Here is a 56,404-nt window from a genome sequence, read left to right as displayed (position 1 = left end):
AAGCCGTGGTCGGTCATGGTGATCGCGATCGGCTGCGCCTTCGCCCAATTGGGCGCCTGCGCGGCGGCGGGGGCGGCCAGCACGGCCAGCGTGAGGATAAGGGCTTTCATCGGGGTGTCTCCGGTTGGGATGTCGGATGTGCCAATGATGCAGCGTCGGGTTCGTTCCGCTGGCGGTGCGAGCAGCGGTTTTGGGGGGCGGCACGCGCGCGCATCGTTTCGATTTGGGCGAAGGCGAACGGCGAAAGCTGCAAAGGTTGTCCACCGGACGCACCGTGCGGGAGTGTCATGTTTGGGCGTTGCGGGCCGCCGACCCACGTCGCCAGTCGCGAAGCGGGAGCGGCGTGGTTGGCGCTGATACGGTCGGAAAGCATGGCCGGAAGCATGGCGAAAACGGCGCGTGTAGGACAGGTCGACAACAGCGCTTATCGAACGGCAAAAGCTGGTGGCTATCTGCCGTTCGCAGGGGCTGCTTGCCGTGCGGGCGGCGCAGGTTCCATACGCAAATGCTCACAATGGGCGGCGGTTACGTCGTCAGCCCAGCGTTGTTAATCCTCGGAACGTTCAGGAGGCGTCGTCCGGCAAATGACGGGTTCTTTGCGATGGCATGCGCTCGCACCCGTCAGCATAATCGCGGCTACTATGATTGTGAACGAGTGTCGCATTGGGGGATCATCGCACTCGTTGCCGTTCGGCGACAAGTGGGCGACTGCCGTCCGGCTGCTTTTCCTCCCGGTAGCTACCGTTCAGCTTTCAAGCTGTTCGCGCGGGCGTGGAGCCTCGGAACGGCGTGAGGTGGGTGGAAAGCGGACGTTTCGGTTGCGTATCGCTAATGATCCTTCCTGTCGTTCGGCTGGGTCGGATTTTGAGTAACGATGAACGTCTCCCATCCATCATAATCGACCCCGGACTGTTCGGCCGCGCCGACGATAATAGGTGTCAGCGCTTGGAATGTCGCGAAGTCGACCGGCATTTTACGCGAAAGTACGACGCCGTTCGGACCACTTAGCCAATGATCGACAGAAAAGCCGTGAGTCTTGAGATTGGCAGCAAGCGACCCGAGTGATTTCCGCTGCCCATAAAACCAAAAGTCCGTCTTCCTCGGCGCGTGTCCGTCGTCACCGCTCTTTTGAAGATTGGCAATAACGTCTTGATCGCCATTCAACTGGCTTTCGAGCGGTGTTGGCGTAACGAGCTGGATCAATGCTCGGCGATCGTCCACTTCTGATGCATCGCAGATAAATCCGGGAACTCGGTTAGTCTGCAGCACCGGCGAAAAATCGATTGGCCCGTGATGCACAAAGAACATGCGGCGCTGGCCTTGACCAGTAACGCTCGCAACGCGGAGCGCCCCCGTTGCGGGTAGTTCCTCATCAAGTTTGTCTTCGATGGAATAGAGGCGGTTTGTACCTTGTGGCATCCCCTGATCATTCACGTTCGTGGGGTCGGTCCGGCAAATCACGACCGTCGCCCGCCCGTTTAGCAGCAGCGTCTGAACTTGGGCGTTGCCTGTTCTAGCGACAACTACCAGTGGCTTACCGTCGGACGCGACACGTTCGTAGATCATCCAACGGTCGCTATTTGAAGATGGCGCTTTGTCCGTATGGGCACTGACAGGTAGCGAAAAAGAGGAAAAACCCAATAAAAAGGAGGCGATCTTCTTTATCATTTCCGCGCCCCCGGATGATTTTCCCAAGCAAGACCAACGGCTCGTAGCTTGCTGAAGAACGCTTATCAACGTCCGCTACCGGGCGATCATTGCCGATTGAACGCCACCGTCTCGCTGGTCGCGAAGGGAGGTTTGACGACCGCTTCATACCAGTCGTCACGAAAACCCGGCAAGGCCGACAGGTGCGCGATCAAGTCCGCCCAACCCGCCGCCTCCTCATGGACGTCCATACGCGACGTGCCACTTCAACGTCGCAGCATATCAAGTCCGTCGTGATCTCGTCGCGTTTGTAGAAGACTACAGTGTCGATCGTCGAAAGCGGTAGCTGGCTAAGGACGGCGGGCTTGATCGTCACCATGCCATTATGCCTTGTTGAACGATCGCCTTCAATCGCGGAGCGGGTGGATCGCCCACAACTCCGGCCTTCCCATTGCCAGCCCCGCGCCTTACATGCCCGTCTCTTATGGCCCGTCCCAAACCCCCTGCTTTCGAAAAGACCAAGATCGTCGCCGAGAACCGGCGCGCGCGCTACGATTACGCGATCGAGACGGTGTACGAGGCCGGCATCGCGCTGACCGGCACCGAGGTGAAGTCGCTGCGTTCGGGCACCGGCTCGATCGCGGAGAGCTATGCCGAGGTGAAGGACAATCAGGTCTGGCTGATCAACTCGAACGTGCCCGAATTCAGCCACGGCAACCGCTTCAACCACGAGCCCAAGCGCCCGCGCAAATTGCTGCTGCACGAGCGCGAGATCAACAAGATGCACGGTGCGGTCGCGCGGCAAGGCATGACGTTGGTGCCGCTGATGATCTACTTCAACTCGAAGGGCCGCGCGAAGGTCGAGCTCGCGCTCGCCAAGGGCAAGAAGGATCACGACAAGCGCGAGGCCACCAAGGAGCGCGAGTGGAAGCGTGACCAGGGCCGCCTGATGCGGGATCGCGGTTGACGATGTTCGCGAAGGCCGCCGCCTGGGCGCACCGCAACCTGCCGACCCGCGAGAGCCTCGAGCGCAACCGCTTGCTCCGCCCGGTCGCGCACCGCGTGCTCGAACCGGCGCTGTGGCGGTTCACGCGGCGCTCGGTGCCGCGCGGGGTCGCGCTCGGCATGGTGACGGGCATCCTGTTCCCGGTCGCGCAGGTGCCGCTGTCGGCGCTGCTCGCGCTGCCCTTGCGCGCCAACATTCCCACCGCGGCGCTCACCACCTTCATCACCAACCCGCTGACCACGCCGCCGCTGTGGGTGGCGGCCTATTGGATCGGCAGCCGGCTGCTCCGCTACGAGGGCGCGACCGTCCACGTCGGTCAGAGCTGGCTGCACTGGCTCGTCTCGCAGGCCGGGCCGTCGCTGGTGGTCGGCCTGCTCACCCTCACGACCGTGTTCGCGGTGACGGGCTTCGCGGCGAGTGCGCTTGGCTGGCGCTGGTGGATCGTGCGCAAGTGGCGCGCGCGGGCGCTGCGCCGGGCTGGACCAGCGCTGTAACATTCGCGTAGAACACCGCATCCAAACTTATCGGGGTGCGTCATGTTGAGATCCTCTACCCTCGCGGCTTTGCTGTCCGCCACGATCCTGGCCGGCTTTGCGATCAGCCCGGTCGTCAGCCAGACCGCGACCCCCGCCGCAACGCCAGCCACCAAGCCGCAGTTCGGCACCTTCGGCTTCGACGAGGCGGGCATGGACCGCTCGGTCGCGCCCGGCGACGATTTCTACCGCTACAGCAACGGCACCTGGGCCAAGACCACGCCGATCCCGTCCGACAAGTCCAACTACGGCTCGTTCAACCTGCTCTCCGATCTGTCCGAGGCGCGCACCAAGGGCATCCTCGAAGCCGCCGCCAAAGACCCATCCTCGAAGATCGGCACCGCCTACGCCACCTTCCTCGATCGCTCCGCCATCGACGCCAAGGGCCTCGCGCCGATCCAGCCGTGGCTCGGCAAGGTCAAGGCGCTCAACGCCCGCAGCGGCTATGCAAAGCTGGTCGCCGAAGCCGCCCGCGCCGGGATCGACGGCCCGTTCGCATCCGGTGTCAATCAGGACGACAAGAACCCCGAAGTCTATGCGCTCGGCCTCCAGCAATCCGGCCTCGGCCTGCCCGACCGCGATTATTATCTGAGCAAGGACGCCAAGCTCGCCGAGGCCAAGGCCGCCTACCAGACCCACATCGCCAAGGTGCTGACGCTCGCCGGCGAACCGAATGCAGAGGCCCGCGCCAAGGCGATCGTCGATTATGAAACCCAGATCGCCACGATAAGCTGGACCCGCACCGAAAGCCGTGACGCCGACAAGACCTACAACAAGCTGACCGTCGCCGCGCTCGCCAAGTCCGCCCCCGGCTTCGACTTCGCCGGCTATTTCGCCGGCCTCGGCGCGCCGGTCGACAGCGTCATCGTCGCGCAGCCGAGCGCCGTCACCGGCATCGCCCGGCTGATCGCCGCCGCGCCGCTCGGCGTGCTGCGCGATCAACTGCTGGTCCGCTCGCTCGACGCGTATGCCGACGTGCTGCCCAAGACGTTCGACGACGAGCATTTCGCTTTCTACGGCACCATTCTGTCGGGCACGCCCGAGCAGGAGGCGCGGTGGAAGCGTGCGGTGCAGTTCACCACCGGCGCGATCGACGATGAGGTCAGCAAGCTCTACGTCGCCAAATATTTCCCGCCCGAGACCAAGGCGGCCGCCGACGCGCTGGTCCACAACATCATCGCCGCGATGGACACGCGCATCGACAAGCTCGACTGGATGACGCCTGAGACCAAGCGCCGCGCCCACGCCAAGCTCGCCGCCTTCACCCCCAAGATCGGCTATCCGAGCCAGTGGAAGGATTACAGCGGACTCACCATCACGGCGGGCGATGCGTTCGGCAATGAATGGCGCGCCAACCAATTCAGCCACGCCTATAACGTCGGCCACCTCGGCAAGCCGCTCCAGCGTTGGGAATGGGGCATGACGCCGATGGAGGTCAACGCCTATGCCAACCCGCCGATGGTCGAGATCGTCTTCCCCGCCGCGATCCTCCAGCCGCCGTTCTTCGATCCCGCTGCCGATCCAGCGGTCAATTATGGCGGCATCGGCGCGGTGATCGGCCATGAACTCAGCCACCATTTCGACGATCAGGGCGCCAAGTATAACGAGCATGGCCAACTCGCGAGCTGGTGGACCCCCGCCGACGTCAAGGCGTTCAACGCGCGGACCGAAGCGCTCGCCAAGGAATATGACGCCTATGAGCCGCTGCCCGGCATGCACGTCAACGGCCACCTCACGCTCGGCGAGAACACCGCCGATCTCGCCGGGCTGACGATCGCGCACGACGCCTATCGCGCCTCGCTCGCCGGCAAGGAGCCGCCGGTGATCGACGGGTTCAGCGCCGATCAGCGCTTCTACCTCGGCTGGGCGCAGGTGTGGCGGCGCAGCTACCGCGAGGCGAATTTGCGCCAGCGGCTGCTCACCGACCCGCACAGCCCGTCCGAACAGCGCGCCGCCGTCGTCCGCAATCTCGATCCGTGGTACGCCGCGTTCAAGCCCAAGCCGGGCGAGAAACTGTACCTCGCGCCCGAACAGCGCGTGCGGATCTGGTAGCAGGACGCACCGTATCCCAATCCAGTGTTCCCGCGAAAGCGGGAACCCAGAGCAAAGCAGAACCACGATCTGCGGCTCTTGGTACTCTGGACTCCCGCTTTCGCGGGAGCACAAAAAGGTGTTGCTCGACCTAGCACACGATCGGGGTGATAGGCCGTGCGAACTCTGCACATTTCGCGTTCATACGTTATATTCGAACCCTTCAACCGGTGCCAACAAGGATACGAATGGCCAGCCTTCCTATCCTCAAGTCCCCCGACTCGAACCCAACCCGCGATGCGGCGCTGATTGCCGGCGCCACCGGCATCGCCGCCGCGCTCGTCATCCTCGGCCTGCTCGGTAACGTCACGATCGCCGCTGCCTTCCTCGCCACCGCGATCCTCGTGGTTGGCGGGATGATCGCCTTTCGCCGGCTGTTCCCCTCGAACGCGGGCGAGGACGGCGAACCCGATTGGGCGCTCGCCCGCACGCTTGCCGCTGCCAGCGCCGATGCGGTCGCCGTCACCGATCGTGCCGGGCGGCTGGTCTGCGCCAACGATCATTATGAAGCGCTGTTCGGCGGCTTCCCGACCCCGCCCGGCCTGCCGCTCGACGGCGACGGTGCCGAGCGGCTTGGCGACGCCGGGCGGCGGGCGTGGCGTGACGGCACCGCCACGCTCGACCGGCTCGTCGCGCGTGGATCGAGCGTCGTCGCGGACATCGCCTGTGCGGGTGAGGACGGCGATCTGCTGGTGTGGCGGTTCCGCCAGACCACGGGGGTCAACCTCGCCGCCACGGTCGAGGAACTCGTGGCCGGGCGCACCGGCGAGCAGTTCGGCCGCGCCGGCATCATGGTTACGCTGATCGGCCACGACGGTCGCGTCATCGCCGCCAACAGTGTGCTGCGCGCGCGCGCAATGGGCCACGCCGATGCCGAGATCACCGGCCGCGATTTCGCGCGCTTCCTCATCACCGACGAACGCGGCATGGTCCGGTTCGAGCGCGAGGGGATGCTCAAGAACCCGCTGCGCGTGCTACAAATCCCGTTCGTCGAGGGCGACGATGCGCCGATGCTGGTCGCGCTGATCGACGAGGAGCAGAGCGGCGCCCCCGCGATCGGCGCGAGCGCCAGCGCGCACGTCCAGACGCTCGTCGCGCTGATGCCGTTCGGGGTCGCCCTGGTCGGCAATGATGGGCGCTTCCTCCAGATGAACGAGTCGTTCGCCCGTGCGGCGCTGGTCGATCCCGCCGCGCCGCCGGTCTATCCCGGCGATCTCGTCGTGCGTGAGGACAAGGGCGTCATCGCCGATGCGGTGCGTCGCTTCGCCAGCGGCGCGACCCATTCGACCGATCTCGCCATCCGCCTCAAGGATCATCCCGACGAGCCGGTCGCGCTGTCGATCGCCGGCGCGCGCGGCCTCGGCGATGCGGCGGTGCTGCTCAGTCTCAAGGACAATGGCGAGGAAACCCGGCTCAAGCGCGAGGTCGCGCAGGCCACCAAGATGCAGGCGGTCGGCCAGCTCGCCGGCGGCGTCGCGCATGATTTCAACAACATCCTCACCGCGATCATCGGGCATTGTGATCTGATGCTGATGCGCCATTCCCCCGGCGACAGCGATTATGACGACATCCAGCAAGTCCGCGCCAATTCGAACCGCGCGGCCTCGCTGACCCGGCAATTGCTCGCTTTCTCGCGCCAGCAGACGCTGCGCCCGCAGGTGCTGCAACTGCCCGATGTCGTGTCCGAAGTGTCGCAACTGCTCAAGCGGCTGCTCGGTGAGAGCATCACGCTCAAGGTCAAGCATGGCCGCAATCTTGCGCCGGTGCGCGCCGATCCGGGGCAGCTCGAACAGGTCGTCGTCAACCTCGCGGTCAACGCCCGCGACGCGATGCTCGCCAAGCCGCCCAAAGGTGGCGCCGTCCTCTCGATCCGCACCTTTGCGGTAACGGCGACCGACGTGCGACGGATGCGGTCGGATTTCTTACCCGTCGGCGATTATGTCGGGCTGGAAGTGGCCGATAACGGCGCCGGCATCCCGGCCGATGTGTTGCCCAAGATCTTCGAGCCGTTCTTCACCACCAAGGATGTCGGCAAGGGCACCGGGCTCGGCCTCTCGACCGTCTACGGCATCGTCAAACAATCGGGCGGCTACATCTTCGCCGAGTCGAAGCCGGGGCAGGGGGCGGTGTTCAGCATCTATCTGCCCGTCCACACCGCGTCCGCGCCCGTCGCCGATACGGTGATCGCGCCGCCCAAGAAGCCGCTCGATCTGTGGGGCAGCGGCACGATCCTGCTCGTCGAGGACGAGGACATGGTTCGCGCCGTCGCCGAACGTGCGCTCACCCGGCAGGGCTATACCGTGCTCACCGCTGAACATGGCGAGGCGGCGCTGGACCTGCTCGCCAGCCATCCGCGCCCCGATCTGCTCGTCTCGGATGTAATGATGCCGCTGATGGACGGCCCGACGATGGTCCGCCATGCGCGCAAACTGTATCCCGATCTGCCGATCCTGTTCATGTCGGGCTATGCCGAGGAGACGCTGCGCAAGTCGATCGACCTTGAAAACGTCGCTTTCCTCGCGAAACCCTTTTCGGTACAGCAGCTTGCCGAGGCGGTGCGCGCGATGATGGCCGCGAAAGAGCTTGGCGCGGACGCGGGTTGATGGTTATGGAACCGTCATGACCGCGCCGCAAAATATCCTGATCGTCGAGGACGAACCCCTGATCGCGATGATGCTTGAGGATTTCCTCGAAATTCTCGACAAGGTTGCGGTCGGCAGCGCCGATAGCGTCTCGGCCGCGATGGAGCTCATCCAGGCCGGCGGCATCGACGCGGCGATCCTCGATCTCAACCTGCGCGGCGGCGAAACCAGCCTGCCGATCGCCGATGCGCTCGCGGCGGCCAACATCCCCTTCGTGTTCGCCACCGGCGGCTCGCACGACAGCGTCGCCGAACGCTTCCGCGACCGACCCTCGCTCGCCAAGCCGTTTACAATGGACGGCGTCGCGAAAGCCCTGGACGCGCTGGCCTAACCGTCGCCCCGGCGAAGGCCGGGGCCGCTGCGTGTTACGCGAAACGATCGCCAAGCCATAAGCCGCCCCCGGCCTCCGCCGGGACGACGCCCGTTGGAAAAATTCTCCGTTCCGCTCTTGTTCCAAAAGAACAAATAGGATACGAAGCTTCCAACACGCATTGAATGCGCAAGCACATCGGTTTAGCGACGGAGGCTATCTTGGCGGCATCACTGAAGGTTATCGACACCAAAATGGCAGCATCCAACACCAAGGCCGCTGATGAGCGGCAAAAGGCGCTCGAAGCCGCCCTCGCACAGATCGACCGTGCGTTCGGCAAAGGTTCTGCGATGCGGCTCGGCTCGAAAGAGACGATGCAGGTCGAGACGATCTCGACCGGCTCGCTCGGCCTCGACATCGCGCTCGGCGTCGGTGGCCTGCCGCGCGGCCGCGTGATCGAGATTTACGGGCCGGAAAGCTCGGGCAAGACCACGCTCGCGCTCCACGTCATCGCCGAGGCGCAGAAGGGCGGCGGCACCGCCGCCTTCGTCGATGCCGAACATGCGCTCGATCCGGTCTATGCCAAGAAGCTCGGCGTCAACATCGACGAACTGATCGTGTCGCAGCCCGACACCGGCGAGCAGGCGCTCGAAATCGTCGATACGCTGGTGCGTTCGAACGCGATCGACGTGCTGGTGGTCGATTCGGTCGCTGCCTTGGTGCCGCGTGCGGAAATCGAGGGCGAGATGGGCGATAGCCATGTCGGCCTCCAGGCCCGCTTGATGTCGCAGAGCTTGCGCAAGCTCACCGGCTCGATCAGCCGCTCGCGCTGCATGGTGATCTTCATCAACCAGCTCCGCATGAAGATCGGCGTGATGTACGGCAACCCCGAGACCACGACCGGCGGTAACGCGCTGAAGTTCTACGCCTCGGTCCGCCTCGACATCCGCCGCACCGGCCAGATCAAGGATCGCGAGGAGATCATCGGCAACACCACGCGCGTCAAGGTCGTCAAGAACAAGGTCGCGCCGCCGTTCAAGCAGGTCGAATTCGACATCATGTACGGGCAGGGCGTCTCCAAGATCGGTGAAATTCTCGATCTCGGCGTCAAGGCCGGCCTCGTCGAGAAATCGGGCGCTTGGTTCAGCTACGACAGCGTTCGCATCGGCCAGGGCCGCGAAAACTCGAAGAATTTCCTCAAGGAAAACAGCGAGATGTGCGACCGCCTCGAAAAAGCCATCCGCAGCCGCACCGACAAGGTCGCTGAAGAGATGATGGCCGGCCCCGAGGACGACGACGTCGATATGTGAGCAACCTTAGCGATTTTTAACGCGGCGTTCGTCCAGCGTCGCAAAGCCCGGAAAGGCCCGCCCACGTCGCGGGCCTTTCAGCGTGGTGGAACCGATCGCATCGATCCGCGATTGAGAGCGCCATGACGATCCTAGTTCACCACCTCGAAAATTCGCGCTCGCAGCGAATCCTCTGGCTGCTCGAAGAACTCGAACTGCCATACGACCTCCGCCGCTACGCCCGCGACCCCAAGACGATGCTCGCGCCGGAAGCGCTCAAGCGCCTCCATCCGCTCGGCAAGTCGCCGATGATCGAGGACGACGGCCGCGTCCTCGTCGAGACCGGCGCGATCGTCGAATATCTCGTCGCGAAAGGCGACGGCCGCTTCGCCGCCCCCGCGCACCGTGACGCGGCGCTTCGTTACCGCCAGTTCCTCCACTACGCCGAAGGCTCGCTGATGCCGCCGCTCCTCGTGCTGCTCGTGCTCGGCCGCGTGCCGCTGTTCGGGCGTGCGGCGTGTCGGCGCTTCCAGCCGATGATCGACGTCCATCTCGATTATGTGGAAGGCGTGCTCGCAACGCAGCCGTGGTTCGCGGGCGACACGATCTCCGCCGCCGACATCATGATGAGCTTTCCGCTCGAAGCCGCCCGCAGCCGCGCCGGTCTCAATGCGTCACGCCCGGCGACGATCGCCTGGCTCGACCGCATCCACGCGCGCCCCGCCTATCAGGCAGCGCTCGCGCAGGGTGGGCCATATGCCTATGCGTGACGCGTGAAGCCGTGGCTCGGCGCGTGGGGCGGCTCGATCTCGGCCGGCTCGGGCGGATCGAGATCGCCCTCCCACCGCGCCACCACGCTCGCCGCGATCGCATTGCCGACGACATTGGTCGCCGAACGGCCCATGTCGAGGAACTGATCGACACCGATGATGAGCAACAGCCCCGCCTCGGGGATGCCGAACTGCCCGAGCGTCGCCGCGATCACGACGAGGCTCGCGCGTGGCACGCCGGCGATTCCCTTCGACGTGACCATCAGCGTCAACAGCATCGCGATCTGCGTGCCGAGCGTGAGCTGAATGCCGTAGGCCTTGGCGATGAACAGCGACGCGAACGTCATGTACATCATCGATCCGTCGAGGTTGAACGAATAGCCGAGCGGCAGCACGAAACTGGCGATCTTGGCAGGCACGCCGAACCGGTCGAGCGCCTCCAGCGTGCGCGGGAACGCCGCTTCGGATGATGCGGTGGAAAACGCGAGCAATGCCGGCTCGCGGATGTAGCGCAGCAACATACCCGCGCGCCGGCCGATCACCGCGAAGGCCAGCGCCCCCAGCACGATCCACAGCGTCGCCAGCCCGAAATACACGCTGCCCATGAAGTAAGCGAGTTTGAAGATCAGCCCCGGCCCGTGCTCGGTCAGCGCGGCGGTGATCGCGGTGAACACCGCGATCGGCGCGAGTCGCATCACGTAATCGGTGATCTGTAGCATCACCGCTGCCAGCCCCTCGGCAGCGGCCACCAACGGCGCGGCGCGCTCACCAACGGCGGTGATCGCGACGCCGAAGAACACCGAGAAGATCACGATCTGGAGGATTTCGTTGGTCGCCATCGCATCGACGATCGAACTCGGCACGATATGCGTGATGATCTTGGCGAGATCGAACCCGCTCGCATCGAGCCCGACCGCGGCGTTGACCGGCGGTGGCGTCAGGTGCGGGCTGAGACCGAGCGTGTCGCCGAGGTCCGAGGTGAGATGGAACAGCAGCAGCCCGAGCGTGAGGGATACCAGGCTCGCGCCGATGAACCAGCCGACCGCCTTCAGCCCGACGCGGCCGAGCGCGCCGGTATCGCCCATGTGTGCGATGCCGACCACCAGCGTCGAGAACACCAATGGCGCGATGATCATCTTGATGAGCCGCAGGAACACCGTGGTCAGGATCGAGAACCAGCCTGCGATGGCCTTCAGCCGCGCGGCCGCTTCCGGCGAACCGTCGTCGATCCCGGCGTGGATCGCCCAGCCGAGCACGATGCCGAGCACCAGCCCGCCTAGAATGTACCACGTCAACCGCTTCGCCAAGTCTCGTCTCCCGCTGGCCCAGTGCATAGCGAAGGGCATTGCCCCGGCGCCGTCAAGCGCCCTATCGTGTTCCGATGCAGCAAAATAGTTTCTCCGGCCGTCGTGGCGTGTTGAAGATGGCGGGAGCCTTGCCCTTGCTCGCCGCCGCGCATGCCGTTCGCGCGGCCGAGCCGGATCTCGCGGGGCTCGCCGACATCACCGGCGACGTGGTGCCGATCACCGCTGCCGAACGGCTCGCGCGCATCGGTCGCGCGCAGGCGCTGATGCGGGCGAACGGTATCGGCGCGGTGCTGGTCGAGGCGGGATCGTCGCTGGTCTATTTCACCGGCGTCGAATGGCACCGCAGCGAGCGGCTGACGGCGGCTGTTCTGCCGGCCGAGGGCGATCCCTGTATCGTCACGCCGTTCTTCGAAGAACCCTCGGTACGCCAGACGCTCGCCATCCCGTGCGATGTCCGCGTGTGGCAGGAGGATGAAGACCCGCTTGCGCTGGTCGCCGGTTTCCTGCGCGAACGCGGGCTTGCCGGGCGTCCGGTCGGGATCGAGGAGACGGTGCGCTATTTCGCGGTGGATGGTCTCACGCGCGCCTTGCCGGATGCGAAGATCGTTTCCGCCAATCCGGTCGTGCGCGGTTGCCGCATGGTCAAGACCGCGCCCGAGATCGCATTGATGCAGCGCGCGACCGACGTGACGATCGCCGCCTATCGCTGGGTTCATCCGCGCGTCGAGAGGGGCATGACGCGCGAGCAGATCGCCGCGCTGATGAACGCCGCGACGCGCAAGCTCGGCGGCGATCCCGAATTCGCGCTGGTGCTGATCGGCGAGGCGGCGGCCTATCCGCACGGCAGCCGCGCGCCGCAGGTGGTGGCGGACGGGCAGGTGGTGCTGATGGACTGCGGCTGTACGGTGCAGGGCTATCAGTCCGACGTGTCGCGCACCTTCGTGTTCGGCGCCGCCAGCAAGGAACAGCGCAGTGTCTGGGAGCATGTCCGCGCCGGCCAGGCCAAGGCGTTCGCGGCAGCGCGGATCGGCACGCCGGCGGGTGCGGTCGATGACGCGGTGCGCGGTTTCTACGAGAGCCTCGGCTACGGCCCGCGCTATCGCCTGCCGGGGCTGTCGCACCGCACCGGCCACGGCATCGGGCTCGATGGGCATGAGCCGGTCAATCTCGTCCACGGCGAGACGATGCCGCTGGCGGCCGGCATGTGCTTTTCCGACGAGCCGGGGCTGTATCTGCCCGGCAAGTTCGGCGTTCGGCTGGAGGATTGTTTCCACATGACGCCGACGGGACCGAAATGGTTCTCGGTCCCGCCCGTCTCTATCGATTCGCCGTTGGGCTGACGATCAGGGCGTGATCGTCACGATCACGCGCTTGTAGCGGGACAGCGGCGGGGTGCCCTTGTCGGTCACGCGCACAATGAAATGCGCCTCGCGCGGTTCGGTGACGGTGGGCGCGGTGAAATCGACCGTGTGGATGTTGGCGGCGATGCCGTTGAGGATCGGCGTCTGCCAATGGCCGATCTCCTGATAGTGGAACCACTGAAAGCTCAGGCTGTCGCCATCGGGGTCGGTGCTGTCGGCGGCGCTCAGCACGAATCGTTGACCGGACTTCACCGTCAGCCGCTCCGGACCCGTGAGCCGCACCTCCGGCGGGTGGTTCGCCTGCGCGAAGGGGCGCACCGTCCACGCCATGCGCGCGGCGAAGTCGTTCTGGATGTCGTCCCGCCAGCGCCATATTCCGGCTCGGAAATCCTTGATCTGCCGGTCGCCGGGGGTGGATGCGCGCCCGAATTCGCGCGCGACCTGCGGCGTGAAACTGTCGATTGCATTGGTCCAGATCGGGCGCGTCTCCGGCGCGATCGTCACCCCGCTGAATCCGCTCGGATCGGTTGTCGCGACCGGCGGCGTGTAGAGTTCGTACCGGCCTCCCCATCCGCCCCAATCGGGGTGATCGGGATTGCTCAAGCCGTTGGGGATCAGCGAGAGGAACGCGGGCGTATCGCCTTCCATGCCATAGGATACGTCGGGGTAGATGGCGCCGAACGGCCCGTGGCCCTGTTGGATGTTGTCGCGCAGCCACGCATTGCTGATCGTGCGGTTGTCCGCGCCGTCGATGAGGGTGTGGATGCCGGTCCAGGTGCCAGCGCCGTAGCCGCCCGGGCTGACGACGTAGAACAGATCGGGGAAGGTCTTGCGCAGCCACGCGCCGGCATCGTCTTGATCGGAAATGGTGTAGACGCGCAGCTTGGCGATCAGCCGCCGCGCCACGTCTGGCGAACGTGTCTCGCGGATCGTGTACAGCGCCTGCGCGAGCGTGTTGACGCCACCCCAGACCGAAATCCACAGCGGGCGCGGGTCGTTGCGCTCCATCGCCTCGACGATCAGGCGCGATCCGGTCGTGTCCTTGCCGGCACCGACCACCGCCATGCCATAGCCCGGCTGCCCTTCGCTGACGAGCGCGCGAAGCCGGTCGGGCGTCGGATAGCCGGCCTCGTGCTTCAGCAGATTGGGCTGCACCTTGGCATAGGCCGCGATGATACGGCGGATCGAATCGGGATGGATCGCCGTCTTCATGTGGATCGAGGTCGTCGCGACCAGACCTTCGAGATCGATCTCGTTCGCATAGAGCAACAGCCGAACGAAGGATTGCGTGTCGTCGGGATCGGCCTCGATGTCGCTCAGCACGATCATGCGCTGCCGGTTGGTCGGTGCCGCCAGCGGGGCTTGCGCGGTGACCGGGGCTGCTACGACGGCAAATGGCACCGTGATCGCAAGCAGGACTGCCCATTTTCGCAAGGTCTTCTCCCGTGTGTCGTTCGTATCGCTGGACGGCGGCTTCGCCTTACAGCCGGTGGAGAGCCGTTGCCAGCAAAGCGAATATGCACGGCTCGTCGCAGCAGCGCCACGCTTGAGAAGATGTGCGGCCTCGCCTAAGTCGGCGGGATGATCTCGACCAACGACATTCGCCGCAGCTTCCTCGACTATTTCGAGCGCGAGGGGCACGCCCGCATCCAGTCCGCGCCGCTGGTGCCGCAGAACGATCCGACGCTGATGTTCGTCAACGCAGGCATGGTGCCGTTCAAGAACGTGTTCACCGGACTAGAATCGCGCCCGTATTCGACTGCGACATCCTCGCAGAAGTGCGTGCGCGCTGGCGGCAAGCATAACGATCTCGACAATGTCGGCTACACCGCGCGGCACCATACGTTCTTCGAGATGCTCGGCAATTTCTCGTTCGGGGATTATTTCAAGGAGCGTGCGATCACGCTCGCCTGGACCTTGCTGACCAAGGAATGGGGCATTCCGGCGGAGAAGCTGACCGTCACGGTGTACCATACCGACGACGAGGCGTTCGATCTGTGGCGCAAGATCGCCGGTCTGCCCGAGGATCGCATCATCCGCATCGCCACCAACGACAATTTTTGGTCGATGGGCGACACCGGGCCATGCGGGCCGTGCAGCGAGATTTTCTACGATCATGGTGACCATATCTGGGGCGGCCCCCCCGGTAGCCCCGAGGAGGATGGCGACCGCTTCGTCGAGATCTGGAATCTCGTCTTCATGCAGTATGAGCAGATCGACAAGGAAACGCGGCTCGATCTGCCGCGCCCCTCGATCGACACCGGCATGGGGCTGGAGCGAGTCGCCGCCGTGTTGCAGGGCGTCACCGACAATTACGATACCGACACGTTCAAGGCGCTGATTGCCGCCTCGGTCGCACTGACCGGCACGCAGGCGGAGGGCGACGCCCGGGCGAGCCACCGCGTCATCGCCGACCATCTGCGTTCATCGGGTTTCCTCATCGCCGACGGCGTGCTGCCGGCGAGCGAAGGGCGCGGCTATGTGCTGCGCCGGATCATGCGGCGCGCGATGCGGCACGCGCATCTGCTCGGCGCGAAAGACCCGCTGATGCACCGGCTGGTGCCGTCGCTGGTCGCCGAGATGGGCGCGGCCTTCCCCGAGTTGGTGCGCGCGCAGCCGCTGATCGAGGCGACGTTGCTCCAGGAGGAAACGCAGTTCCGCCGCACGCTGACCAACGGCCTGCGTCTGCTCGACGAGGCAACCGCCGCGTTCGGCGAGGGTGCGATCCTGCCCGGCGAAACCGCGTTCAAGCTCTACGACACGTTCGGCTTTCCGTATGATCTCACCGAGGATGCGTTGCGCCCGCAGGGGATCAGCGTCGATCGTGCCGGGTACGATGCGGCGATGGCCGAGCAGAAGCGTGCGGCGCGGGCTGCCTGGAAGGGCTCGGGCCAGCGCGCGTCCGACGATCTGTGGTTCGACATCGCCGAGGCGTTCGGTAGCACCGAGTTCATCGGCTATGCGACCGATGCGGGCGAGGGGCAGGTGATCGCGATCGTCAAGGACGGCGCACGCGTGGACCGCGCCGAGGCTGGCGAGACGGTCGACATCCTCGTCAACCAGACGCCTTTCTACGGCGAGAGCGGCGGCCAGATGGGTGATGCCGGCACGATTACCGGCGACGGCGTCGCGATCACGGTCGAAGATACCGCCAAGCCGCTCGGCCGGCTGTTCGCGCATCGTTCGCGGATAGACAGCGGCGCGGTCGCGGTCGGCGATACCGTGCGGCTGGCGATCGATGTCGATCGCCGTGCGCGTATCCGTGCCAACCATAGCGCGACTCACCTGCTGCACGCGGCGCTCCGGCGGCGGCTCGGCGGGCATGTCACGCAGAAGGGCAGCCTCGTCGCCGAGGATCGGCTGCGCTTCGATTTCTCGCACAACAGCGCGATGACTCCGCAGGAGATCGCCGACGTCGAGGCCGACGTGAACCGCCACATTCGCGGCAACGATGCGGTCACCACGCGGTTGATGACTCCCGATGACGCGATCGCGGCTGGCGCGATGGCGCTGTTCGGCGAGAAATATGGTGACGAGGTTCGCGTGCTGTCGATGGGCCGCGATGCCGATGCCAGCTATTCGGTCGAGCTGTGCGGCGGCACCCACGTCAATGCGCTCGGCGATATCGCCCTGTTCGAGATCGTCTCGGAAAGCGCCGTGTCGAGCGGCGTTCGTCGGATCGAGGGGCTGACCGGCGAGGCGGCACGCGCGTATTTAAGTGCGCGTGACGAGAAGCTGCGCGAGGCGGCTGCGGCACTGAAGGCGACCCCCGACGACGTTCCCGCGCGCGTCGCGGCGCTGGTCGAGGAGCGTCGCAAGCTCGAGCGCGAACTCGCTGAAGCCAAGAAGGCGCTCGCGCTCGGCGGCGGCGCAGGCGCCGCGCCGGCGGGACCGGAGCAGATCGGCGGCGTCAATTTCGTTGGTCAGGTGATCGAAGGTCTCGATCCCAAGTCGCTACGCGGCGCGGTCGATGACGTGAAGGGCCGGATCGGCTCGGGCGTGGCGATGATCGTCGCGGTCAATGAAGGCCGCGCCTCGGTCGCGGTCGGTCTGACCGCCGACGTTGCGACCACGCGGAGCGCGGTCGATCTGCTGCGCGTTGCGGTCGCCGTGCTGGGCGGGCAGGGCGGCGGCGGTCGACCGGACATGGCGCAGGGCGGTGGCCCGGATGGCGCGAAAGCGGCTGAAGCCGTCGCAGCGGTGCGGACCGCGCTCGCGCCCGAGCACGCGGCGGCGTAATCATGGGAGGGCGCCCCGCGCCCTCCCGATCGGTCGAAGCACGAAATCGACGGATTCGCGCGCTTCATCGCGTGAATCGCCACCCTCGTCGCTATGCTGCACCGCAGCAATATTATGTCACGGACGGTTTATACACCGCGCCGGGCTGCCGCCTATCTTGCGCCTGTCATTCGAAATTGGAGACAGACGATGCGCCCATCCCCCCACCGTGACCGCGACGCCGTGCTTGAGACCTGGCGCGGATCGTGGAAGTTTCTCGCGTTCGGCGTGTTCGTGCTGACATATCTCGTCGCGATCGAACATCCGCAATGGTTCGTGCTGCGTCCTGCCACCGGCACGGCGATAGCGCTTGCCAGCGCGGCGAATCCACCGCTTGCGCAGACGGACAGGGGCGTTCAGGCCAAGCGATGATAGACATGCCATTCGTTCGCCGGGGTATCTGAGACGCTATGATCGTAACTGTCGTTCCGGGCGCCAAGCAGGTGATCCGTGAAATCTGGAAGCCGCTGGTGGTGCTGTTCGTGTGGGACGTCACCGTCACCGCGACCTATTATGTGCTGCCGTTCACCGCGCCGTCGCTGCCGCTCACGCTGTTCGGCTCGGCGCTCGCGCTGGTGCTCGGGTTTCGCAGCAACTCGGCCTATCAGCGCTGGTGGGAAGGGCGCGGGCTGTGGGGGGCGATGATCAACGCCAGCCGCAGCCTGGCCCGTCAGGCGCGCAACTTCCTCCCCGAGGAAGCGACCGACCTCAAGCGGACGATCGTGTTGCGCCAGATCGCCTATGTCAACGCGCTGCGGTGCCAGTTGCGCCGTCAGAAGCCCGATGATGACGTGTTGCGGTTCCTGTCCGATGGCGAGGCATCGTTCGCGCTCGTGCGCACCAATGTTGCCAACGGTATTGTCGATGGCACCGGCCGGCGGATCGACCTCGCCCGGCGCGAGGGCTGGCTCGATACGATCCAGCAGACCGCTATGGAAAACATCCTGGTCGATATCGCCAACGCACAAGGCGGGATGGAGCGGCTCAAGAACACGCCGCTACCCAATCAATATCGCTTCTTTCCGATGGTGTTCACCCATCTCGTCTGCATCCTGCTGCCGATCGGGCTGGTCGAAACGCTGGGTTTCGCGACCCCGCTCGGATCGACGATCGTCGGGCTGATGTTTCTCGCCATCCTCGCGATCGGCGACGATCTGGTCGATCCGTTCGCCAACACGCTGCACGACGTCCCGCTCTCGGCGATGTGCCGGACGATCGAGATCGATCTGTTGCAAGCGATCGGCGACGCCGCGCCCGAGCCGTTGACCCCCGACAAGGATGGCGTGCTGTGGTGATTGGGGCGGCCCGCGATAGCGAGCGCCTTTGCCGGGAAGGATGCCAGCTTGCGCGGGGCTGACGTTTGAGCAGCGAAGGTTCGTCAAAAAAGAAAGGGCCGCCCGGATCACTCCGGGCGGCCCATTTCTGTACCTGACGGCGAAGGCGATCAGCCCTCGGTCGGCTCCTCGGCGGAAACCTCGGCGGTGGCGCCCGGTTCTGCGTTGGGGTCGTAAGCTTCGACGAAGCCGGCCTCGTCCTTCTCGAACATGGCCGACATGACATCAACGCCCTGCGCCTGCATTTCAGCTTCTTCAGGCGAACGCGCGATGTTGATCTTGACCGTCACCGACACCTCCGGGTGCAGCGCGACCTTGACCTCGTACAGGCCGATCGCCTTGATCGGCTTGTTGAGCACGATCGCCGACTTCGCCACCTTGTGGCCCTCGGCCTCGAGCGCCTCGATCAGATCGCGCACCGCGACCGAACCGTAGAGCTGGCCAGTGTTCGACGACTGACGGATCAGCGTGACCGTCAGGCCGTCGATCGTCTTCGACTCCTTCTCGGCCTCGCCACGCTTCGCGGCGTTCTCGGCCACGATGCGCTCACGGTTCTTCTCGAACACCTTGCGGTTGGCTTCGTTCGAGCGAAGCGCCTTCTTGTTCGGGAGCAGGAAGTTGCGGGCGAAACCGTCCTTCACCTTCACCACGTCGCCGATGTTGCCGAGCTTCTCGACTCGTTCCAGCAGGATCACATCCATGTGGGTCGCTCCTTACTTAACGATGTAGGGCAGCAGCCCCAGATGACGGGCGCGCTTGATCGCCTGGGCGAGCTCGCGCTGCTTCTTCGCGCTCACCGAGGTGATGCGCGAGGGGACGATCTTGCCGCGCTCGGACACGAAGCCCTGAAGCAACCGGACGTCTTTGTAATCAATCCGGGGAGCGTCTTTTGCGGAGAACGGGCAGCTCTTGCGGCGGCGGAAAAATGGGCGTGCCATTGTCTATAACTCCTTATTCGCCGTCGAAATCACGACGCGGGCGCTCGCTGCGCTCGGGACGATCACCACGATCGGGACGCCCGTCACGATCGGCGCCACGGCCACCCTCACGGTCGCCACGACGCTCACGATCACGCTCGCTCTTGCGCATCATCACGGTCGGGCCGGCTTCCAGCTCGTCGACCTTGACGGTCATGTAGCGGATGATGTCTTCGTTGATCTGGATCTGGCGCTCCAGCTCGACGATGACCGAGCCGGGGGCGTCGATCTCGAGCATCACGTAATGCGCCTTGCGGTTCTTCGCGATCTTGTACGCGAGGCTGCGCAGGCCCCAGGTCTCGGTCTTGACGACCCGACCATCGTTGTCCTGAATGATCTTGGTGGCGATTTCCGCCAGTGCATCCACCTGCGCCTGTGCCAGATCCTGGCGCGCAAGGAACACATGCTCGTACAGAGCCATGCGTGCTTTACCTTATCTTGGCCGATCGCTGACGCCCGCACCATGCGAACGCCCCTCCGGCTGTCGTCTTCAATAGCAACCGGGGCGGAAAGCGTGTGCCTTCCACCCCGGAGTGCGGTTCCTTAGCGATTTTCGCATCGGAAGCAAGCGTTCTTGCTTCCGCGACAGGCCTTAGTTGAACGCGCCCGCGAGCACCGCGCCGATCAAGCTGCCCGAAACAGCGACGAGCACCGCGTCATTGCCCGAACGCACCCAATGATAGCCGCGCGGCGGGGCGTAGAGGCGACGACCGCGATACGCGCGCCAATCGTTGATCTCGCGGTAGTTCTGCGCATAGCGCCGATCGAAGCGCTGGCCCTTGTTCCAGCGGCGATAATTGTTGCGGTTGTTGACGACGGTGCGGTTCGTCACGACGGTGCGGCCGTGCGGCCCTTCGCGGACGACGGTGGTGCGGCGCTCCTGATGATCCTGACGGCCCTGCGCCTCGGCGGGCGCCATCGCGATCGGGCTGGCGAGGATCGAAGTTGCCAGCGCGGCGAGGATGAACTTTTTCACGTTTCAGCTCCTGTTTTTCAACGGCGCCTTCTCCCGGCGTCGAGAGCAATCTAGGGTGCGATTGTATCAGGCCCGTCCCGCGAACACCGGTAAAGCGTCACAAAGTGTCGCCGCTTGCGTAAGTTCGTTCAGGTTTCTAGGGCGACGCGCCTGATCTGAAGGACATGAACGATGCGCGCATTCATTTTTCCGGGGCAGGGTAGTCAGGCTGTCGGCATGGGCAAGGCGCTTGCCGACGCGAGTGCCGTCGCGCGCGAGGTGTTCCAGGAGGTCGACGACGCGCTCGGCCAGCATCTCTTCCGGTTGATGACCGAGGGGCCGGCCGAAGACCTCATGCTGACCGAAAATTCGCAGGCGGCGATCATGGCCAATGCCATCGCCACGTTGCGCGTGCTGGAGCGGGAGGGCGGCATCCGCCTCGCCGACAAGGCTGATTATGTCGCGGGCCATTCGCTCGGCGAATATACCGCGCTCTGCGCGGCGGGAGCGCTCGATCTGCCGACGACGGCGCTGCTGCTCAAGCATCGCGGCCTCGCGATGCAGGCGGCGGTGCCGGTCGGGGAGGGCGCGATGGCGGCGTTGCTCGGAGCCGATCTGGAAAAGGCCCGCATCATCGCCAATGCCGCGAGCGAGGGCGAGGTTTGCACTGTCGCCAACGACAATGATCCGTCGCAGGTCGTGCTGTCGGGCGCGAAAGGCGCGATCGACCGCGTCGTTGCGATTGCCAAGGAATTCGGGGCGAAGAAGGCGGTGCTGCTGCCGGTCTCGGCGCCGTTCCACTGCGTGCTGATGCAGCCCGCCGCCGATGCGATGGAAACGGCGCTCGCCGAGGCGCGCATCGACGCGCCGCTGGTGCCGGTGTTCGCGAACGTGACGGCAAGCCCGGTCGGCGACCCCGACACGATCCGCCGGCTGCTCGTTGAACAGGTGACGGGCATGGTGCGCTGGCGCGAATCGGTGCTGGCGATGGCGGATACCGGCGTGGAGCGTTTCGTCGAGTTCGGTGCCAAGGTGCTGACCGCAATGGTCAAACGCACCGCTGCCGACGTGGAGACGGTGAGTGTCGTCACGATGGACGATATCGAGGCGCTGGCGAAAAGCTTGTAGGAGTTGTTCACGCGGAGGCGCGGAGGCGCAGAGAGAACGGGATGAAGGATATCGATGCGATTACCGGCGACGTTATCGACGTCGCGTTGCGATTGCATCGCGATCTTGGCCCGGGCTTGCTCGAAAGTGTCTACGAGATGGTGTTAGCGGCGAAGCTTACCGACATCGGCTATTCGGTCGTTCGGCAAAGCCCGATCGACATCGAGTTCGAGGGGCTGCGATTCGATGCCGCGTTTCGCGTGGATTTGCTCATCGACAACCGCCTCATCGTCGAGATCAAATCCGTCGAGCGGCTGATGCCTGTGCATGGCAAGCAGTTGCTGACATATCTTCGCTTAATGAAGCAGCCCGTAGGGCTGCTTATCAATTTCGGAGGCGAGACGCTCAAGGAAGGGCTGCGCCGCGTGGTCAATAACCATCGCTCCTCTGCGCCTCCGCGCCTCCGCGTGAACCAAATCGACACTTCTGGAGAATGAGATGTTCGACCTTACAGGCATGACAGCGCTGGTCACCGGCGCGAGTGGGGGGATCGGGTCGGCGATCGCTCAGGCGTTGGCGGCGCAGGGGGCGCGTCTGGCGGTTTCGGGGTCCAATGCGGACAAGCTCGAAGCGTTTCGCGCCAGCCTCGGGAGCGATCATGTCGCGCTGCCCTGCGATCTTTCCGATGCCGCCGCAGTGGATGCATTGGTGCCGCAGGCCGTGGCTGCGCTCGGCAAGCTCGACATCCTCGTCAACAACGCTGGCGTGACGCGCGACAATCTCATCCTGCGCATGAAGGATGACGAATGGGATCAGGTGATCCGCGTCAACCTCGAAGCCGCGTTCCGGCTGATGCGCGCCGCCGCCAAGCCGATGATGAAGGCGCGTTTCGGCCGGATCATTTCGATCACCTCGATCGTCGGCACCACCGGCAATCCCGGGCAGGCGAACTATGCCGCCTCCAAGGCCGGTATCGTCGGCATGTCGAAGGCGCTCGGGCAGGAACTCGCCGCGCGCAATGTCACCGTAAATTGCGTCGCGCCGGGCTTCATCCGCACCGCGATGACCGACGTGCTGCCCGATGCGCAGAAGGATGCGCTCAATGCGAAGATTCCGGCGGGCAAGATGGGCGAGGGGGCTGACATCGGCGCCGCCGTCGTCTATCTCGCCAGCAAGGAAGCGGGTTACGTCACTGGCCAGACATTGCACGTCAATGGCGGCATGGCGATGATCTGACGGGTCGGGGTGCGCTTCGGCGCTGCCCCGAAACGTCACAGCCCCTTGCGCGGGCCGGAACCGCGTTCTACGTGCAAACCGGAATTTAGACCCCACACTTCATGAGAGGGACATGAACATGAGCGAGACTGCCGATCGCGTAAAGAAGATCGTCGTCGAGCACCTCGGCGTCGAAGCCGATAAGGTGACGGAGGATGCGAGCTTCATCGATGATCTGGGCGCCGACAGCCTCGATATCGTTGAGCTGGTGATGGCGTTCGAAGAGGAGTTCGAAGTCGAAATCCCCGACGACGCTGCAGAGAAGATCGCGACCGTGAAGGACGCGATCACCTTCATCGACGAGCACAAGGGCTGATCGAGCGGGCGCCGCCCGCAAGGCGGCGCCCGGCCCGTATCGGGGCCTTGAAGACATAGGACCGGCTCCCCGTCCCAGGGTTCGCATAGGGGCGGGGAGCCGTTCTGTTTTGAAGAGCAAATAAGAAACGGAGATGGCCATGCGCCGTGTCGTCGTAACCGGATTGGGCCTCGTCACGCCGCTTGGCGCGGATGTCGAGACCGCGTGGAGCAACCTCATCGCCGCGAAATCGGGCGCGGGCACGATCACGCGCTTCGACGCGACCGATTTCCAGATGAATTACGCGTGTGAGGTCAAGCCGGCCGGCCACGAATATGGCTTCGATCCGGGCAAGCGCGTCGATCACAAGGTCCAGCGCCAGGTCGATCCGTTCATTATCTACGGCATCGATGCCGCCGGCCAGGCGATCGAAGACGCCGGCCTTCTCGATATGACCGAGGAAGAGCGTTTCCGTGCCGGTTGTTCGATCGGCGCCGGGATCGGCGGACTGCCGGGTATCGAGAGCGAATCGCTGGTGCTCGCCGCCAAGGGGCCGAAGCGGGTCAGCCCGCATTTCGTGCATGGTCGGCTCATCAATCTCATTTCGGGTCAGGTCTCGATCAAATACGGGCTGATGGGGCCGAACCACGCGGTCGTCACCGCTTGCTCGACCGGCGCGCATTCGATCGGCGACGCCGCGCGGATGATCGCGATGGACGATGCCGACGTGATGCTCGCGGGTGGCTCGGAGGGCGCGATCTGCCCGATCGGTATCGCCGGCTTCGCGCAGGCGCGCGCGCTATCGACCGGCTTTCGCGATGAGCCGTGGCGCGGCAGCCGCCCCTATGATCGCGACCGCGACGGCTTCGTGATGGGCGAGGGCGCTGGCGTGGTCGTGCTCGAGGAATATGAGCGTGCCAAGGCGCGCGGTGCGAAGATTTACGCCGAAGTGATTGGTTACGGCCTGTCGGGCGATGCCTATCACGTCACGGCGCCGCACCCCGAAGGCTCGGGCGCGTTCCGGTCGATGCAGATGGCGATGCGCAAGTCGGGCCTCGCGCTTGAGGACATCGACTATATCAACGCGCACGGCACCTCGACTCCGCTCGGCGACGAACTGGAACTCGGCGCGGTGCGCCGGCTGTTTGGCAGCGCGCTCGACGGCGTTTCGATGTCGTCGACCAAGTCGGCGATCGGGCATCTGCTCGGCGGCGCGGGTGCGGTCGAGAGCATCTTCTGCATCCTCGCGATGCGCGATCAGATCGTGCCGCCGACGCTCAACCTCGACAATCCGAGCGAGAATTGCGTCGGTGTCGATCTCGTGCCCCACAAGGCCAAGGAGCGCAAGGTCAAGGCGGTGCTGAACAATTCGTTCGGCTTCGGCGGCACCAACGCCTCGCTGGTGATGAAGGCGATCTAGGCAAGGTGCGCAAGCTCGGCTGCCTCACGCTGCTGATCGTTCTGGCGGCGATCGTCGGGTTCTTCGGGGTGCTGCATGTGTGGTCCGGGCGCGGGCCGCTTACCCGCAACGTCACCGTGACGGTGGCGCAGGGCAGCACGCTGGCGGGCGCCTCCGAGCAATTGCAGAAGGCCGGCGCGATTACCTCCGCGAGCCGCTTCCGCGTTCTCGCGAAAGTGCTGGGGTCCAGCGCGCCGATCAAGGCAGGCGAGTATCGCATCCCGGCGCATCTCAGCCAGGCCGATATCCTCAAGCTGCTGCAGGGCGGCCGCACGCTCCAGCGCTTCGTGACGGTCCCCGAGGGGCTGCCCTCGGTGATCGTCCGCGACGTGTTGATGAAGGCGACCGAACTCAAGGGTAATGTCGCCGTGCCGGTCGAAGGCTCGGTGCTGCCGGACAGCTACAGCTTCGATCGTGGCGACTCCCGCGCGGCGATGGTCGCGCGGATGCAGAAAGCGATGAGCCGCTACCTCGCCGATGCATGGGCGAAGCGCGCGCCGGGGATCGTCGTGACGACGCCGCGCGAGGCGCTGATCCTCGCCTCGATCGTCGAGAAGGAGACCGGCAAACCCAGCGAGCGCAGCACGGTCGCGGCGGTCTATTCGAACCGGCTCAAGCGCGGCATGATGCTCCAGGCCGATCCGACGATCATCTATCCGCACACCTTCGGTCGCCCGCTCGGCCGGCGCATCCCGCCGCCGTGGATTCACGAGGTCAACGCCTACAATACCTATGCGATGGTCGGGCTGCCGAGCGGGCCGATTTGCAACCCCGGGCGGGCGAGCATCGACGCGGTGCTCAATCCTGCACGCTCGAACGCTTTGTACTTCGTTGCGGATGGATCGGGCGGGCATGTCTTCGCCGACACGCTCGAACAGCATAACGCCAATGTGATGAAGTGGCGGGCGTTCCGTAAGGAACACGGCATCTAAACGCCCGCCGGGGCACCCTCAGCCGCGCAGTGCCATTGCCGCGCGGGCCTTCGCCTCGATCTCGGCTGGCGTGCCGCCGAGCACCCAGCTTCCACCGACGCACAGGACGGGATCGAATGCCAGCCAATCGGGTGCGGTCGCCTCGGTGATGCCGCCGGTCGGGCAGAAGCTGCACTGGTTGAACGGCGCGGCGAGTGCCTTCAGCGCCGGCAGGCCACCCGCCGCCATCGCCGGGAAGAACTTGAAGTGCGTCAGGCCGAGATCGAGGCCGAGCATGATGTCGGCGGCATTGGCGGTGCCCGGCAGGAACGGCACACCGCTGTCGATGATCGGGCGCGCGAGCCGTTCGGTGAGGCCGGGCGAGACGATGAACTCGGCGCCCGCGTCCATCGCCTGCGTGAACTGGTCGGGGTTGATGACCGTGCCGGCACCGACGATCGCGCCGGGCACCTGCTTCATCTCGCGGATCGCGTCGAGCGCGGCGGGCGTGCGCAGCGTGACTTCGAGCACGCGGATGCCGCCGGCGACGAGCGCTTCGGCGATCGGGCGGGCGGTCGCCGCGTCGTCGATCACGATGACCGGGATGACGGGGGCGATCAGCATAAGGTCGCGAATATTGCTCACTGGTGATGCTCCTGGGCAAAGGCGGCCGCGGCGCCGAACAGGCCGGGCTGGGGATGGGTGATGAGCTTGACGGGCAGCGCCTGCATCATCGCGCGGAAGCGGCCCTTGGCGCTGAAGCGTTCGGCGAAGCCCGATTGAACGATGTGATCCTTGATGCGGAGACCAAGACCGCCGGCGATGACGACGGCCTTCGCGCCTTGGCAGATCGCGCGGTCGCCGGCGGTGGCGCCGAGCGCGAGGCAGAAGCGATCGAGCGCGGCAAGCGCGAGGCTGTCGGTGCCTTCCAACGCCATTTGCCAGATCGCCTTGTCGTCGAGCCGCGCCACCGGGCGGCCGTCGATCTCGGCGAGCGTCTCGTAGATCGCGACGATGCCGGGGCCGGAGACGACACGTTCGGACGAGACGCGGCCGTGCAGCGTGCGCAGCCGCTTGAGCAGCGCGTCTTCGAAGCTGTCGAGCGGCGGGAAGTCGCTGTGGCCGCCTTCGGTTTCCAACACATGATAGCCGCGTTTCTCGCGCAGCACCTGCGCGACGCCGAGGCCGGTGCCGGGGCCGACGATCGAGATGATGCCGTGATCGGGCAGCGGCACGTCGGGGCCGGTGATGTGTTCGAACATCTCCGGCCCGACCTGCGCGACGGCATGGCCGACTGCGCCGAAATCATTGACCAGCACGAACTCGTCGACATCGAGCCGCTCCTTCACCAACCCGCGCCGGATGATCCACGGATTGTTGGTGAGCTTGATGAGATCGCCGTCGACCGGCGAGGCGACGGCGATGGCGGCGGCGCGCGGCATCGGTCGGTCGAGCGTCTTGCCGAACGCCTGCCACGCAGTTTGCAGCGAGGCGTGCTCGGCGGTCTTGAGCGTGACCGGCTCGCCGAGCGAGGACACATGACCGCCCTCGACCTCGGCGATGGCGAAGCGGGCGTGCGTGCCCCCGATATCGACAGCGACGACCTGCATCATTCCATCCCCGCGAGTACGGCGCATGCGCCCTTTTCAGCCTCGTTGGCGAGGCTGCGGAACATGCCGAACAGCTCGCGGCCCATGCCCTCGGCGGGCGGTGGCGCCTCGACTGGCTGGCGCAGCGCCCATTCGGCGGGATCGACCGACGCGACCAGTTCGTTGGTTTCCGCCGACATCCGCACCACGTCGCCGTCGCGCAGCAGCGCGAGCGGTCCACCGCCGAGCGCTTCGGGCGAGCAGTGGATCGCGGCTGGCACCTTGCCGCTTGCACCCGACATGCGCCCGTCCGTCACCAGCGCAACGCGGTAACCGCGATTCTGGAGCACGCCGAGGGTCGGCGTCAGCTTGTGCAGCTCCGGCATGCCGTTGGCGCGTGGCCCCTGGAAGCGGACCACGACGATCACGTCGCGGTCGAGTTCGCCGGCCTGGAACGCGGCCTGCACCTCGGCCTGGGTCTGGAAGATGCGGCACGGCGCCTCGATCGTCCAGCGGTCGCGATCGACCGCCGACACCTTGATGCAGCCGCGCCCGAGGTTGCCGGTGAGGATGCGGAAACCGCCTTCTTCCGAAAAGGGCGCGGCGGCGGGGCGCAGGATCGTATCGTCGCCGCTCGCGCCGGGATCTTCCCAGACGAGGCCATCGCCGGCCACGACCGGGCGCTTGCCATAATCGGTCATGTCGCCGTGGCCGATCGTGAGCAGATCGCGGTGGAGCAGCCCGGCGTCGGCGAGTTCGCGGATCACATAGGGCATGCCACCGGCGTCCTCGAACCCGTTCACGTCGGCGGCGCCGTTGGGATAGACGCGCGCGATCAGCGGCACCGTCCGCGAGAGCCGGTCGAAATCCTCCCAGTCGATGACGATTCCCGCCGAGGCTGCGATCGCGGGCAGATGGATGAGATGGTTGGTCGAGCCGCCGGTGGCGAGCAGGCCAATCGCCGCGTTGACGATCGCCTTCTCATCGACGCACAGGCCGATCGGGCGGTAATCGTCGCCGTCCCAGCCGATCTCGGCGAGGCGGTGAACCGCCGCGCGGGTCAACTCCTGCCGGAGTTTTGTGCCGGGGTTGGCGAAGGCCGCGCCGGGAATGTGGAGGCCCATCATCTCCATCATCATCTGGTTTGAATTGGCGGTGCCGTAGAAGGTGCAGGTGCCCTTCGAATGATACGCGGCGATCTCGGCGTCGAGCAGGTCTTCGCGGCCGACTTTCCCTTCCGCGAAGGCCTCGCGCACCGCCGCTTTCTGCTTGTTGGGGATGCCGGTCGGCATCGGCCCGCCGGGGATCAGCACCATCGGCAGGTGGCCGAAGCGCAATGCCCCGATCAGCAGGCCGGGGACGATCTTGTCGCAAATGCCGAGCAACGCTGCGCCCTCGAACAGCCCGTGGCTGAGCGCGATCGCGGTGGAGAGCGCGATCGTGTCGCGGCTGAACAGCGATAATTCCATGCCGGCATAGCCCTGCGTCACGCCGTCGCACATCGCCGGCACGCCGCCTGCCACCTGCGCGGTCGCGCCGGCCTCGCGCGCCCACACCTTCATCTGTTCGGGATAGCGATAATAGGTCGCGTGCGCCGACAGCATGTCGTTGTACGAGGTGACGATGCCGATGTTCATCGCCTTGGCCACGCGCATCGCGTCGCGATCCTCCTCGGTGCCGGCGTAACCGTGCGCGAGGTTGGCGCAACTCAGTCCGGGGCGGGCGATATGCTGGTCGCGCTCGCGCCCGATCAGGCCGAGATAGGCGTCACGCGTGCGCTTCGAACGGCTGATGATCCGGTCGGTGACGGCCGCGATCTCGGGGTGGAGCGTCATGATCTGAATGTCCCTTGGGGCGGGTAGGGCGCGCCGACGCGCACCCCCCTCTTATCGCGTGACCTGCGCACGCGAAACAGGGGGGTGGTCGTAGGTGTAACGTTTTATCGGGTCAGGGCGCCCAATGGATGTCGGCGGGCAATTCGGCATCGGCCAGCACGCGACCGATCGGATATTTCGAGGCCGGACCCTGCTTGATCGCGGTCTCGATCACCTTGCGCTTGGCGTCGCCGGTCACGGCGAGCATCAGCGCGCGCGCCGTGGTGATCGCCGACAGGCTGAGCGTGACGCGCGGCACCGGCGCGTCGGCGGGCAGCGGATCGGGCATCACGCCCAAAGCGCGGCGCTCCTTGGGGCCGTTGACCGCTTCGTCGTAATCGGGGCCGGGGAAGATCGAGGCGGTATGCCCGTCGGCGCCGACGCCGAGCAGGCACAGATCGAGCGGCCAGTGCAGATCGCCGAGCCGTGCGTCGGCGGCCTTGCCCGCCGCCTTGTAATCCTTGGCGGCCTCGCTGATGAGCGGGATGACGCGTGCGCCCTTGGGGATGAAGATCTTGCCGATCGCGGTGACGTTCGACAACGGATCGCCCAGCGGCACGATGCGATCGTCGCCGGGCACGATCGTCACGCGCTTCCAGTCGAGCTTGGTCGCAGCCAGTTTCTCGTAGATCGGCATCGGCGTCTTGCCGCCGGCGAGCGCGATGACCGCGCCGCCGCGCGCATCGATCGCGCTTTCGATGATGAAGGCGATGTCTCCTGCGACGGCGCCGGCCATCTCGGCTGCATCGTCATAATCCCACCATTCGACTTCGTCGGTCATGTCTTTGTCCTTAATGCGTAAATCAGTCCGTTCGCCCTGAGTAGCTGCTGAGCCTGTCGAAGCGGCGTATCGAAGGGCACGCTCCGGGCAATGTCCTTCGATACGGGTCTTCGACTTCGCTCAGCCCCTACTCAGGACGAACGGGATAGGGGGGCGTTCAATCGTCCTGCCAGGTAACCCCGTCGCGCTCGGTCAGCGCGATCGCGGCGCTCGGCCCCCAACTTCCCGAGGGGTAGCTTTTGGGCTTGGTGTCGTTGGCGGTCCAGCCGGCCCGGATCGCGTCGATCCATTCCCATTGCGCCTCGACCTCGTCGCGGCGGACGAACAGAGTCTGGTCGCCTTCGATGAGATCCAGCAGCAAGCGCTCATAGGCGATGCGACGCGGCTTGCCGGCGAAGGCGGCGTCGAGGCTGAGATTGAGCGGCAGTTCGCGCAGGCGGATGCCCTCGCGGTCGAGGCCCGGTTCCTTGGCCATGACGAGGATCTGGATATATTCCTCGGGCTGCAAGCGGATCACCAGCACGTTGGGCTGGAGCAGCCCGCCGCGGTTGCGGAACATCGAGTGCGGCACCGGCTTGAACTGGATCGCGATCTCGCTGCGCCGCGTCGTCATGCGCTTGCCGGTGCGCAGGTAGAAGGGCACGCCCTGCCAGCGCCAATTGTCGACATGCGCCTTGATCGCGACGAAGGTCTCGGTGGTGGAGGGCTGGCCGAGTTCGTCGATATAGCCCCTAACGATCTCGCCCTTGACCGCGCCCGCGCCATATTGGCCGGTGACGGTGTTGGCGGGCACCTGATCGGGCGCGATCGGGCGCATCGAGCGGAACACCTTGGCCTTTTCATCGCGGATCGCGGCGCCGTCGAACTTGGCGGGCGCCTCCATCGCGACGAGCGCGAGCAACTGGAGCATGTGGTTGGCGACCATGTCGCGCAGAGCGCCGGCGCCATCATAATAAGACGCGCGATCCTCCAGCCCGACCGTCTCGGCGATGGTGATCTGGATGTTGTCGATGCCCTGCGCGTTCCAGATCGGCTCGAAGAACGAATTGCCGAAGCGCAGCGCCATGATGTTCTGGACGGTTTCCTTGCCCAGATAATGGTCGATGCGGAAGGTGCGGTCCTCGCTGAATGCGGTCGCGACCGTGTCGTTGATCTCGCGGCTGGAAGCGAGATCGTAGCCGAGCGGCTTTTCGAGTCCGATTCGCACCGTCTCGCCGGCGAGACCGGCTGAGGCGAGGCCCTTGATGACCGGCTCGAACAGCGACGGCGCGGTCGACAGGAAGATGGCGAGCCCGCCCGAGACATCGCCGACCTTCTCGGCGAGCGTCTTATAGCCTTCGACATCGGCGGCGTCGTGCGCCTGATAGCCGAGCCGCTTGAGGAAGCTCTTGATCTTCTCGGCGTCCTTGCGGTCGTCGGGCAGGAACTGCTTCAACGCCTTTTCGGCGAACTTCTGGTAATCGGCGTCGTCATGCTCGGCGCGCGCGGTGCCGGTAATGGTCAACGCCTCGGGGAGCAGGCCGTCGGCGTGCAGCCCATAAAGCGAGGGCAGCAGCATGCGCTGGGCGAGATCGCCCGTCGCTCCGAACAGCAGCAGCTTGGCGACTGGCTGGCGCGTTCCTGGCATTTGTCGATCTCCTTGGTTCGCGTCGGCGAAACGAATCGGTGGCCGTTTAAAGCGTCAGCCCCGCGACCGGGTCCAGCCCGGCCATCAGATTGAGGTTCTGCACGGCGGCGCCGGCGGCACCCTTGCCGAGATTGTCGAGCGTGGCGATCAGCCGCGCCTGGCCGGTCTCGGCATTGCCGCAGACCCGCAAGGTGAGCCGGTCGGTGCCCGCATCATCCTCGATCGCGACAGTGGTGGCATCGCCATCCACGACGCGGACGATCGGCGAGGTCTTGTAGGCGTCGCGCAGTGCTGCTTCGCACGCGGCGAGCGACGGGCGGCGCGGGAAGACGTGGAGCGGCAGCGGCACTTCAACGATCATACCGCGATAGGTGTTGGCCACGGTGGGGGTGAAGATCGGCGGATGCTCGACGCGGGCATGTTTCTGCATCTCGCCGACATGCTTGTGGGCGAGCGCGAGCGCATAGGCGCGTGCGGCGGAGGGCGGCGTGCCGTTCTCATAGTCGGCGATCATCGCCTTGCCGCCGCCCGAATAGCCCGACAGCGCGTTGACGGTGAGCGGCCAGTCGGCCGGGATCAGGCCGGCGCGGATGAGCGGCCGGACCAGCGCGAGGAAGCCGGTCGGGTAGCAGCCGGGGTTGCTTACGCGGGCTGCGGACGCGACGGCATCGGCGGCACCGGGTTCGAGTTCCGGGAAACCGTAGGTCCAGCCTTCGGTCGTGCGGAACGCGGTCGATGCGTCGATGACGCGGGTGCGGTCGTTCTCGATCAGCGACACCGCCTCGCGCGACGCGGCATCGGGCAGGCAGAGAATGACGAAATCGGCGGCGTTGAGCGCTTCGGCGCGCGCCTTGGCGTCCTTGCGAAGCTCGTCGTCGAGGATGATCTGCTCGATATCGGCGCGCCCGGCGAGCCGATCGCGGATTTCGAGGCCGGTCGTGCCGACCGCCCCATCAATGAAAACGCGTGTGCTCATGACGAAGCTCTCACCAATGCCGTCTCATCGAGATAGCCGACCAGCCCGCAACCGGGCGCCTTGCCCCAGGCGTTGCCGCCGGCGAGTTCGAACACTTCGAAGACGTCGCCGGGCACCAGCGCAGCCCGCACATCCGAATCGCCGTCACGCGCGGCGCGCAGCGGGGTCTCGCGCGCGATCACCATCAGCACGGGAGCGGCGTAATGCGGGGCGAACACCCGGTCAGCCAGCCGCACGTCGGCGAGATCGCGACGTACCGCGTTGAAACGGGGATCAATCTCGACCGAGTGCCCCAGCAGCGCGAAGCTCCGGCGTGGGCTTGCGGCGGGGTGTTGGCTGCTCTGTATCGCCGATAAACTGGCCGAACTCTTCAAGAAAATCTGCCCCCTCGGACGTTTGCGCGATGAAGATATTGCGCTTGTCGGTATCGTCGCGTTGGCGCCGCAGATAGCCGAGGGAGCCAAGTCTATTCAAGGCGCGCGTGACGACCGGCTTGGAAACGTTCAAAACGCGTGCCAGCCCGCGCACCGTATGCGGTCCGGGGGTGAGATATACAAACAGAAGCAGCGCCATCTGCCGGTTGGTGAGATCGGGTTCACCGGACCGGACATAATCGACCAGCGCTTGCATCCAGCTATCGAGCGAACGATTGAACATAGAGGCCACGGCGAGTCTTTCTGTTAAACAGCTCGGCATCCCGGAGGCCGGGATGCTCGCAAGTTGTAACGATCCGCATTCGCTCTGGTTTCAGACCGGGCCCGAAATGTCCCGCGTTGGCAGCCACGGCGGTTGATCGACAGGGATTGCGGGCCTATGTGCGCCGCTTGAATTTCCCCGCAGGGTAGCCCGATTTCATGCTGTTCCAGTTCCTCCTCGTCGTTCACGCCATCATCGCCGCCTTATTGGTGGGGGTGATTCTCGTGCAGAAGTCCGAAGGCGGCGGTCTGGGCATGGGCGGCAGCCCGTCGGGGCTGATGTCGGCGCGCGGCGCGGCGGATTTCCTCACGCGCGCGACGACGGTGCTGGCGACCTTGTTCGTGGCGCTGAGCATCGGCCTCGCCGTGCTGGCGGCGCGCGGCCATACCGCGAAGATCGATACGACGCTTGCAACCGGCAAGCCGGCGGCACCCGCCGCACAACTGCCGGTGCCGCAGGCGCCTGCCGATGACGCGGCACCGTTCTCCTCGGCGGCCAAGCAGGCGATCGGCAATGGCGCAGCCCCGGCCGACAACAACAGCGTTCCGCTCGCCCGCTAACACGACGCTTCGCGCGGGGCATATCGCCCCGCTTTTCTTTATGGTCGCCGGAGTCGCGCGCTTGTCGTGCCACGGCGTTTGACGTTAGGCGTTTCCTCCCATGGCGCGGTTCATTTTCATCACCGGCGGCGTGGTCTCCTCGCTCGGCAAGGGTCTCATGGCGGCGAGCCTCGCGGCGTTGCTGCAAGCGCGCGGCTATCGCGTGCGAATCCGCAAGTTCGATCCCTATCTGAACGTCGATCCCGGCACGATGTCGCCCTATCAGCACGGTGAGGTCTATGTGACCGATGACGGCGCCGAGACCGACCTCGATCTGGGCCATTATGAACGTTTTACCGGCGTCGCCTCGCGTCAGTCGGACAACGTCACCTCGGGCCGGATCTATCAGCAGATCATCACGCGCGAGCGGCGCGGCGACTATCTCGGCGCGACCGTGCAGGTCATCCCGCACGTCACTGACGCGATCAAGGAATTCGCGCAGGCCGAGATCGACGACCTCGATTTCGTGCTGTGTGAGATCGGCGGGACGGTCGGCGATATCGAATCGCTGCCGTTCATCGAGGCGATCCGTCAGCTCAAGAACGATGTCGGCCGCGGCAATTCGATCAGCATCCACGTCACTTTGGTGCCGTACATCGCCGCCGCTGGCGAATTGAAGACCAAGCCGACCCAGCATTCGGTGCGCGAACTCGCTGCTCTGGGGGTACAGCCCGACGTTTTGGTATGCCGCTGCGAGCAGCCGCTGCCCGAGAGCGACCGCGCCAAGATCGCCTTGTTCTGCAACGTCCCCAAGGAAGCGGTGATCCCGGCGCTCGACGCCAAGAGCATCTACGCCGTGCCAGTGCAGTATCACGAGGAAGGGCTCGACATCGCCGTCCTCAACGCGTTCGGAATCGCGCCCGGCGGCGCGCCCGATCTGTCGCGCTGGACCGACATCATGGACCGAGTCACCAACCCCGAGGGCGAAGTGACGATCGGCGTGGTCGGCAAATATGTCGGCCTGCAGGACGCCTACAAATCGCTCAACGAAGCGCTGGTGCATGGCGGCATCGCCAACAAGGTGAAGGTCAACGTCCAGTGGATCGACGCCGAACTGTTTGAGGCGGCGGATAGCGACATCGCCGCCAAGCTCGAGCCAATGCACGCGATCCTCGTGCCCGGCGCATTCGGATCGCGCGGCGCGGAGGGCAAGATCGCCAGCGTCCGCTTCGCGCGTGAGCGCCGCGTGCCGTATCTCGGCATCTGCTTCGGCATGCAGATGGCCTGCGTCGAAGGCGCGCGCGATCTTGCCGGCATCGCCGAGGCAAGCTCGACCGAATTCGGCCCGACGCCCGAGCCGGTGGTCGGCATGATCACCGAATGGATGAGCGACGCCGGCATCGAGACGCGCGAGGAAGGCGGCGATCTCGGCGGAACGATGCGGCTCGGCGCGTATGAAGCCAAGCTCGACGGCAACAGCGTCGTCGCCTCGATCTACGGCGGCGAGACGATCTCCGAACGCCACCGCCACCGCTATGAGGTCAACACCGCCTATCGCGAGGCGCTGGAGAAGGGCGGCCTCGTGTTCAGCGGCATGTCGCCCGACGGCATGCTCCCCGAGATCGTCGAGCGGCCCGACCATCCGTGGTTCGTCGGCGTGCAGTTCCACCCCGAGTTGAAGAGCAAACCGTTCGACCCGCATCCCTTGTTCAAGAGCTTCATCGAGGCGGCGGTGAGGCAGAGCCGATTGGTTTGAGGGAGACCTCTCTGACCGATACAGCGTTGCAGCAGTAACGCGCGATTACCGCTTCGGCCAAACCCAACGCGGTGGATCATGGTCCTCGATCCGGGTTTCGCCCAGTCTCTTGCACAGTGCGATCTCGCGGACATCGTATTTATCACGGAGGCTATGGATGAGCGTCTCGCTGTGCGAAACCACGACGATCTGAGTATGGCGCGACGCCCGGATCAATAACCGGGCGAGCGCATCCAGCAAGGACGGGTGAAGGCTCGCCTCGGGCTCGTTGAGGATCATGATATCGGGTGGACGCGGGGACAGCAGCGCCGCTATCAGGAGCAGATAGCGCAAGGTTCCGTCCGACAATTCCTTGGCTCCGAGCGACCGTAACAGGCCGGGCTGGCGCATCTCCACGACACCGTAATCGTCGCCATTCACGATGATACCCGCGCCCGGAAAAGCATCCGCGACGGCTTCCTGAAGCGCGCCGCTGTCGCCGACCGCGAGAATGGTTGCGATGGCTGCGGCAAGATCGGCGCCATCGCTGCTCAACACGGGCGTATATGTCATCACCTGTGGCCGCCGGGCGGGGGCATCGACGTCAGTCCTAAGTGTATCGTAGAAACGCCAGTTCCGCATCCGTTCGCGCATGAGCAGCAGTTCGAGGCCGTCGATGGGATCTGCGCAATGTGTGACCATGCTATCGAAGGGCAGCAGATTGCTTAAGGCGCGTCGCCATTCGCCGGTATCGCTATTGCGCAAGCCAACCGATTGGCCGCGCCGCTCGGCGAACAGGTTCGCACGCCCCAGCGTCTCACCCGTCCACATGGCCTCCACCTTGATTTCGGGATCGCGTTGGAAGGGATGCATAGGCTCGGGCAGCCCGAGATCTATCGCGTATCCGAAATCCTCCCCCGAAAAGCCAAGTCTGAGGCTTACCGGTCCCGACCGGGTCGTGGCTTGAACGGGTTGAGTGCCGTCGATCATTCCTCGGCTGAACCGCTCCGGCCCAGCCCACAAGGTCGAAGAGAGTCCTCCCTCCGCTGCAAGGGACGCGATGAGGCGTCCCTGCGCTGCCTCAGCCAAAAGACGGAGGGAGCGGTACAGACTCGATTTTCCCGTGCCGTTAGCTCCAGTGATCAGGGTTAGCTGGCCCACCTCCAAAACCATGTCACGCAGGGAGCGATATCCACAAACGGCCAGGCGCGTTATCAATGCGAAGCTCCCCCGATTGGTCGTATCGACAGTTAGCGACTTCCGCCCTCATGCAAAGGGGTTCGGGGGTGCAACTATTACGATCGTCCTCGCTTTTCCAAACGGTCGGGCTACCATCGACGGTAGCCGGATGGCGAGCAACCCTCAGCCAACTCGCTCGAACGTCACGCTACGCTTCTCGATATCCACCCCGGACAGCGTAACGCGCACCGCATCCCCCGGCGCGACACCTATCGCCGCCACCCGCGTCACCACCGGCGCGTCGCACACCTGTATCCGCGCGCCGCGATCATCGGCGTCGGTGACGATCGCGTCGAAGCTCTGGCCGACATCGCGCGACAGCATCACCGCTTCGGCGAGATCGATCACGGCGCGGTCGATCTGGCCGCCGAGCGCCTCGGCCTTGGCCATCACCTTGGGCAAGGTCTCGAACGCGGCGCCGACCGTCTCGGGCACCGGACGGCCGTTGGCGATGGCGAGCGTCGCCTCCACCACATAGCGGTCGGCGAGGCGGCGCAGCGGGGCGGTGGCGTGCGCGTAGGTCGCTGCCATCGCGGCATGCCACGGTTTCACGCCGTCGCGGTACGGCGTGTAGCTCGCGCCCTGGCCGGCGCGGCGGATCGCGAGCATGAACGCGGCCTGCTGCGGATCGGCGGCGTCGAGCGTGCGGGCATACTCGTCGAGCGACTGTGCCTCGGGCCAGTCGAGATGATAGGCCCGTGCGGTATTGCGCAGTCGGGCGATGGCGCGTGCGTCGGGCGCCGCCATCACGCGGAACAGTCCGGTGTGGTGCGCGGCGAGCGCGTCGGCGATCGCCATGTTGGTGGCGAGCGACAGCGCGGCGTTCTGGTCCTCGGCGGCGAGGCGCGGGCGGAAGGCGAGTTGATAGGCGTCCGGTCCGGTCGCGCTCACCTCCTGTTCGGGCGGATCGACGCGGGCTGCGCCACGCGCCATCTCGGCCGCCGCGATCCGGCGCGACAGTTCGGAGAAGGCGGCGGGGAGGTCGGCGTCGGTGACGCTATCATAGGCGAGCTTGACGCGGCTGCGGATCAGCGCGCGTTCGGCGCCGTCGAGCTTGACCGCGCCGTCACCGGCGACGCGGACGGTGAAGATCACTGCGGGGCGCGGGCCGTCGGGTAGCAGGCTGGCAGCGCCCTGGCTCAGCACTGGCGGATAGAGCGGCGCCTTGCCGTCGGGCAGGTAGATCGTCTCGCCGCGCCGCCACGCCTCGGTATCGAGCGGATCGCCGTCGCCAACGAACCACGCGACATCGACGATGGCGTAGCGCAGCAGCAGGTCGCCGCCCGCCGCCTCGATCGAGAACGCTTGGTCGAGATCGGTCGAACTGGCCGGATCGAGCGTCACGAACGGCTCGGCGGTGCGGTCGACGTGTTCGGTCGGCGAGCGCCGGGCGGCGGCTTCGGCGGCGGCCAGCACCTCGGGCGGGAAGCTCTCGGGCACCTGATATTGCGTGCGGATGGCGCGCAGGCCCCGCGCTAGCGCGTGGGTCGGATCGATGAGCGTCTTCATCCGCGTCCGCTACACCCGATCGAAGCTGCGGAAAAGCCGCACAAAAAGGGCGCCCGGATCGCTCCGGGCGCCCTCCTGCGGCGCTCTCAATCGGGGAGGGGGGTGAGAGCGCCCGGCCGCGCGTTACGCGGCCTGTGCTTCGTCGACCGCCGCATTCTCGACAGCGGCGAGGGGTGCGCCGGTCTTGATCGCGATGGTCTTGGGCTTGGCCGCCTCGGGCACTTCGCGGACGAGGTCGATCACGAGCAGGCCGTCGGTGAGACGGGCATCATCGACGCGCACAAAATCGGCAAGCTCGAAGCGGCGCTCGAAGCTGCGATTGGCGATGCCGAGATGCAGGAAGGTGTTCTGGCCTTCCTTCTCGTCCTTCTTGCCCTTCACCTGCAGCAGATTCTGCTGGGCGACGATCTCGATCTCGTCACGGCTGAAGCCGGCGACGGCGAGGGTGATCCGGTAGCGGTCTTCGGCGACTCGCTCCAGATTGAACGGCGGGTAATTGTCCACCGCCTGTTGGCGCGCGCTGGTCTCCAACATGTCGAAGAGCCGGTCGAAACCGATCGCGGAACGGCGGAAGGGGGTGAGATCAAACTGACGCATGTGCATGCCTCCTGTGAGCGAATGAACGGTGCTGAAGGGCGCCCGCACAGCGGCGCGGCACCCGGTTTCGTGCGGCCCGACTGGCGCCGCACGCAGCAGATTTGGGGCGTTCGTTTTCGGGTTCAAGGGCCTCGCATGTGGATTTTTCGACGGGCCGCGAAGCGAAACTTTAGCGGTGTGAAGAACGAACGGGATGAAATCCTATCGAAACGATGGGTATTTAGGTGCGACTCGAATAAGAAAGTCTCAAGGGGATATGATGTTCGCTCAGCTCACGTCGATTTTGCTCGCTTCGGCTGCCGTCGTACCGGACGCACCTGCGGCGCAACCCGATGCCGCGCCGGCCCAGGTTCAGGCCCAAGTTCAGGCCCAGCCCGCCGCCGACGGCGACGTGGTGGTGACGGCGCGCCGCCGCGAGGAGCGCGCGCAGGACGTGCCGATCGCGATGTCGGTGATCGGCAGCGACACGATCGACAAGACCGGGGCGTTCAACGTCAACCGCTTGCAGCAGCAGCAGCCCGCGCTGCAATTCTATTCGAGCAACCCGCGTAACTCCTCGATCAACATTCGCGGGCTCGGCACGCCCTTCGGCCTCACCAACGACGGGATCGAGCAGGGCGTCGGCTTCTATCTCGATGGCGTCTATGTCGGCCGCGTTGGTGCATCGACGTTCGATTTCGTCGATATCGACCGGGTCGAGGTACTGCGCGGGCCGCAGGGGACGCTCTACGGCAAGAACACCACGGCGGGCGCGGTCAACATCACCACCCGCGCGCCGAGCTTCTCACCGGAGGCGAAGTTCGAGGCGAGCGGCGGCGATTACGGCTATGTGCAGTTGAAGGGGTCGGTCTCGGGGCCGATCACCAGCGACACGCTGGCGGCGCGGCTGTCGGCCTCGTTCACCCATCGCGGCGGCACGATCAAAGACACTACGAGCGACACATATCTCCAGAAGCTCGACAATTTCAGCGTGCGCGGCCAGTTGCTGTGGAAGCCGCGCGCCGATCTCGATTTCCGGCTGACCGGCGACTACAACGTCCAGAACCCTTTGTGCTGCGTGCAATATTATGCGCGGCTCGCGCCGACGCAGCGGCCGACCAACCGCCAATATGCCGCGCTCGCGGCGGCGGCGGGTTACACCGTGCCGAGCACCAACGCGTTCGACCGCGTGACCGATCTCGACGCGAGCATCAACTCGCGGCAGGAAATGGGGGGCGCGTCTCTGGTCGGCAACTGGGATATCGGACCGGCGACGATCACCTCGGTCTCGGCGTGGCGCTATTGGGACTGGAAGCCGGCGAACGACCGCGATTTCGTCGGCCTGCCGATCACCACCGTGTCGCAGAACCCGTCGCAGCAGAAGCAATGGTCGCAGGAACTGCGCATCGCCTCCAACGGGAAGAACACGCTCGATTATACTGCGGGCGTTTTCTACTTTCACCAGACGATCAATACACAAGGCTCGCAAGTTCAGGGTACTGCGGCGAGCGCGTGGCTGCTCAACCCGACGAGCGCCGACGGCAAGAACCCGAACGTGCTGAACGGCCTGACCTCGACCAACACGATCAACTTCAAGAACGACAGTTTCGCGGTATTCGGCAAGCTCAACTGGCAGCCGATATCCGGGCTGCATTTCGCGCCGGGCCTGCGCGTCAACTACGACAAGAAATCGGGATTCTACGATTCGGTCGTCAGCATCCACAACAGTCAGTATGATTTCGTCGCCACGGCGGCGAATGCGCAGGCGATGCTCGACGCCAAGACCGGCGCGGCCAAGACCACTTTCCAGAACCAGCTAAATACGCTGGCGCCGCAGCAGTACAGTCCGCGGTTCAGCGCATGGAACGTCTCGGGCGACGTCACGCTTTCTTACGACGTGACATCGGACGTTCACGCCTATGCCACCTATGCCCGCGCCTTCAAATCCGGCGGCATCAACCTGTCGGGTCTGCCGCTCGCTTCGACCACCAGCACGCTGACCAGCATTGCGGTCGATCTGACCAAGCAGACGGTCAAGCCCGAGAGCGAGGACCATTTCGAGGTCGGCCTGAAGAGCCAGTTCCTCGATCGCAAGCTGACGCTCAACCTCGCCGGGTTCTGGACCGACGTGCATGATTACCAAGCTACCGTGAACAACGGCCAGACCACCGTGATCCGCGGCTATCTCGCCAATGCCGGGCTGGTGCGCGTGCGTGGCGTCGAGTTCGATGCGTCGTATCGGCCGAGCGCACGGGTCAACCTCTATACCAACGGGGCCTATACCGACGCCAAATACCTGCGCTTTACCAACGCGCCATGCGCGCCGGAATTGACCGGAGGCACCGTCACCAACGTGCCGGGCGCCGCCGGTCCCGCTGGGACGCCGGGCGCGCTCAGCCCCGCATCCTGCGACATTTCGGGGACGGTACTGCCCGGTATCTCGAAATGGTCGTTCTCGTTCGGCGGCGAGGTCAACGTGCCGGTCGGTGATGGACAGGTCTATGCCGGCTATGACGGCAGCTATCGTTCGCGTTTCTCGTCCAATCCGACCGTTTCGGCGTATACCTGGATCGACGGCTATTCGCTCTCGAACTTCCGGCTGGGCTACCGGCAGGACAGTTTCAACGTGTTCGGGTGGGTGCGCAACGCCTTCAACCAGAATTACTATGAGCTCCTGTCGACCCAGTCGGGCTCGACCGGATTGATCGTCGGCCAGCCGGGCGATCCGCGCACGATCGGCGCGACGATCTCGAAGTCGTTTTGAGGAGAGCGGCGGGGCGATGCTCCGCCGCTGGAAATACGGCGGACATATTGGCTTGCTTATCGAGTAGCAGGTGGATGGGTCTGCCACGGTCGGCGGCGGCAACGCCGTCGGCCAAGGCAAACATCACTCTCCGTTCGTCCCGAGCGTGTCGAAGGCCGTGACCAGCTGAGCGCTGTTGGGACGCACTTCGATAGGCTCGAGACGAGCGGGGTGGGTGGTAGCGCCGGCGGCGAAGCCGCCGTCGGTCGGGTTCGCTGGCGCGACCCGCCGGCCGGTTGGGACGATGCGGGCCTTGCCCGCACCGGTCGCGTAGGCGCGACCTTCGCCCCAACGGCAAACGCCCGGGCCGTTTCCAGCCCGGGCGCCTGCGTGACGATCGCTCGTCAGCCCCCAAATCGTCTCCGCCCACACGCCCTTTTAGGCGGGACTGGAAACTCTCCCCGAACCACGGCCGTTGCCTGTGTCTCAGTGATTGTGTTGCTAGGGCGACATGGCGTTTTTGTCACCGGGATTGTGACACCGGCGCGGCGATTGCGGCGCTGCTGTGGCGTATACGCAACAGGGGTATGCAGGTTGCCAGCGGCGCACGCGCGACCTAGAGCGGCGACGACTTACCTCCCGGGGGCCGGGCAGACACCGCATATGATCCTTTCCAGATACGAACGCATGATCGCCAAGCGCTATTTGCTGCCGGGGCGCGGCGAGGCGTTTATCTTCCTCGTAGCCGGCATCAGCCTGGTCGCGGTGATGCTCGGCGTTGCCGCGCTCATCATCGTGATGAGCGTGATGAACGGCTTCCGCGCCGAGCTGTTCGACAAGATCGTCGGGCTGAATGGCCATGCCGTGATCCAGCCGGTCGGCACCGATCTGCCCGACTGGCGGCAGATCGCGAAGATCACCAAGGCGACGCCCGGCGTCACCAGCGCGCTGCCGCTGATCGAGCAGCCGCTGGCCGTGACCTATTCGGGCCGCTCCGAGGGCATTCTGGTGCGCGGCATGCGCGTCGAGGATATCCGCTCCAACGCGACGATCGGCAGCAAGGTCATCATGGGGTCGCTCAACAGCATCACCGTCGGCAGCGGCCGGGTCGCGATTGGCAGCAGGCTCGCCGAGGCGCTCGGCGCGCAGGTCGGCAGCCAGATCTCGATCTTCAATCCGCTCGGGCAGTCGACTCCGTTCGGCACGGTGCCGCGCGTGGTCAGCTACACGGTCGGCGCGATCTTCGAAGTTGGCGTGTACGATTATGACATCAAATACATCATCATGCCGATCGAGGATGCGCAGACACTGCTGCTGATGGACGATTCGGTGGGCATGATCGAGGTCAACACGGTCGATCCCGACCGGGTCAACGCGATCCTCAAGCCGGTCGAAAACCAGATCGCCGGCCGCGCCGTCATAACCACCTGGCAGCAGATGAACGCGCAGCTCTTCCAGGCGCTCGCGGTTGAGCGGGTGGCGATGTTCACCGTGTTGTCGATCATCATCCTCGTCGCGGTGTTCAACATCCTCTCCTCGCTGATCATGCTGGTGCGCGCCAAGACGCGCGACATCGCGATCCTGAGGACGATGGGCGCGTCCCGGTTCGGGCTGATGAAGATTTTCATGGTGGTCGGCACGACGATCGGCGCGCTCGGCGTGGTGGCCGGGTTGGTGCTGGGCTTCGTGTTCCTGTTCTTCCGCCAGTCGATCGTCGATTTCATCCAGTTGGTGACGGGGCAGAATCTGTGGGACCCGTCGATCCGGTTCCTGACCGAATTGCCGTCGAAGACCGATCCGGTCGAGGTGACGACCATCGCGCTGATGGCTTTGGTGTTCAGTTTTCTCGCCACGCTCTACCCCGCGTTCAAGGCGGCGAGTACCGATCCCGTGCAGGTGTTGCGTTATGAATAGTCCCCGGAACCGTTTTCCCGCGAACGCGGGAATCCAGAGCAACGCAGCACGGCGTTCGTGGCTCTGGACCCCCGCTTTCGCGGGGGAACTGGAGTGCGCGGCATGAGCGTCCCCGTTCTCGCCGTAAGCGGCCTCGCGCGCAGCTTCGAGCAGGGCGGCGTGCGGATCGACGTGTTGCGCGGTGTCGATATGACCGTCGGGCAGGGCGAGATCGTCGCCCTTCTCGGTCCCTCAGGCTCGGGCAAATCCACGTTGTTGCAGGCGGTCGGGCTGCTCGAAGGCGGATTCGAAGGGTCGATCCGCATCGCCGGCGCCGAAGCCGCCGAACTCGATTCGGACGGGCGCACGCGCGTCCGACGCGAGTCGCTCGGGTTCGTCTATCAGTTCCACCATCTGCTGCCGGATTTCAGCGCCGCCGAGAATGTCGTGTTGCCGCAGATGATCCGTGGCGCCGATCGCGCCACCGCCGATGCGCGCGCCGAGGCGTTGCTCACCGCACTCGGCCTCGGCCACCGCCTGACGCACCGGCCGAGCCAATTGTCGGGCGGCGAACAGCAGCGCGTCGCGGTGGCGCGCGCGCTCGCCAACCAGCCGGCGCTGGTGCTCGCCGATGAGCCGACCGGCAATCTCGACGAGGCCACGGCGGACGTGGTGCTGGCCGAGTTCCTGCGGCTGGTGCGGGGCGAAGGCTCGGCGGCGCTGGTCGCGACTCACAACGAACGGCTCGCGCAGAAGATGGACCGGGTGGTGCGCCTCCACGAAGGCACGCTCGGATGAGCCTGTGGCGCTCGGTGCCGACGCTCAAGGGCCAGCACGTCACGCTGCGCCCGTTGACTCGCGAGGACGGCCCGGCGCTGGTCGAGGTCGCGCGCACCGATGGCCTGTGGAACCTGTTCTACGCCAACGTCGCCCGGCTGAAGGACGTCGATGCCTTCATGGACGAGACCTTCACCGGGCAGGAACACGGCCGCGTGCTGCCGTTCGCGGTGCTGGCTGGCGGCAAGGTGGTCGGCACGACGCGCTATCTTCGCATCGCCGAGAAGCACCGCCGGCTCGAGATCGGCGGCACCTTCTATGCAACGGCGGTGCAGCGCACCGGGGTCAACACCGAGGCGAAACTGCTGCTGCTCGGCCATGCCTTCGACGTGCTGGGCTGCCAGTGCGTGCAGATCCGCACCGATGCGCTCAACAAGCGCAGCCAGGCGGCGATCGAGCGGCTGGGCGCGACTCGCGACGGCGTGCTGCGTGGGCATCAGATCATGGCGGACGGCCGGCTGCGCGATTCGGTGGTCTATTCGATCCTCGATCGCGAATGGCCGGGCGTGCGGCAGAACCTTGAGTATTTGCTTGCGAGGCACGCGGCATGAGCGCGATCACCGACTTCACCGTGCGCGGCGCGGATGGCGTTCCGGTCGATCTGTCGGCCTATGCCGGCAAGGTGCTGCTGATCGTCAACACCGCCTCGAAATGCGGGTTCACGCCGCAATATCAGGGGCTGGAAGACCTGCGCCGGCGCTATGCCGCGCGCGGCTTCGAGGTGCTCGGCTTTCCCTGCAACCAGTTCGGCGCGCAGGAGCCGGGCGACGCCGCCGAGATCGCGACCTTCTGTTCGCTGACCTATGACGTGACCTTTCCGGTCTTCGCCAAGCTCGACGTCAACGGCGCCGCCGCCGATCCGCTGTTCGCGGCGTTGAAGGCGGACGCGCCGGGGTTGTTCGGGACGAAATCGATCAAATGGAACTTCACCAAGTTCCTGGTCGATCGCGGCGGCAAGGCGGTTGCACGCTATGGGCCGAGGACCGCGCCCGAGGCGATCGCGGCGGATATCGAGAAACTGCTGTAGCTATCGGTGTCTCGACTTCGCTCGACACGAACGGCTGTGGAGGTTCGTAACCATCCCCGTTCGCCCCGAGCGAAGTCGAGGGGCAAGCCCAATCGTCACATATGACGGTTTCGCGAATCGCGTGAGCCGGGCATAACGCTGCGATGGCCCATTCCGCGTTCGTTCCGCTGCGTATCTTCTCCTGCTACACCATGCTCGACGGGGCGATCGACCCCAAGGCGATTGCCAAGCGGGCGCAGGAACTGGGCTTTCCCGCCGCAGCACTGACCGATCGTAACGGCCTGTATGCGGCAATGGCCTATTCCGACGCGGCCAAGAAATCGGGCGTGCAGCCGGTGATCGGCACGATGCTGGGCGTGGCGCGGCCCGATCTGCCCGAGGGTGTCGAGCCGGTGTTCGACTGGCTGGCGCTCTATGCGCAGGATGAAACCGGCTATCGCAACCTGTGCGAACTGGTGTCGAAGGCGCATCTCGACCGGCCGCTCGAACACGCGCCGCACGTCGCGTTCGAGATGCTCGCCAGGCACACCGACGGGCTGATCGCGCTCACCGCCGGGCGCGAAGGCGGCCTTGCGCGGCTGTTCGCCGAGGATCAGCCGGCGCGCGCGCTGGCCTATGCCGATCGGTTGCAGGCGCTGTTCCCCGATCGGCTGTATATCGAACTGACGCGGCGGCTTGATCCGATCGAGGGCAAGGCCGAGGCGCCATTGCTCGATCTCGCTTATGCGCGTGATCTGCCGCTCGTCGCGACCAACCCGTGCTGCTTTGCCGAGGCCGATTTCGTCGAGGCGCACGACGCGATGCTGTGCATCGCCAGCTCGTCGTACCTCGCCAGCGAGGACCGCCCGCGCAGCTCGCCCGATGCGTGGATGAAGCCCGCCGCCGAGATGCGGACCTTGTTCGCCGATCTGCCCGAGGCGATCGCCAACACGCTCGTCGTCGCGCAGCGCTGTGCGGTGGCGGCGCCGTATCGCAAGCCGATCCTGCCGAGCCTCGCCGGCGACCGCGAGGGCGAGGCCGAGGCGCTGCGCGTCACCTCGCGCACCGGGCTGGAGGCGCGGCTCGCCAAGGCGAAGATCACCGATCCCGAAGTGCGGGCGAGCTACGCCGAACGGCTCGAATTCGAGCTCGACGTCATCATCTCGATGGGTTTTCCCGGCTATTTCCTGATCGTCGGCGATTTCATCAAATGGGCGAAGGATCACGACATTCCGGTCGGGCCGGGGCGTGGTTCGGGCGCTGGCTCGGTGGTGGCGTGGGCGCTGACCATCACCGATCTCGATCCCATCAAATTGGGACTGCTGTTCGAACGCTTCCTCAACCCGGAACGCGTGTCGATGCCCGACTTCGACATCGACTTCTGCGAAACCCGGCGTGGCGAGGTGATCCGCTACGTGCAGGAGAAATACGGCCGCGATCAGGTCGCGCAGATCATCACCTTCGGAAAATTGAAGGCGCGCGCGGTGCTGAAAGACACCGGCCGCGTGCTCCAGATGAGCTACGGTCAGGTCGATCGGCTGGCGAAGCTGGTGCCCAACTTCCCCGCCGATCCGTGGACGCTCGACCGCGCGATGAACGGCGTGTCCGAACTCGTCGCCGAATATAAGGGCGATGCCGGGGTCAAGCACCTGCTCGACCTCGCCATGAAGCTGGAGGGGCTGCCGCGCCACTCCTCGACTCACGCCGCCGGTGTGGTGATCGGCGACCGGCCGCTCGCCGAGCTGGTGCCGCTGTACCGCGATCCGCGCTCCGACATGCCGGTCACGCAGTTCGACATGAAATATGTCGAGGGTGCCGGGCTGGTGAAGTTCGACTTTCTCGGGCTCAAGACGCTGTCAGTGTTGCAGAAGGCGGTGCAGATGCTCGCTGACCGGGGCGTGACGATCGACCTGTCGGCGCTCGAATGGGATGACGAGGGCGTCTACAAATTGCTCCAGAAGGGCGACACGGTCGGCGTGTTCCAGCTCGAATCGGAGGGGATGCGGCGCACGCTGGCGGCGGTGAAGCCGTCCAATTTCGGCGACATCATCGCGCTCGTCTCGCTGTACCGACCGGGGCCGATGGACAATATCCCGAGCTTCGGCCGCCGCAAGAACGGGCAGGAGCCGATCGAATATCCGCATGCCTTGCTCGAACCGATCCTGGCCGAGACCTACGGCATCTTCGTCTATCAGGAACAGGTGATGCAGGCGACGCAGATCCTCGCCGGCTATTCGCTGGGCGGGGCCGATCTGCTGCGCCGCGCGATGGGTAAGAAGATCAAGGCGGAGATGGACGCGCAGCGGGCGATCTTCGTCGCGGGCTGCGCCGAGCATAACAAAATCCCCGCCGCCAAGGCCAACGAGCTGTTCGACTTGATCGACAAGTTCGCTGGCTACGGCTTCAACAAATCGCACGCGGCGGCCTATGCGTTGCTCGCGTACCAAACGGCGTGGCTCAAGGCGCATCATCCGCACGAATTTTTCGCAGCTTCAATGTGTTACGACATGGCGCTGACCGACAAGCTCAGCATTTTCGTCGATGATATGCGGCGCTTGGGCGTGGCGATCCTGCCGCCCGACATCAACCGCAGCGAGGCCGAGTTCTCGGTCGAGGATACCGGCAGCGCGGAAAGCCACGGTCTGGCGGTGCGCTATGCGCTCGGCGCGCTGAAAAGCGTCGGCGAGGCGGCGATGGAGAAGCTCATCGTCGAGCGCGAGGCGAACGGCAAGTTCGCCACGCTCGACGATCTCGCCCACCGCGTCGATCCGCGCCTGCTCAACAAACGCCAGTTGGAGACGCTGGCGGGAGCGGGGGCGTTCGATGCGTTCACCCCCAATCGCGCCGGCATCCATGCCGCCGCCGAGACGATCCTCGCCACTGCGTCTCGCGTGCAATCGATGCGCGCGAGCGGGCAGGGCGGGTTGTTCGGCGGCGAGGATGCGGCTGAACCGCCGATCCGCCTGCCCAACGCGCACTGGCCGCTGGCCGAACGGATGGAGGCGGAGAAGGACGCGTTCGGCTTCTATTTCTCGGCGCATCCGGTCGACCGCCACGGCCACCTCGCGCGGATGCATGGCGCGCGCAGCTATGCGACATTGGGCGAACTCGACATTCCCGACGACGGCAAATCGCGCGCCGGCGCGATGATGGCGGTGCTGGTCGAGGATGCGCGCTGGCGTACCTCGGCGCGCGGGCGGCGCTATCTGATGGCGACGCTGTCCGATCCATCGGGACAGTTCATCGCGACCTGTTTCGACGATGTCGTCGCCGCCGATCTTGAGGACGCCGCGCGCGAAGGCGCATGCGGGCTGCTCACGGTGGAGTTGGACCGGCGGCCCGGCGAGGAGACGCCGCGCGTTTCGGTCAAAAGGTTGCAGCGCTTCGATTCGCTGGCGACCGCAGCGCGCTTCGTGCTCGATCTCACCGTCGAGGCGCCGGCGGCGTTGCGGACGCTTGCCGACGTTCTCGCCGACTATCGCGGCGCGCGCGGCGAAGTGTGGGCGAAGGCGGCGATGCCGGGCGGCGGGTTCGCCCGCGTGCTGCTTGGTCGCGACTTCCTGCTCGATCAGGAGCTGGCAACGCGGATCGAGGGATTGCCGGGGATCAGCGGCGTCGCGTTGAAGACGTCGGAGACGCGGCTGGCGCTGGTCGGGTAACGGCGGGCCGGCAGAGGGTACGCGCCACCTGCCGGCCTGTCATCAGGCAGCGAGCCGCGTGATCGCCTGGTTGGCGGTGGCCAGCGCGGCGGCGAGGTGATCGGGACCGGCACGGACGCCTTCCGCGACGATGAAGTCGGGCGTCACGCCGATGAAGCCGAACACGCCCGCAAGCAAGGTCTGGAGATGTTCGAGACCGTCGCCAACCGCGCCCGGACCATAGAAATTCCCGCGTGACACCGCGATGATCACGCGCTTGCCGGGAATCAGCCCTTCGACGCCGTTCGGGCCGTGGCGGAAGGTCCGGCCAGCGACGATGACGCGATCGAGCCAAGCCTTGAGTTGGCTGGGAAACGTGAAATTATACATCGGCGCGCCGATGACGACGATGTCGGCATCGAGGAACTCCTCCAGGACGGCGGTGCTGGCAAGCGCAGCTTCGCTCTCGCCGCCGGGATATGCGGCCAGTTCGAGATGGGGGAGCGGGGCAGCCGCCAGATCGCGTTTGGTCACGGTAGCGGCCGGATCGGCGGCGACCAGCTTAGCGACGATCGCAGCCGTCAGCGACCGGCTGATCGAATCTCCGCCGGTGATGCTGGAATCGATCTGGAGCAGTTTCATTTTCAGGGTCTCCGGTATAGAAGGGTAACCGGGGCGGGATATGTTACCGCCGGCCCCCGCCGCGCAAGGAGGCACAATTTTGTCACCCAGCCACAGCGATGTGCCTGCCCCGGATAGTGCTGATCTCGCTCCGGCCGACATCCACAGCGGTTGCAAGATCGTCACGCCGTTATTGGCGCGGATCGGCGACAAGTGGAGTATGCTGGTGGTGATGGTGCTGTCCGCCGGCCCGCGCCGCTTTAACGAACTCAAGCGACTGATCGACGGCATCTCGCAGCGGATGCTGACTCACACCCTGCGCAGCCTCGAACGCGACGGGCTGGTCAGTCGAACCGTCTTCCCGACCATTCCGCCGCGGGTGGATTACGAACTGACTGCGCTCGGTCATTCCTTGCGCGTGCCGGTCAAGGCGCTGGGTGCTTGGGTCTTCGAAAATCGTGACGAGATCGCTCGCTCACGCTTGGCGTTCGACGATCGCGAGGATTGACGCCTAGAATAACTCCCCCTGCGCCCCCGCCGGCGCGCGGAACAGGTCCGTGCGCAACACAAGCTTCTCGCGCACCAGCCCGTGTTTGCGGCACGCGATCTGGACGCGGGTGCGCAGCAGGTCCGCCCACGGCCCCTGGCCGCGCATGCGTGTGCCGAAATTGGGATCATTGTCGCGCCCGCCACGCAGCGACTGGATCATCGCCATCACCTTGGCGGCGCGGTCGGGGAAGTGTTCGTCGAGCCAGGCGCGGAACAGCGGCGCGACTTCGTGCGGCAGGCGCACCGGGATGAAATTGACGCTGCGCGCGCCCGCCTGCGCCGCGCGCGCGATGAGATGTTCGATCTCGTGATCGGTGATCGCCGGGATCACCGGCGAGATCGAGACATAGGTCGGCACGCCTGCGTCGCTCAGCGCCTTGACCGCCGCCAGCCGCCGCTCGGGCGCGGGCGCGCGCGGTTCGACCGTCATCGCGGTGCGCCGGTCGAGCGAGGTGACCGAGATCATCACCGCGATCAGCCCGCGCTTCGCCATCGGCGCGATCAGATCGAGGTCGCGCAGGATGCGGTCGGACTTGGTGGTGATGAACAGCGGATGCCCGGTCTCGGCGAGCACTTCGAGGCAGCCGCGCATGATGCGCCATTCGGCCTCGATCGGCTGATAGGGATCGGTGTTGGTGCCGAACGCGATCGGCTGGACGACATAGCCGCGCTTGCCGAGTTCGGCGCACAGCAACGCGGGCGCATCGGGTTTGGCGAACAGCCGGCTCTCGAAATCGAGGCCCGGCGACAGGTCGAGATAGGCGTGGGTCGGCCGCGCGAAACAATAGATGCAGCCATGCTCGCAGCCGCGATAGGGGTTGATCGACTGATCGAAGCCGATGTCGGGCGAACTGTTGCGGGTGATGATCGTGCGCGGCGTTTCGACCGTGACAGTGGTGCGCAACGGCGCGGGACCGTCATCGACGATCTCGCGATCGTCGAGCCAGTCGCCATCGACCGCGCGTTCGGGCAGATTGAAGCGCGCGCTCTCGCGATTGATGGTCGCGCCACGCGCTGGGCGAGTCTTTGCCATTGCGCGATGCTACGACGGGCAATAGAACAATACAAGAACATGGAGGCTTGAATGGCGCGAATCAATTATGTCGAACTGCCCGTGGCAGACACCGCGCGGGCGAAGGCGTTTTACGGATCGGCGTTCGGCTGGGCGTTCACCGATTTCGGGTCCACCTATGCGGCGACCACCAGCGGCGACACCGATCTCGGCTTTCAGGCCGATCCGGCAGAAAAAACGGCGGCGCTACTGCCGGTGATCGACGTGGCCGACGTGGATGCGGCGTTCGCGGCGGTCGAAGCGGCTGGCGGGGCGATCACGCTGCCGATCGTCGAATATCCGGGCGGCAAGCGGTTCCACTTCCGCGATCCCGACGGGCACGAACTCGCCGTATCGCAGTCCGATTGACCGTCGCCCCGGCGGCTAGGTGTTGGACTTTAGTCTCGCCAAACTAGCTGGCGGCACGGTCTACACGCGCCGACAAGTTTGGTTGAGTGTTGCCGCGCAATTGCCTAGACGTTGGAGATCGTGGCTTCCCTTCATGCCCTTGCCAATCCCGCCCGCTTCCTCAAGCTGGCGCGGCCACTCACGCCAGCGCTGTTCTGGGCGGGCGTGGTGCTGATCGCGATCGGCGCGTGGGCAGGGTTGACACAAACGCCGGCCGATTATCTCCAGGGCGAGACGGTTCGCATCCTCTACATCCACGTACCGGCCGCATGGCTCGGCATGGGCGGGTGGAGCAGCATCGCGATGTGTTCGCTCGCCTATCTGGTGTGGCGGCATCCGCTGGCGATGATCGCTGCGCGGGCGATCGTGCTGCCCGGCGCGGTGTTCGCCGCACTCTGCCTCGTCACCGGCTCGATCTGGGGGCGCCCGACCTGGGGAACCTGGTGGGAATGGGACGGCCGGTTGACCTCGATGCTGCTGCTGCTGTTCGTCTACCTCGGCTTCATGGCGCTGCTGCGCGCCGATGCTGATCGCGGCGGTGACGGACGCATCCCGGCGCTGTACGGCCTCGCCGGATCGGTGCTGCTGCCGATCATCCGCTATTCGGTGGTGTGGTGGAATACTTTGCATCAGGGCGAGAGCATCGGGCTGACGCGATCGAGCATCGACGCGACGATGCTGTGGCCGCTGTGGTTCACGCTGGGCGGCTTCTCGCTGTTCTTCGCGAGCGTGGTGCTGATGCGGATGCGGACGATCCTCGCCATCACCAAGGCCGAGGCGCGGATGCGGCGGATGGCGCGATGAGGACTCTGGCGTGAATCCCTGGCCGTTCGTCATCGCCGCTTATGCGATCACCGGCGTCGGCGCGGCCGCGCTGGCGGCGTGGAGCTATCTCGCGATGCGGGGCAGCGAACGGCGGTGAAAGCGAAGCAGCAACGCATGATGCTCGCCGGCCTCGGGCTGGCGGCGGTGGCGGCGGCGGCGCTGCTCGCGCTGTCGGCGCTCAAGGATCAGGCCTCGTTCTTCTATGCGCCGGGCGATGTGCAGCGGCAGGGCCTGCCGCTCGGCCGCGCGGTGCGGCTCGGCGGGATGGTCGAGGACGGGTCGATCAAGCGGCAGGCGGATGGCGTCTCGATTCATTTCGTCGTGGGGGACGGCGTCGCGCGCGTGCCGGTCAGCTTCCGTGGCATCGCCCCCGATCTGTTCCGCGAGCGCTCCGGCGTGGTGGCGGAAGGATCGTTCAACCCCGACGGCAGCTTCACCGCGACCAATCTGCTCGCCAAGCACGACGAGAAGTATATGCCGCCGCAGATGGCCGGCAAAATGCACGAAACCACGACGTTGAAGGAATGAGCGCTCGCGTTCGCCTTCGTGCCCCCCTTCCTGAAAGGGAGGGGCTGGGGGTGGGTCTGCCTGCAGCGGGCGGCGCGCTTCCTTGTGAGCAACCCACCCCCGGCCCCTCCCTTCCAGGGAGGGGAGACGCCGCATGATCGCCGAGGCCGGCCTCGCCGCCTTGTGGCTGGCCGCCGCGCTGGCGGCGATGCAGTTCGTGCTCGCCGCGATCGCCGTGCGGCGCGTGCTGATCGATCCCGAGGACGGGAGCGCGCTGACCACCGATCTGATCGGCGCGGTGCGGCCGGTCGCGATCGTGCAGGGCGCGCTGGCGGCGCTGGCGATGGCGCTGCTGATCGCGGTGTTCCTGCGCAGCGACATGTCGGTGCTGCTCGTCGCCGAGAATAGCCATTCCGAGAAGCCGTGGCTCTACAAATTCGCGGGCGCATGGGGGAACCACGAAGGCTCGATGCTGCTGTGGGTTACGATCCTCGGGCTGGCCGGCGGCGCGGTGGCGATCTTCGAACGTAGCCTCGCGCGCGCGACGCTGACCGCGACGCTCGGCGCGCAGGCGCTGATCGCGCTCGGCTTCTACGCGTTCCTGCTGTTCGCCTCGAACCCGTTCGCGCGGATCGATCCGGCGCCATCGGACGGGCAGGGCCTCAACCCGTTGTTGCAAGACCCCGGTTTGGCCTTCCATCCGCCGACTCTCTACATCGGCTATGTCGGCATATCGGTGGCGTTTTCGTTCGCGGTCGGCGCGCTGGTGGCGCGCGATGTCGGGCCGGCGTTCGCGCGCGCGATGCGGCCGTGGGTGCTGGGCGCTTGGATCTTCCTGACGCTCGGCATCACCGCCGGCAGCTATTGGGCTTATTACGAGCTCGGCTGGGGCGGCTGGTGGTTCTGGGACCCGGTCGAGAACGCCTCGCTGATGCCGTGGCTGGCGGCGACCGCTCTGCTCCATTCGGTGACGGTACTGGCGACCCGCGATGGTCTCCGCGCCTGGACGGTGATGCTGGCGGTGGTGGCGTTCTCGATGTCGATGATCGGCACCTTTCTGGTGCGCTCGGGCATCCTCACGAGCGTCCATGCTTTCGCGGTCGATCCGACGCGGGGCAGCTTCATCCTCGCGCTGCTGGTGCTGTATATCGGTGGCGCGCTGGCGCTGTTCGCGACGCGGGTCGGAACGGTGCGCGCGGGCAATACGTTCGATCTGGTCAGCCGCGAGGGCGCTTTGGTCGCCAACAATCTGCTGCTGTCGGTGATCCTCGGCGTGGTGCTGATCGGCACGCTGTATCCGATTCTCGCGGCCGGCTTCGGCGTGCAATTGTCGGTCGGTCCGCCGTTCTTCAACAAGGCGGCGGGGCCGGTCGCGCTGCTGCTGGTGGTGGTGATGGCGGCGGGGCCGCTGTTGCGCTGGCGGCGCGACGGCTTGCGCGCGCTGGCGGCGCGGATGGGCGCGCCGGTGGCGGCGTTCGCGATCGTGCTGGTTGCGGTGCTGGTGTTTGGCGGCGGAATATCCCTGTTGCCGCTGCTCGGGCTGGCGCTGGCGGCGGGGCTGGCGGTGGCGAGCGTTGCGCCTTTGTGGGGACGTAACCTGCTCCGCACGCCGTTGTTCACCTGGGGAATGGTGGTCGCGCATCTCGGCATCGCGGTGAGCCTCGCCGGCATGGCCTCGGAGAGCGCCTTCACCAAACAGACGTTGGTCGCGGCGCGCGTCGGCGAGCCGCAGCAGGTCGGGCCGTACACGGTCACGCTGAACGGGGTTTCGCCGGTGATCGGCCCGAACTGGTCGGCACTTGAGGCGCATTTGTCGGCGCGGCGTGGCGATGCGCCGGCGATCCTGCTTCGCCCGCAATCGCGGTTCTTCACCAATCCCGTCACGGTGACGAGCGAGTCGGCGATCGCGACGGTTTGGGATGGGCAATTGTACACCGTGCTGGGCCAGATCGACGGGGCAGGGCGTGTCCAGTTGCGGCTGTGGTGGAAGCCCTTCGTGACGTTGATCTGGCTCGGCGGCGCACTGGTCGCGCTGGGCGGGGCGCTGTCGCTGGTTGGCAGGCTGCTGCGTGAACGACGCGCGCGGCGACGCGTCGAAGCGGAGGCGTGGGTATGAAGGGCGGCGTGAAGCTGTGGCTTCCCCTGCTCGCGTTCGCGGCGGTGCTCGCGCTCATCGCGATGGCACTGTATCGCCCGGCTGATCGCACCGTCTATTCGGCGATGGTCGGCAAGCCGCTCCCCGCGTTCGACACGCCGCCGCTGCTGTCCGGCAAGCCCGGCCTCGCCAGCGCCGCGTTCCGCGACGGCAAGCCAAAACTGCTCAACATCTTCGCGAGCTGGTGCGTGCCCTGTGCCGCCGAAGCGCCACAACTGATGGCGCTCAAGGCGGCGGGCGTCACGATCGAGGGCGTCGCGATCCGCGACACGCCGCAGGCGATGCGCGATTTTCTCGCGCGCGGCGGTGATCCCTATGCGGCGATCGGCGACGACAAGGCGAGCGCGGTGCAACTCGCGCTCGGCTCGTCAGGCGTGCCGGAGAGTTTCCTGATCGACGGGAAGGGCACGATCCTGCTCCAGCACGTCGGCGATATCCGCGCCGATGAAGTGCCCGGCATCGTCGCCAGGCTGAAGGCGGCGCAATGAAGCGGCTCGCCTTCGCCGTGCTGATGCTCGCCGCCGCCCCCGCGCTGGCGGACAGCAACCTGCCGGCCGCGCCGCTGGCCAACACGCAACTGCCCGATCCAAAACAAGAGGCGCAGGCGCAGGCGCTGATGACGACATTGCGCTGCCTCGTCTGTCAGGGCCAGTCGATCGCCGACAGCGATGCCGAAATGGCCGGCGACATGCGCGCTTTGGTGCGTCAGCGCATCCAGGCGGGGGAGAAGCCCGCCGCGATCCGCGACTGGCTGGTCGCGCGCTACGGCGATTACGTCACCTATGATCCGCCGTTCAGCCTGCTCACCGCGCCGTTGTGGATCGCGCCGCTCGCGCTGATCGCGCTCGGCATATGGCTGGCGCGGGCGAGCTTTCGGAGGCGGCGCGCGTGATGGGATGGATCGCGCTCGGGCTGATCGGCGTGGCGGCGGCGGCGGGATTGTGGCTGTTCGGCGTCGCGCGCCCGTTGTGGAGTTTCATCGGCGCCGGGCTGATGCTCGGCGCGACCGGCTATGCGGTGCAGGGGCGGCCGGGGCTGGCCGGCGATCCGGTCCAGGCGTTCACCCGGCCGATGCCCGTCGACGCTGGTCTGATCGAATTGCGCGGCGACATGTTCGGCCGCTATACCGGCGAGGCCGCTTATATGGTGATGGCCGACGGGCTGACGCGCGCCGGCAATCCGCATGCGGCGGTGCAGATCATGCTCGGCGGGGTCGGGCATGCGCCGGACAATGTGGCTTTGTGGACATGGCTCGGCATGGCCTATGCGCGGCATGATGGCGGGGCGGTGTCGCCGGCGGCGCGGCTGGCGTTCGCGCGCGCGATGCAGCTTGCCCCAAACCATCCGGCGCCGCCGTTCTTCCTCGGCGTCGCGCTGATCCAGAGCGGTGATTTCGCCGCCGCGCGGCCCTATTGGGCGCGCGCGCTGGCCTTGGCGCCGAAGACCATCTCCTACCGGCCGGCGATCGCTGAGCGGCTGGCGA

Annotated in this window: 55 protein-coding genes (2 of these 55 only partly in view); 33 read left to right on the top strand and 22 right to left on the bottom strand. The window is 65.8% G+C overall.

The genetic code is table 11. The features are described 5' to 3' along the window. The 3 genes from EWE75_RS01070 to EWE75_RS25440 form a co-directional block, all read right to left on the bottom strand. Positions 1-110 carry the beginning of a cupredoxin domain-containing protein gene (locus EWE75_RS01070; protein ID WP_130154832.1) on the bottom strand. The gene continues 289 nt to the left of window position 1, outside the view, so only the first 110 of its 399 coding nucleotides appear in the window; its start codon is at positions 108-110; the stop codon falls past the left edge of the window. Between the two features lie 718 nt (positions 111-828). After that, entirely contained in the window at positions 829-1,668 is an 840-nt protein-coding gene (locus EWE75_RS01065; RefSeq protein ID WP_130154831.1) for a DUF695 domain-containing protein, read from the bottom strand. 86 nt (positions 1,669-1,754) lie between these two features. Beyond that, positions 1,755-1,898, bottom strand: coding sequence for a hypothetical protein (locus EWE75_RS25440; protein ID WP_231708139.1), 144 nt, complete (start codon positions 1,896-1,898; stop codon positions 1,755-1,757). Positions 1,899-2,131: 233 nt separating this feature from the next. On the opposite strand from EWE75_RS25440, the gene smpB reads away from it, so the two are divergent. The 7 genes from smpB to EWE75_RS01025 all read left to right on the top strand — a co-directional run bounded on the left by smpB (position 2,132) and on the right by EWE75_RS01025 (position 10,288). Beyond that, entirely contained in the window at positions 2,132-2,614 is a 483-nt protein-coding gene (gene smpB / locus EWE75_RS01055; RefSeq protein WP_130154830.1) for an SsrA-binding protein SmpB, read from the top strand. 2 nt (positions 2,615-2,616) lie between these two features. Then, positions 2,617-3,147 carry a DUF2062 domain-containing protein gene (locus EWE75_RS01050; RefSeq protein WP_130154911.1) on the top strand — a complete coding sequence of 177 codons (531 nt, stop codon included), beginning with the start codon at positions 2,617-2,619 and terminating at the stop codon, positions 3,145-3,147. Positions 3,148-3,189: 42 nt separating this feature from the next. Continuing rightward, entirely contained in the window at positions 3,190-5,238 is a 2,049-nt protein-coding gene (locus EWE75_RS01045) for a M13 family metallopeptidase (RefSeq protein ID WP_130154829.1), read from the top strand. Positions 5,239-5,465: 227 nt separating this feature from the next. Further along, on the top strand, positions 5,466-7,880 hold the full coding sequence (locus tag EWE75_RS01040) for a hybrid sensor histidine kinase/response regulator (RefSeq protein WP_130154828.1): 2,415 nt from the start codon (positions 5,466-5,468) through the stop codon (positions 7,878-7,880). 16 nt (positions 7,881-7,896) lie between these two features. Continuing rightward, the gene (locus EWE75_RS01035; RefSeq protein ID WP_130154827.1) at positions 7,897-8,250 is read left to right on the top strand and encodes a response regulator; all 354 of its coding nucleotides are present in this window, start codon (positions 7,897-7,899) and stop codon (positions 8,248-8,250) included. 200 nt (positions 8,251-8,450) lie between these two features. Further along, on the top strand, positions 8,451-9,539 hold the full coding sequence (gene recA, locus EWE75_RS01030) for a recombinase RecA (RefSeq protein ID WP_420852800.1): 1,089 nt from the start codon (positions 8,451-8,453) through the stop codon (positions 9,537-9,539). A gap of 122 nt (positions 9,540-9,661) precedes the next feature. Beyond that, a complete protein-coding gene (locus EWE75_RS01025) occupies positions 9,662-10,288 on the top strand; it encodes a glutathione S-transferase family protein (RefSeq protein WP_130154826.1) in 627 nt (208 codons plus the stop codon). Here the strand turns inward: EWE75_RS01025 and EWE75_RS01020 are convergent. Beyond that, complete coding sequence (locus EWE75_RS01020; RefSeq protein ID WP_130154825.1) at positions 10,279-11,595, bottom strand: dicarboxylate/amino acid:cation symporter; 1,317 nt, start codon at positions 11,593-11,595, stop codon at positions 10,279-10,281. The genes EWE75_RS01025 and EWE75_RS01020 overlap by 10 nt on opposite strands. Positions 11,596-11,711: 116 nt before the next feature. Between EWE75_RS01020 and EWE75_RS01015 the strand changes: the two genes are divergently transcribed. Continuing rightward, positions 11,712-12,935 (top strand): M24 family metallopeptidase, encoded by a 1,224-nt coding sequence (locus tag EWE75_RS01015; RefSeq protein ID WP_231708138.1) that lies wholly within the window; start codon positions 11,712-11,714, stop codon positions 12,933-12,935. 3 nt (positions 12,936-12,938) lie between these two features. Here the strand turns inward: EWE75_RS01015 and EWE75_RS01010 are convergent, their stop codons facing one another. Continuing rightward, positions 12,939-14,390 carry a DUF1593 domain-containing protein gene (locus EWE75_RS01010; protein ID WP_130154823.1) on the bottom strand — a complete coding sequence of 484 codons (1,452 nt, stop codon included), beginning with the start codon at positions 14,388-14,390 and terminating at the stop codon, positions 12,939-12,941. Positions 14,391-14,537: 147 nt separating this feature from the next. Here EWE75_RS01010 and alaS point away from each other — a divergent pair, with 147 nt between their 5' ends. From alaS to EWE75_RS00995, 3 genes are all read left to right on the top strand, one after another. Then, a complete protein-coding gene (gene alaS, locus EWE75_RS01005) occupies positions 14,538-17,195 on the top strand; it encodes an alanine--tRNA ligase (RefSeq protein ID WP_130154822.1) in 2,658 nt (885 codons plus the stop codon). Positions 17,196-17,384: 189 nt separating this feature from the next. Next, a complete protein-coding gene (locus EWE75_RS01000; protein WP_130154821.1) occupies positions 17,385-17,606 on the top strand; it encodes a hypothetical protein in 222 nt (73 codons plus the stop codon). Between the two features lie 38 nt (positions 17,607-17,644). After that, positions 17,645-18,529 carry a bestrophin family protein gene (locus EWE75_RS00995; RefSeq protein WP_130154820.1) on the top strand — a complete coding sequence of 295 codons (885 nt, stop codon included), beginning with the start codon at positions 17,645-17,647 and terminating at the stop codon, positions 18,527-18,529. 149 nt (positions 18,530-18,678) lie between these two features. On the opposite strand, the gene rplI is transcribed toward EWE75_RS00995, so the two are convergent. The 4 genes from rplI to EWE75_RS00975 form a co-directional block, all read right to left on the bottom strand. Next, positions 18,679-19,269: a 50S ribosomal protein L9 gene (gene rplI / locus EWE75_RS00990; protein ID WP_130154819.1), complete on the bottom strand. Its 591-nt coding sequence runs from the start codon at positions 19,267-19,269 to the stop codon at positions 18,679-18,681. A 12-nt stretch (positions 19,270-19,281) separates the two neighbouring features. Continuing rightward, positions 19,282-19,506, bottom strand: coding sequence for a 30S ribosomal protein S18 (gene rpsR / locus EWE75_RS00985; RefSeq protein ID WP_010543816.1), 225 nt, complete (start codon positions 19,504-19,506; stop codon positions 19,282-19,284). Positions 19,507-19,519: 13 nt separating this feature from the next. Further along, the gene (gene rpsF, locus EWE75_RS00980; protein WP_130154818.1) at positions 19,520-19,966 is read right to left on the bottom strand and encodes a 30S ribosomal protein S6; all 447 of its coding nucleotides are present in this window, start codon (positions 19,964-19,966) and stop codon (positions 19,520-19,522) included. Between the two features lie 171 nt (positions 19,967-20,137). After that, positions 20,138-20,521 carry an RcnB family protein gene (locus tag EWE75_RS00975; RefSeq protein WP_231708137.1) on the bottom strand — a complete coding sequence of 128 codons (384 nt, stop codon included), beginning with the start codon at positions 20,519-20,521 and terminating at the stop codon, positions 20,138-20,140. Between the two features lie 171 nt (positions 20,522-20,692). Between EWE75_RS00975 and fabD the strand changes: the two genes are divergently transcribed. The 6 genes from fabD (at position 20,693) to mltG (ending at position 25,568) form a co-directional block, all read left to right on the top strand. After that, entirely contained in the window at positions 20,693-21,628 is a 936-nt protein-coding gene (gene fabD, locus EWE75_RS00970; protein ID WP_130154817.1) for an ACP S-malonyltransferase, read from the top strand. A gap of 41 nt (positions 21,629-21,669) precedes the next feature. Continuing rightward, positions 21,670-22,104: a GxxExxY protein gene (locus EWE75_RS00965; RefSeq protein ID WP_130154816.1), complete on the top strand. Its 435-nt coding sequence runs from the start codon at positions 21,670-21,672 to the stop codon at positions 22,102-22,104. Position 22,105: 1 nt separating this feature from the next. Beyond that, positions 22,106-22,843, top strand: coding sequence for a 3-oxoacyl-[acyl-carrier-protein] reductase (gene fabG / locus EWE75_RS00960; protein ID WP_130154815.1), 738 nt, complete (start codon positions 22,106-22,108; stop codon positions 22,841-22,843). A 118-nt stretch (positions 22,844-22,961) separates the two neighbouring features. Then, positions 22,962-23,198 carry an acyl carrier protein gene (locus tag EWE75_RS00955; RefSeq protein WP_069207325.1) on the top strand — a complete coding sequence of 79 codons (237 nt, stop codon included), beginning with the start codon at positions 22,962-22,964 and terminating at the stop codon, positions 23,196-23,198. Positions 23,199-23,337: 139 nt separating this feature from the next. Then, positions 23,338-24,597: a beta-ketoacyl-ACP synthase II gene (gene fabF / locus EWE75_RS00950; RefSeq protein WP_069207326.1), complete on the top strand. Its 1,260-nt coding sequence runs from the start codon at positions 23,338-23,340 to the stop codon at positions 24,595-24,597. A gap of 5 nt (positions 24,598-24,602) precedes the next feature. Then, on the top strand, positions 24,603-25,568 hold the full coding sequence (gene mltG / locus EWE75_RS00945; protein WP_130154814.1) for an endolytic transglycosylase MltG: 966 nt from the start codon (positions 24,603-24,605) through the stop codon (positions 25,566-25,568). 18 nt (positions 25,569-25,586) lie between these two features. Here mltG and eda read toward each other — a convergent pair whose 3' ends face one another. From eda to EWE75_RS00905, 8 genes are all read right to left on the bottom strand, one after another. Beyond that, positions 25,587-26,171, bottom strand: coding sequence for a bifunctional 4-hydroxy-2-oxoglutarate aldolase/2-dehydro-3-deoxy-phosphogluconate aldolase (gene eda / locus EWE75_RS00940; protein ID WP_130154909.1), 585 nt, complete (start codon positions 26,169-26,171; stop codon positions 25,587-25,589). A gap of 17 nt (positions 26,172-26,188) precedes the next feature. Next, the gene (glk, locus tag EWE75_RS00935; RefSeq protein WP_130154813.1) at positions 26,189-27,157 is read right to left on the bottom strand and encodes a glucokinase; all 969 of its coding nucleotides are present in this window, start codon (positions 27,155-27,157) and stop codon (positions 26,189-26,191) included. Next, a complete protein-coding gene (gene edd, locus EWE75_RS00930) occupies positions 27,157-28,971 on the bottom strand; it encodes a phosphogluconate dehydratase (protein WP_130154812.1) in 1,815 nt (604 codons plus the stop codon). Before edd ends, glk begins: the two co-directional genes overlap by 1 nt. A gap of 112 nt (positions 28,972-29,083) precedes the next feature. Continuing rightward, the gene (pgl, locus tag EWE75_RS00925) at positions 29,084-29,791 is read right to left on the bottom strand and encodes a 6-phosphogluconolactonase (protein ID WP_130154811.1); all 708 of its coding nucleotides are present in this window, start codon (positions 29,789-29,791) and stop codon (positions 29,084-29,086) included. Positions 29,792-29,948: 157 nt separating this feature from the next. After that, positions 29,949-31,418 carry a glucose-6-phosphate dehydrogenase gene (gene zwf, locus EWE75_RS00920; RefSeq protein ID WP_130154810.1) on the bottom strand — a complete coding sequence of 490 codons (1,470 nt, stop codon included), beginning with the start codon at positions 31,416-31,418 and terminating at the stop codon, positions 29,949-29,951. Between the two features lie 46 nt (positions 31,419-31,464). Next, the gene (argC, locus tag EWE75_RS00915) at positions 31,465-32,394 is read right to left on the bottom strand and encodes an N-acetyl-gamma-glutamyl-phosphate reductase (RefSeq protein WP_130154809.1); all 930 of its coding nucleotides are present in this window, start codon (positions 32,392-32,394) and stop codon (positions 31,465-31,467) included. After that, positions 32,391-32,630: an SH3 domain-containing protein gene (locus EWE75_RS00910; protein ID WP_231708136.1), complete on the bottom strand. Its 240-nt coding sequence runs from the start codon at positions 32,628-32,630 to the stop codon at positions 32,391-32,393. Before EWE75_RS00910 ends, argC begins: the two co-directional genes overlap by 4 nt. Before the next feature lie 37 nt (positions 32,631-32,667). Next, complete coding sequence (locus EWE75_RS00905; protein ID WP_130154907.1) at positions 32,668-33,024, bottom strand: MarR family transcriptional regulator; 357 nt, start codon at positions 33,022-33,024, stop codon at positions 32,668-32,670. 227 nt (positions 33,025-33,251) lie between these two features. Between EWE75_RS00905 and secG the strand changes: the two genes are divergently transcribed. Both secG and pyrG read left to right on the top strand, forming a co-directional pair. Continuing rightward, positions 33,252-33,650: a preprotein translocase subunit SecG gene (secG, locus tag EWE75_RS00900; protein WP_130154906.1), complete on the top strand. Its 399-nt coding sequence runs from the start codon at positions 33,252-33,254 to the stop codon at positions 33,648-33,650. 100 nt (positions 33,651-33,750) lie between these two features. Next, positions 33,751-35,385: a CTP synthase gene (gene pyrG / locus EWE75_RS00895; protein ID WP_130154808.1), complete on the top strand. Its 1,635-nt coding sequence runs from the start codon at positions 33,751-33,753 to the stop codon at positions 35,383-35,385. 45 nt (positions 35,386-35,430) lie between these two features. On the opposite strand, the gene EWE75_RS00890 is transcribed toward pyrG, so the two are convergent. The 3 genes from EWE75_RS00890 to EWE75_RS00880 form a co-directional block, all read right to left on the bottom strand. Then, a complete protein-coding gene (locus tag EWE75_RS00890; protein ID WP_130154905.1) occupies positions 35,431-36,537 on the bottom strand; it encodes an AAA family ATPase in 1,107 nt (368 codons plus the stop codon). Between the two features lie 189 nt (positions 36,538-36,726). Next, positions 36,727-38,112: an RNB domain-containing ribonuclease gene (locus EWE75_RS00885; RefSeq protein ID WP_130154807.1), complete on the bottom strand. Its 1,386-nt coding sequence runs from the start codon at positions 38,110-38,112 to the stop codon at positions 36,727-36,729. A 123-nt stretch (positions 38,113-38,235) separates the two neighbouring features. Beyond that, entirely contained in the window at positions 38,236-38,709 is a 474-nt protein-coding gene (locus EWE75_RS00880) for an Hsp20 family protein (protein WP_130154806.1), read from the bottom strand. A 259-nt stretch (positions 38,710-38,968) separates the two neighbouring features. Between EWE75_RS00880 and EWE75_RS00875 the strand changes: the two genes are divergently transcribed. The 6 genes from EWE75_RS00875 to dnaE all read left to right on the top strand — a co-directional run bounded on the left by EWE75_RS00875 (position 38,969) and on the right by dnaE (position 48,826). Continuing rightward, positions 38,969-41,452, top strand: a complete 2,484-nt coding sequence (locus EWE75_RS00875) for a TonB-dependent receptor (protein ID WP_130154805.1) — start codon at positions 38,969-38,971, stop codon at positions 41,450-41,452. Positions 41,453-42,094: 642 nt separating this feature from the next. Further along, a complete protein-coding gene (locus EWE75_RS00870) occupies positions 42,095-43,345 on the top strand; it encodes a lipoprotein-releasing ABC transporter permease subunit (protein WP_130154804.1) in 1,251 nt (416 codons plus the stop codon). A gap of 102 nt (positions 43,346-43,447) precedes the next feature. Then, complete coding sequence (locus EWE75_RS00865; RefSeq protein ID WP_069205430.1) at positions 43,448-44,122, top strand: ABC transporter ATP-binding protein; 675 nt, start codon at positions 43,448-43,450, stop codon at positions 44,120-44,122. Then, positions 44,119-44,712 carry a GNAT family N-acetyltransferase gene (locus tag EWE75_RS00860; protein WP_130154803.1) on the top strand — a complete coding sequence of 198 codons (594 nt, stop codon included), beginning with the start codon at positions 44,119-44,121 and terminating at the stop codon, positions 44,710-44,712. Before EWE75_RS00865 ends, EWE75_RS00860 begins: the two co-directional genes overlap by 4 nt. After that, a complete protein-coding gene (locus tag EWE75_RS00855) occupies positions 44,709-45,188 on the top strand; it encodes a glutathione peroxidase (RefSeq protein WP_130154802.1) in 480 nt (159 codons plus the stop codon). The genes EWE75_RS00860 and EWE75_RS00855 overlap by 4 nt, the downstream gene beginning before the upstream one ends. Before the next feature lie 143 nt (positions 45,189-45,331). Then, complete coding sequence (gene dnaE / locus EWE75_RS00850) at positions 45,332-48,826, top strand: DNA polymerase III subunit alpha (protein ID WP_130154801.1); 3,495 nt, start codon at positions 45,332-45,334, stop codon at positions 48,824-48,826. A gap of 42 nt (positions 48,827-48,868) precedes the next feature. On the opposite strand, the gene EWE75_RS00845 is transcribed toward dnaE, so the two are convergent. Next, positions 48,869-49,447: an FMN-dependent NADH-azoreductase gene (locus tag EWE75_RS00845; protein ID WP_130154800.1), complete on the bottom strand. Its 579-nt coding sequence runs from the start codon at positions 49,445-49,447 to the stop codon at positions 48,869-48,871. A 40-nt stretch (positions 49,448-49,487) separates the two neighbouring features. On the opposite strand from EWE75_RS00845, the gene EWE75_RS00840 reads away from it, so the two are divergent. Beyond that, positions 49,488-49,934, top strand: coding sequence for a winged helix-turn-helix transcriptional regulator (locus EWE75_RS00840; RefSeq protein WP_130154799.1), 447 nt, complete (start codon positions 49,488-49,490; stop codon positions 49,932-49,934). 3 nt (positions 49,935-49,937) lie between these two features. On the opposite strand, the gene EWE75_RS00835 is transcribed toward EWE75_RS00840, so the two are convergent. Next, a complete protein-coding gene (locus tag EWE75_RS00835; RefSeq protein WP_130154798.1) occupies positions 49,938-51,008 on the bottom strand; it encodes a PA0069 family radical SAM protein in 1,071 nt (356 codons plus the stop codon). Between the two features lie 51 nt (positions 51,009-51,059). On the opposite strand from EWE75_RS00835, the gene EWE75_RS00830 reads away from it, so the two are divergent. The 7 genes from EWE75_RS00830 to EWE75_RS00800 all read left to right on the top strand — a co-directional run. Beyond that, positions 51,060-51,395: a VOC family protein gene (locus tag EWE75_RS00830; protein WP_130154797.1), complete on the top strand. Its 336-nt coding sequence runs from the start codon at positions 51,060-51,062 to the stop codon at positions 51,393-51,395. A gap of 120 nt (positions 51,396-51,515) precedes the next feature. Continuing rightward, the gene (gene ccmC, locus EWE75_RS00825) at positions 51,516-52,238 is read left to right on the top strand and encodes a heme ABC transporter permease CcmC (RefSeq protein WP_130154796.1); all 723 of its coding nucleotides are present in this window, start codon (positions 51,516-51,518) and stop codon (positions 52,236-52,238) included. Positions 52,239-52,352: 114 nt separating this feature from the next. Beyond that, positions 52,353-52,787 (top strand): cytochrome c maturation protein CcmE, encoded by a 435-nt coding sequence (gene ccmE / locus EWE75_RS00820; protein WP_130154795.1) that lies wholly within the window; start codon positions 52,353-52,355, stop codon positions 52,785-52,787. A gap of 133 nt (positions 52,788-52,920) precedes the next feature. Further along, complete coding sequence (locus tag EWE75_RS00815) at positions 52,921-54,882, top strand: heme lyase CcmF/NrfE family subunit (protein ID WP_130154794.1); 1,962 nt, start codon at positions 52,921-52,923, stop codon at positions 54,880-54,882. Continuing rightward, positions 54,879-55,409, top strand: coding sequence for a redoxin family protein (locus tag EWE75_RS00810; protein ID WP_130154793.1), 531 nt, complete (start codon positions 54,879-54,881; stop codon positions 55,407-55,409). The genes EWE75_RS00815 and EWE75_RS00810 overlap by 4 nt, the downstream gene beginning before the upstream one ends. Beyond that, on the top strand, positions 55,406-55,813 hold the full coding sequence (locus tag EWE75_RS00805; protein ID WP_130154792.1) for a cytochrome c-type biogenesis protein: 408 nt from the start codon (positions 55,406-55,408) through the stop codon (positions 55,811-55,813). Before EWE75_RS00810 ends, EWE75_RS00805 begins: the two co-directional genes overlap by 4 nt. Further along, positions 55,774-56,404 carry the 5' portion of a tetratricopeptide repeat protein gene (locus EWE75_RS00800; protein WP_231708134.1) on the top strand. It continues 35 nt past the right edge of the window, so 631 of the gene's 666 nt are visible here — the first part of the coding sequence; it begins with the start codon at positions 55,774-55,776; its stop codon lies off the right edge, out of view. The genes EWE75_RS00805 and EWE75_RS00800 overlap by 40 nt, the downstream gene beginning before the upstream one ends.

It is taken from the genome of Sphingomonas populi (assembly GCF_004208535.1).
In the GTDB taxonomy this organism is placed as follows: domain Bacteria; phylum Pseudomonadota; class Alphaproteobacteria; order Sphingomonadales; family Sphingomonadaceae; genus Sphingomonas; species Sphingomonas populi.
This window is presented reverse-complemented; position numbering and strand designations above follow the sequence as displayed.

Coding starts and splice junctions, on each gene's coding strand:
- EWE75_RS01065 (WP_130154831.1), bottom strand. CDS start 1,668: ATGATAAAGAAGATCGCCTCCTTTTTATTGGGTTTTTCCTCTTTTTCG.
- EWE75_RS25440 (WP_231708139.1), bottom strand. CDS start 1,898: ATGGACGTCCATGAGGAGGCGGCGGGTTGGGCGGACTTGATCGCGCAC.
- smpB (WP_130154830.1), top strand. CDS start 2,132: ATGGCCCGTCCCAAACCCCCTGCTTTCGAAAAGACCAAGATCGTCGCC.
- EWE75_RS01050 (WP_130154911.1), top strand. CDS start 2,617: ATGTTCGCGAAGGCCGCCGCCTGGGCGCACCGCAACCTGCCGACCCGC.
- EWE75_RS01045 (WP_130154829.1), top strand. CDS start 3,190: ATGTTGAGATCCTCTACCCTCGCGGCTTTGCTGTCCGCCACGATCCTG.
- EWE75_RS01040 (WP_130154828.1), top strand. CDS start 5,466: ATGGCCAGCCTTCCTATCCTCAAGTCCCCCGACTCGAACCCAACCCGC.
- EWE75_RS01035 (WP_130154827.1), top strand. CDS start 7,897: ATGACCGCGCCGCAAAATATCCTGATCGTCGAGGACGAACCCCTGATC.
- EWE75_RS01025 (WP_130154826.1), top strand. CDS start 9,662: ATGACGATCCTAGTTCACCACCTCGAAAATTCGCGCTCGCAGCGAATC.
- EWE75_RS01015 (WP_231708138.1), top strand. CDS start 11,712: ATGGCGGGAGCCTTGCCCTTGCTCGCCGCCGCGCATGCCGTTCGCGCG.
- alaS (WP_130154822.1), top strand. CDS start 14,538: ATGATCTCGACCAACGACATTCGCCGCAGCTTCCTCGACTATTTCGAG.
- EWE75_RS01000 (WP_130154821.1), top strand. CDS start 17,385: ATGCGCCCATCCCCCCACCGTGACCGCGACGCCGTGCTTGAGACCTGG.
- EWE75_RS00995 (WP_130154820.1), top strand. CDS start 17,645: ATGATCGTAACTGTCGTTCCGGGCGCCAAGCAGGTGATCCGTGAAATC.
- rplI (WP_130154819.1), bottom strand. CDS start 19,269: ATGGATGTGATCCTGCTGGAACGAGTCGAGAAGCTCGGCAACATCGGC.
- rpsR (WP_010543816.1), bottom strand. CDS start 19,506: ATGGCACGCCCATTTTTCCGCCGCCGCAAGAGCTGCCCGTTCTCCGCA.
- rpsF (WP_130154818.1), bottom strand. CDS start 19,966: ATGGCTCTGTACGAGCATGTGTTCCTTGCGCGCCAGGATCTGGCACAG.
- fabD (WP_130154817.1), top strand. CDS start 20,693: ATGCGCGCATTCATTTTTCCGGGGCAGGGTAGTCAGGCTGTCGGCATG.
- EWE75_RS00965 (WP_130154816.1), top strand. CDS start 21,670: ATGAAGGATATCGATGCGATTACCGGCGACGTTATCGACGTCGCGTTG.
- fabG (WP_130154815.1), top strand. CDS start 22,106: ATGTTCGACCTTACAGGCATGACAGCGCTGGTCACCGGCGCGAGTGGG.
- EWE75_RS00955 (WP_069207325.1), top strand. CDS start 22,962: ATGAGCGAGACTGCCGATCGCGTAAAGAAGATCGTCGTCGAGCACCTC.
- fabF (WP_069207326.1), top strand. CDS start 23,338: ATGCGCCGTGTCGTCGTAACCGGATTGGGCCTCGTCACGCCGCTTGGC.
- eda (WP_130154909.1), bottom strand. CDS start 26,171: ATGCTGATCGCCCCCGTCATCCCGGTCATCGTGATCGACGACGCGGCG.
- glk (WP_130154813.1), bottom strand. CDS start 27,157: ATGCAGGTCGTCGCTGTCGATATCGGGGGCACGCACGCCCGCTTCGCC.
- edd (WP_130154812.1), bottom strand. CDS start 28,971: ATGACGCTCCACCCCGAGATCGCGGCCGTCACCGACCGGATCATCAGC.
- pgl (WP_130154811.1), bottom strand. CDS start 29,791: ATGACCGACGAAGTCGAATGGTGGGATTATGACGATGCAGCCGAGATG.
- zwf (WP_130154810.1), bottom strand. CDS start 31,418: ATGCCAGGAACGCGCCAGCCAGTCGCCAAGCTGCTGCTGTTCGGAGCG.
- argC (WP_130154809.1), bottom strand. CDS start 32,394: ATGAGCACACGCGTTTTCATTGATGGGGCGGTCGGCACGACCGGCCTC.
- EWE75_RS00905 (WP_130154907.1), bottom strand. CDS start 33,024: ATGCAAGCGCTGGTCGATTATGTCCGGTCCGGTGAACCCGATCTCACC.
- pyrG (WP_130154808.1), top strand. CDS start 33,751: ATGGCGCGGTTCATTTTCATCACCGGCGGCGTGGTCTCCTCGCTCGGC.
- EWE75_RS00890 (WP_130154905.1), bottom strand. CDS start 36,537: ATGGTTTTGGAGGTGGGCCAGCTAACCCTGATCACTGGAGCTAACGGC.
- EWE75_RS00885 (WP_130154807.1), bottom strand. CDS start 38,112: ATGAAGACGCTCATCGATCCGACCCACGCGCTAGCGCGGGGCCTGCGC.
- EWE75_RS00880 (WP_130154806.1), bottom strand. CDS start 38,709: ATGCGTCAGTTTGATCTCACCCCCTTCCGCCGTTCCGCGATCGGTTTC.
- EWE75_RS00875 (WP_130154805.1), top strand. CDS start 38,969: ATGTTCGCTCAGCTCACGTCGATTTTGCTCGCTTCGGCTGCCGTCGTA.
- EWE75_RS00870 (WP_130154804.1), top strand. CDS start 42,095: ATGATCCTTTCCAGATACGAACGCATGATCGCCAAGCGCTATTTGCTG.
- EWE75_RS00865 (WP_069205430.1), top strand. CDS start 43,448: ATGAGCGTCCCCGTTCTCGCCGTAAGCGGCCTCGCGCGCAGCTTCGAG.
- EWE75_RS00860 (WP_130154803.1), top strand. CDS start 44,119: ATGAGCCTGTGGCGCTCGGTGCCGACGCTCAAGGGCCAGCACGTCACG.
- EWE75_RS00855 (WP_130154802.1), top strand. CDS start 44,709: ATGAGCGCGATCACCGACTTCACCGTGCGCGGCGCGGATGGCGTTCCG.
- dnaE (WP_130154801.1), top strand. CDS start 45,332: ATGGCCCATTCCGCGTTCGTTCCGCTGCGTATCTTCTCCTGCTACACC.
- EWE75_RS00845 (WP_130154800.1), bottom strand. CDS start 49,447: ATGAAACTGCTCCAGATCGATTCCAGCATCACCGGCGGAGATTCGATC.
- EWE75_RS00840 (WP_130154799.1), top strand. CDS start 49,488: ATGTTACCGCCGGCCCCCGCCGCGCAAGGAGGCACAATTTTGTCACCC.
- EWE75_RS00835 (WP_130154798.1), bottom strand. CDS start 51,008: ATGGCAAAGACTCGCCCAGCGCGTGGCGCGACCATCAATCGCGAGAGC.
- EWE75_RS00830 (WP_130154797.1), top strand. CDS start 51,060: ATGGCGCGAATCAATTATGTCGAACTGCCCGTGGCAGACACCGCGCGG.
- EWE75_RS00815 (WP_130154794.1), top strand. CDS start 52,921: ATGATCGCCGAGGCCGGCCTCGCCGCCTTGTGGCTGGCCGCCGCGCTG.
- EWE75_RS00810 (WP_130154793.1), top strand. CDS start 54,879: ATGAAGGGCGGCGTGAAGCTGTGGCTTCCCCTGCTCGCGTTCGCGGCG.
- EWE75_RS00805 (WP_130154792.1), top strand. CDS start 55,406: ATGAAGCGGCTCGCCTTCGCCGTGCTGATGCTCGCCGCCGCCCCCGCG.